The sequence below is a fragment of the Pseudomonas marginalis genome (assembly GCF_001645105.1).
GTDB lineage: Bacteria > Pseudomonadota > Gammaproteobacteria > Pseudomonadales > Pseudomonadaceae > Aquipseudomonas > Aquipseudomonas petroselini.
Map to the genome: position 1 here is coordinate 1 of NZ_LKEG01000042.1, position 57,281 is coordinate 57,281.

Genomic DNA, 57,281 nt, shown 5'->3' on the forward strand with positions numbered 1-57,281 from the left:
GCTTGTTGTGGTGAGCGGGCTTGCCCCGCTCACCACAACAAGCCCGCTCACCACAAAAGCCAGCTCCCACATTTGATTTGTTTCGCCTGATAGACTGCCCACACTTTTTCCGCCCGCGAGCCACTCCCATGCTCCACGTGTTATTCAGTGTCTACCTGAAAATGCTGGTGCTCTACAGCCCGTTCTTCGTGCTGTCCTGCTTTATCAGCCTTACCCGTGGCTACTCCAGTAAAGAGCGGCGGCGCCTGGCCTGGAAAGTGGCGCTGGCCACCCTGGTATCGAGCGTGTTGCTCTACCTGTTCGGCCGGGTAATTTTCAGTGTGTTCGGCATCACCGTCGACGCCTTCCGCATCGGCGCCGGCAGTGTGCTGTTCATCTCCGCCCTGGGCATGGCCCAAGGCAAGTCGGCGGTGCAGACCGACAACGTGCAGCAGGACGTCACCATCGTGCCGCTGACCATCCCCCTCACCGTCGGCCCCGGCACCATCGGTGCACTGCTGGTGATGGGCGTGAGTCAACCGCACTGGGATGACAAACTCACCGCCATCCTCAGCATCGCCCTGGCCAGCCTCACGGTGGGCGTGGTGCTGTACCTGTCCAACCGCATCGAACGTATCCTCGGTGACCAGGGCTTGCAGATCGTCAGCCGGTTGATGGGCTTGTTCGTGTGCGCCCTCGCCGCGCAAATCATTTTCACCGGGGTACGCGGCTACCTGGTGCCCTAGATCCGGTACTTGGCGATCGCCAATTGCACCTTGTCTCCCGCGCTTTCGCGCATCAGTTGGATGGTTTTTTCGTTGACCACCGAGGTGTTCAGCACCAGGCAGGTCTGCCCGCTGAAGGCTTCGAACGAAGAGCTGTCCCACTCCAGGAACGGCAACCCCACCTGTTTGCTCACGCCGTGGGTGCTGTAGGTCACCAGCACCATCATGAGTTCACCATCGGTTTCAGCACAGGACGCCAGGCCGAAATCACCGCCTTGGTGTACCGAACTGTTGCGTTTGAACAACTCGAAAGTCGCAGGCGTCTGCTTCAACGCCTCCAACGCATCGGCCGCCAGTTTCGGCAGCGCGGTGAGCAGCGTTCCGGACAATGACGTAGCCGCCCACAGCGCGGCCATGATATTCAGCGCCGCCAATTGCACCGTCAGGCCTTTTCCCGAACGGGAGATCCGCTCGAAGCGGCTGCGTACCGGCAGCCAGCCCAGGCTGATCATCACCTTGATAAATTCTTCGTACCAGACCTCGGTACCGCGTTGGACTTTCAACACATCGCTTACGTAGCTGCTGGCCAGCAGGTAGCTTTTACGGATGTATTCCCGATTCAGGCCGGACAGCCCTTCGGCAAATGAAATGACGCTGTTGTTGACCACCGCCGCGTTGAAGTTGTCCTCGGTGTCCAGCGGTAGGTCCGCCTGCGTGCCTGACGCTCCCGGCAACTTGTAGGCGGCAATCAACTTGCGCCTTTTTGTACTGTTGATCCTTTTGTGATGTCGCTCCATTTTGATTCTCCACAAGCACCCCAACTCGAGGCTTATGTTCACCCTAGTCCACTGCCCGACGGGTTTCCCAGGCGATAAAAACCCCTTGGTGCGGCCCGTCAAACCCTGGCACCCAGCAATCACGCAGGGTGCCTGGCGAGCTTCCGGATTTCGTCGCCATAAAAAGAAAAAGCGCCGAACAACATCAGAAAAATCCCTGCGTCATTCGGCGCTTTCAGGCAGCCCAGCGGCGGTTTTCAGGACGCGGGTTTCTCGCCGTACCACCGCGGCGTGTACACCCACTCACCGCCACCGGCACGGGGGAAAGTGCAGGTGGTGGACGAGCCGATCAGCACCATGGTGCGCATGTCCACCTGTTCCGGCGTCAGTTGCCCAAGCGTGGTCACACGCAGGGTCTGCCCCGGGCGACCGATATCGCGGCCCAGCACCACCGGCGTTTGCGGCGTGCGATGCAGGGCGACGATTTCCAGCGCGCGCCCCAGTTGCCATGGCCGCGAACGCGAGATCGGGTTGTAGAACGCCAAGGCCAGGTCAGCCTGGGACGCCAGGTCCAGGCGCTCTTCGATGATTGACCAAGGCTTGAGGTTGTCCGACAGCGACATTACGCAGAAGTCATGGCCCAACGGCGCGCCCGCCTGGGCGGCGGTGGCCAGGGAGGCCGAGACACCGGGCAGGATTTGCAGGTCGACCTGATGCCACGCCGGGTCGCTGGACGCGTGCAAGGCCTCGATCACCGCAGCGGCCATGGCGAACACGCCAGGGTCGCCGGACGACACCACCACCACCGAGCGACCTTGGGCCGCCAACTCGAAGGCGTGACGCGCGCGCTGCATTTCTTCGCGGTTGTCGGTGCAGTGCTGCACCTGATCATCGCGGAACGGACCGGCCATGCGCACGTAGGTTTCGTAGCCAAGCACGTCGGTGCAGCGTGCCAGTTCAGCCTTCACGGCGGGCACCATCAACTCGGCCGCACCAGGGCCCAGGCCGATCACGGCGAGGCGACCACGCAGACGTCCGACGCGCGACAGGTCCAACGGCTGCTCAGCGACATCAATAACGATATCGGCCTCTTGGCTGACGCTGACAAACCGCAACGGTACACCCAGTTCCAACGCCGCCTCATGCAACGACGCTTCGGCCATCTGCGTATCGCTGGCCAGCAGGCACGCCAGGGATTGCACAGCGATGCCGGCCTCATGCAATGCCGTGCGCACACGCTGTGCCAGTTGCGCGCCGGGCTGGCAGGTCACGCTGACGTTCTTCGGATAGATCAGTAATTCATTGGCGGCGGGTACGCGCTCGGCACTGCCCACGTGAATCGCCAGGCGTGCCTGCTGATCCTGGGGCAGGTTGGCCTGGTCCAGCCAGGGCGCCGCGCCTTCGATGCGCACGCTTTCGCCGGCCAGCAGGTCGGAGACGAAGCGCTTGCCCAGCTCCAGATCGGCCAGCTCATACCCCTTGGGTGGGTTGAGCAGGCAGGTGCCGAACCGCAGCTCGCCACTGGTGGTAATCGCAGCGGCCACGTCCAGCGCAGCGGCAATGTCCCGCGCCATGACGTTAACACCACCGAGGCCACCGAGCAGCGGTACGACGGCGCTGCCGTCTTCGGCCACGGCCAGCACGGCAGGCTCTTCGCCCTTTTCCAGCAGCAGCGGCGCGAGGGTGCGGATCACGATACCTGCAGCGCACAGCGCAATCAGCGGCGTGCCGTGTTGATAGAGCTGGCGCAGGGTCGCGCCGAACTCGCTGTAAGTCTGGTCCGCACCTTCAACGCGCCCGGCCAGGCCGTGGATCAGGGCGCCGGGGTACACCTGCTGGATCTTGCGCGCAGTGGCCAGGCTGCCCTGGCCGAGGATGACAATCGCCGGGCTCATCAACCTTGCCACCGTTCACCGGGCACGATGATCAGCGAGAAGTACGGTGAAGACATCGGCTCCACCTGATCGAGCGGCACGATCTTCTGGTTGGCCATGGTGGCGCGTTCGACATACAACGCGCGCTCGGCCAGGCCGAGTTCTTCCAGCACCTGGCGCACCTTCGGGAAGTTGCGCCCCAGCTTCATGATCACCGCCGCATCGGCGTCCGCCAGGCGGCGCTTCAGGTCCTCATGGGGCAGCACGCCCGAGAGCACCGACAGGCTCTGGTTGCGATACACCAACGGCGCGCCCAGTACCGAGGCGCCGCCGAGCATCGAACACACGCCAGGGATGACCTGGGCGTCGTAGCGTTCGGCGAGTCGGTCATGCAGGTACATGTAGGAGCCGTAGAAGAACGGGTCGCCTTCGCAGATCACCGCCACATCGCGGCCGGCGTCCAGATGCGCGGCAACGTCGACGCTGGCGGCGTCGTAGAAGTCGCTGATCACTTGCTCGTAGGACATCGGCGCCGGCAATACCTCGGTGGTCACCGGATACACCAGCGGCATCAGCGTCTGTTGCGGCACCAGGTGGTCTTCGATGATGCCGAAGGCATTACCCTTTTTGCCCTTGGCCACGAAGTACGCCACCACCGGCGATTCGCGCAGCAGGCGCAGGGCCTTGAGGGTGATCAGTTCCGGGTCACCGGGGCCTACGCCCAGGCCGATCAAACGTCCGCGTGCCTGCATTATTCGACCTCCGTGGCCAGGGCATTCACGGCGGCCGCGGCCATGGCACTGCCGCCCAGGCGGCCCTGCATGATCACGAACGGCACGCCACGGCTGTCGGCGGCCAGCATCGCCTTGGATTCGGCGGCGCCCACAAAGCCGACCGGGAAGCCGAGGATCAACGCCGGTTTCGGTGCGCCGGCATCGAGCATTTCCAGCAGGTAGAACAAGGCGGTCGGGGCGTTGCCGATCACCACCACGCTGCCTTCCAGGTGCGGGCGCCACAGCTCCAGCGCAGCAGCGGAACGGGTGTTGCCCAACTCGCGCGCCAAGTCAGGGACGCTGTCGTCACGCAAGGTGCAGATCACGGGGTTGTTAGCCGGCAAGCGCGCGCGGGTCACGCCTTCAGACACCATCCGCGCATCACACAGAATCGGCGCGCCGGCAGCCAGCGCATCGCGCCCGGCCTTGCCCGCACCTTCGGAGAACTGCAGGCCGTCGATGGCCTCGACCATGCCGCAGGCATGAATCACGCGCACCGCGAGTTTTTCCAGGTCGGCCGGGATGCGGTCCAACTTGGCTTCCGCGCGAATGATGGCGAAGGAGTTGCGGTAGATCTCCTGACCGTCGCGGATGTAATCAATCATCGGTGTTGCTCCGTGGGCGAGCGCGCAGCAAGGCGCCCGTCGCTTCAATAGAAAGGGTGCGCGCGTGCAGCCGGCCAAACCCTGGGTGGGCTGCATCGCGGAAATAGAGGTCGTAGTGGCCGGGGCTCACTGCCAGCAAGGTCACCGGCGCAACGTGCGCCGCGGCGCAGGAACGTGGGCAGCCGGACACGTGCACGTCGACGCCTGGGTCGAGCGCGGCCAGTTGCTGGGCGTCCGCCTTGGTGTCGGCCAGGCCTTTGCCGCAGCCGCTGGAGCCCGTGCAGGCGGTCATGCGCGCCAGCGGTTGGTCAGCTGAGCAGAGGAAGCCCAGTTGCGCCAGGCGCTCGGTCACGGCGTGAGGCTTTTCAACGTTGGGCAGCAGCACGCCCTGCCAAGGGGTGAAACGCACGGTGCCGTCGCCGTACTCGCTGGCGAGTTGTGCGACGCCCGTGAGCATCGCCGAATCCAGGCGGCCCAAGGGTGCGATGGCAGCGACATAGAACTGATTTTTTTGCGCCTGTGGATAAGTCCCAAGGTGCAGCAAAGCACCACTGGGCGGGCGATTGAAGCCGTCGACCGGCAGTAGCTTCAGGTGCAAACGGCTCAGCAGGTTATCCACAGGCAGGTGACGCATGCGGGTTTGTTCCGGGGTGGCGAGGTCAAGAAACGCCTCCAGCACCGCCACCACCAGCGCATGGCCCTGCTCCAAGGGCAGGGCCGCCAACGGTGCATCCAGCCCAGGGCAACCGGCCAGGCCGAACGCGAGGAGCGTCTCGCCATTGCGCACGAACGCCGACAGCCACAGATCATGATGATGTTCGAGCATCGCCAGCGCTTCACCGCCATCCAGTTGCACGGCGAACTTGGCCGACAGCTGATGAAAACGCGGATGAGTTTGCAGGGTGGCGAGGATTTCATCGGCCAGCGGCCGGGTGTCGAACAGCATCTGCGGGTCGATACCGGCGCTGGGGCTGAGCATCAGGTTGCGTACGTCGTCACCGGCGGCGTTGCTGGGCCCGAGGTCGGCGGCCAGCAGCCTGGCGATCAAGGCGTCCTCTTCGGCGCCGATCCCGCGAATCTGCAGGTTGGCGCGGTTGGTCGCCTCGATCACCCCGCCGGCATAGTCCTGGGCCGCACCCGCCACCGCGCGGGCTTGCGCTGCGGTGATCGAACCACCGGCCAGTTTGATCCGGCAAATGCCGCCATCCAACGCCTGGACGATACGCAGCAACCCCGGACAAGCCGAGGGGCGCAAGGTATTCACAGCGGGCGTTGGGTTCACGGGGCTACCGGTTTGCAGGTAAAGGCGCGGTATTATGCCTGCTTTGTCCGGCGGCATGAAAAGCCTGCCCGTCGGATGTCGTTCAAGGAATCCATATGTCGCCCTGGCTGACGGTTGTAGGCATCGGTGAAGACGGCTTCAAGGGGCTGGGCAGGAATGCCCGGCATGCCCTGTTGCGCGCCACGCGGATTATAGGAGGTCAGCGCCAGTTGGACCTGTTGCCGGTGTGTATTCGTGGCGAGCGCCAGGTGTGGCCGAGCCCGTTTTCGCTGGCGCCGGTGCTGGCGCGACGCGGGGAGCCGGTGTGTGTGCTGGCGAGTGGCGATCCGATGTTCTATGGCGTGGGGGCGAGTTTGGCGCGGCAGGTGGTGGCGGATGAGCTGCTGATCTTGCCGGCGCCTTCGTCGGTATCGTTGGCGGCGGCGCGGTTGGGTTGGCCGTTGCAGGAGGTGGTGACGTTATCCGTGGTGGCCCGGCCGCTGGCGGCGCTGAATGCGCACCTGGCCAGCGGGGTGCGGTTGTTGGTGTTGAGCAATGATGGCCGCAGCCCGGCGTTGATTGCTTCGCTGCTAAGCGAATCCGGGTTCGGTGCTAGCCGTTTGTCTGTGTTTGAACACTTGGGCGGCGCGGATGAGCAGCGCATCGACGGGTTAGCGCACTCGTGGGAACACACCTCGGTCGCCGATTTGAACCTCGTCGCCATCGACTGCCTGGCCGACGCCCATACTGCTCGCCTGTCGCGTCGTGCAGGTTTGCCGGACTCAGCCTTTAAGCACGACGGCCAACTGACCAAACGCGATGTGCGCGCCATGACCCTTGCCCGTCTTGCGCCGATGCCCGGCGAACTGCTGTGGGATGTGGGTGCGGGCAGCGGCTCCATTGGGATTGAATGGATGCGCACGCATCCCAGTTGTCGCGCGCTGGCGATTGAAGCCGATGAAGGCCGCCAAGGCCTGATCGAACACAACCGCGAAGCCCTTGGCGTGCCCGGCCTGCAACTGATTCGCGGCAAGGCCCCCGCTGCATTGCTTGGCCTGGAAGCACCGGACGCCATTTTCATCGGCGGCGGCGTGACCCGTGACGGTGTGCTCGATACTTGTTGGCAACAGCTACGACCGGGCGGACGGTTGGTCGCCAACGCCGTGACCCTGCAAAGTGAAATGACCTTGATGAACTGGCGTGCGCAACATGGCGGCGAGTTGACCCGCGTCCATGTCGCTCAGGCGCAGCCATTGGGGGAGTTTGATACATGGCGCCAGGCGTTGCCGATTACCTTGCTGGAAGTGGTCAAGCCGCTATGAAACGCATCCTGCTGTTGGGTGGCGTTACCGAAGCGCTGGCCATCGCTCGTACATTGGGCCCGGAACATATCTATAGCCTGGCCGGGGTTGGGCGCGTGCCCACCGACCTGACCTGCCAGGTGCGGGTCGGCGGTTATGGTGGGGCTGAGGGGTTGGCGCGGTTTGTACGGAATGAGGGGATTAGCCTGATTCTCGACGCGACCCATCCGTATGCCGCGCAGATCAGCCGCAATGCTGCCGAGGCCGCGCAGTTGAGCGGCGTGCCATGTTGGGCCTTGCGCCGCCCGGCGTGGCAGCCGCAGGCGGGGGATGATTGGCGCGAGGTCAGTGATTGGGCTTCGCTGATTGAAGCGCTCAAACCCTTCAAGCGTCCCTTGTTCACGTTGGGGCGAGAGCCGTTGCAGCACCTTGATGAGATCCCGCCAGAGCAGTTCTGGACACTGCGCGCGTTGGATGTGTATCCGGGGAACGAGCGCTGTGAAGTGATCGGCGCGCGTGGGCCGTTCTTGATCGAAGATGAGCGTGCGTTGTTCGCACGGCGTGGCATTGATGTGCTGATCAGCAAGAACAGCGGCAGCACCGCGACGGAGCCGAAGCTGGAAGTGGCAAGGGAGCTTGGAGTGCCGGTGTTGGTGTTGAAGCGGCCGGTGTTGGCAGCAGTGGATCGAGAATTCACTACTGTGCCTGCGGTTCTACAGGCAATCACCACTCTCTAAACACCATCGATTCTATGTGGGAGGGGGCTTGCCCCCGATAGCGGTAGATCACTCACAGATGTATAGACTGACACACCGTAATCGGGGGCAAGCCCCCTCCCACCTTTAGAACTGCATCATCACGCAGCGTTTTTCGTTTGCCCGACACCATCATGCACACGATCAGCCAGCAGCAGCGCCAGCTCAATCAACTGCGCAACGCCGAGCAATTCCTCTCGTTTCGAGCCTTCCAGGTCAAACGCAAGATCGCAACTCAGCGCATTCGCCGAGGCAAGGGTTTCGCTGAGATTGACCAGCAGGTCTTCGGTGCTGAAGCCGTCGGCTACGGTGAATAGCCGGTGGGGGGGATTTGGGGTGGGTTTGATCATTGTGAAGCTCCTTAATCTAAGTGGAGCTGCCACTCATCGCCGCGACGCGATAGGGGTGGCAGCTGTACGCAGGTTCGCGGACCGGAGATCAAGGAAGCCGGCATACCCGAAGGTATCCCGCGCACAGCCACCATAGCGCCGCACAGTAGACGATAAAAAAGCGTCAACTGAAAGGAGGCAATGCTTGATCCGTTCGGGCCGCGACGCCCGACCGCTGAGTTTGCTGCGGTGTACGGAGACTAGAGATTGAGTGTCCTAGGGACAACCTTAAAGGCCTGTCGGATATTTCTGCTTGCCCCTATTCATTGCCGAACACCGGCCAAATGTGGGAGGGGGTCGCCCCCGATAGCGTCAGCCCAGTCAACAAATCAGTGGCTGACCCACCGCCATCGGGGGCAAGCCCCCTCCCACATTTGAACTGTGCAGCGTTGAAGATCGGCATCCACTCGATTACCCGTCTATCCTCAAACCAGCCACTGCGACACCAAACCACACCCACCCTTTTTACTTATCCCCCCCGATCAGGCTAAATACCCTCCTGATCGTTTAACCCTACGGATTGTCCGCCATGGCCCGTCAACGCTTTGCAATCGCCTGGATCGCCTGCCTTGCAGTGCTGTTCAACGCCTTTGCCATGCCGATGGCCAGTGCGATACAGCAATCGCAAGACCCGGCGCAGCAATTGCTGTGGGGCAGTTTCTGTTCCTCCAACGGCGCGAGCCTTAAGACGATTGCGCTGGGCAAGCTGGAAATCCCGGCGCCGCAGCAGGACGATCACTCCACCATGCAACATTGCTGGTGTTGTTCGGGCTCACCTTCGTTGGTGGCGTTGCCGGGGCACGTGCCGCAGTTGTATGTGACGCGGTTCGACGCATTCCGAAATCTGACGCCGTCTGCGCTCCAGCAACCCACCCCGCGCCAGCAATGGCCAAGCCTTAACCCCCGCGCCTCTCCAACGGTCTGATTTCTTCGCAAGTGAACTGCGTTTAGAACCGTTCTGGAGAACTGCCATGCTCAAATCTTCCCTGCTTCTGGCTGCGTTGTTGCTGCCGGTGTTCAGTGCTGCCAATGCCGAGGACTATAAGGCCGGCGACTTGGTGGTCAGCGAACCCTGGTCCCAGGAGTTGCCGCCCAATGCGCCGACTGTCGCGGCCTATTTTGTCATCCATAACACCGGTGAAAGCCCGGACCGCCTGCTCAGCGTCGAGACACCCGTGGCGGACAAGGCCGAGCTGCATGAGCATGTCATGCAGGGCGACTTGATGAAGATGCAACAAGTGCCGAGCGTGGCGGTACCGGCCAAGGGTGATTTGACCTTCGCGCCCATGGCGTATCACGTGATGCTGCTGGGCCTCAAAGACCGCAGCCTGTTGGCCGACGGCAAGCAATTCCCACTGACCCTGACCTTCGAAAAAGCCGGCAAGGTCGAGGTGGAAGTGTCGGTGCAGAAAGTGCCGCCCATGGCTGGCCACGAGCACAAACACCCTCAATAGACTGACACTCGATGGGCGCCCCTCGCGCCAGGTTATCCCCACACTCCCGCCTGAAACGCGGCAGTTGGATCAGCCTGTTCGCCATGCTAATGATCTTTATCGGTCCGCTGATTTCCCAAGCGATGCCGATGGACCACCACGCCGGTATGTCGATGGACATGCCGATGGAGCACGGCGAAGCCCATCACAAGAAAGCCCCTGACGAACACCACGCCCTCTGGTCCAAGTGCGGCTATTGCGACCTGCTTTACAGTTGCCCCGCCCTGCCCGGTGGCATTTCAACCTTTACCCTGAGCAGCCCGCCACCGGCCAATGCCCTCACCCCCGCCACGCGCCTGGGTCATGCCCGGCAGAGCATCTTCCCCGGCGCCCGCAGCCGCGCGCCGCCCATCGCCTCGTAAGCAGTTCACACCGTTACTTCACCCCGGCCGACTTTAGACAGACAGCCGCAGGCTGCTGGCCGTGTTGTTTACGATTGATTGATGGAATTTGTCATGTCCAGGTTTTCTGCTGACACCCGTTTGGGATGTACCCCCATGCTCGCTGCCTTATGCGGCGCATTACTGGCTCCCCAGGTTCACGCTGACGAGCATGAACTGAGCCCCACCGTGATCACCGCGATCGCCCCCAGCTCGCCACTGACCGTGATCACCAACCCCAAGGACCCACGCCAGCCGGTGCCCGCGAGCGATGGCGGCGACTACCTCAAGACCATCCCCGGCTTCGCTCTGGTGCGTAATGGCGGCACCAATGGCGACCCGGTGCTGCGCGGTATGTTTGGCTCACGCCTGAATATCCTCACCAACGGCAGCATGATGCTCGGCGCCTGCCCCGGCCGCATGGACGCCCCCACCTCGTACATCTCGCCGGAAACCTACGACAAGCTCACCGTGATCAAAGGCCCGCAAACCGTACTCTGGGGCCCCGGCGCCTCCGCCGGCACCGTGTTGTTCGAGCGCGAGCCGGAGCAATTCGGCGAGTTGGGCACGCGCATCAATGCCAGTGTGCTGGCCGGTTCCAACGGACGCTTCGACAAAGTCATCGATGCCGCTGCCGGTGGGCCGCTGGGCTATGTACGGGTAATCGGCAACCAGGCCCATGCCGATGACTACAAGGACGGCAACAACGACACCGTCGCCTCGCGCTACGACAAGTGGAACGGTGATGTGGCGGTCGGCTTCACCCCCGATGCCGACACCCTGCTGGAACTCACCGCTGGCCGTGGCGATGGCGAAGCACGCTACGCCGGGCGTGGCATGGACGGCTCGCAGTTCCTGCGTGAAAGCCTGGGGCTGCGCTTCGAAAAATCCAACATCGGCGACGTGCTGGACAAGGTCGAAGCCCAGGTTTACTACAATTACGCCGACCATGTGATGGACAACTACAGCCTGCGCACACCGTCGGGCACCGGCATGATGGCCGGGCCGATGGCCTCCAACGTCGACCGGCGTACTCTCGGCGCGCGGATCAACGCCACCTGGCGCTGGGCCGATGTGCAGTTGATCAGCGGCCTGGACGCGCAGACCAATGAACACCGCCAGCGCAGCAGCATGGGCATCGACACCTACAAGGACTTGCCCAAGGTCAAGGACGCCAACTTCCACAACTACGGCGTGTTCGGCGAACTCACGTGGTACGCCGCCGACCGCGATCGCCTGATCACCGGCGCACGCCTGGATCGCGCCTCGGCCAAGGACTTCCGGCAAACCACCGGTTCCGGCATGAGCGCCCGCACCAACCCGACCGCCGATGCCACCCGCGCCGACACCTTGCCATCAGGCTTTACGCGCTATGAACACGACCTGGCCGACAGCCCCACCACCCTCTACGCGGGCTTGGGCCACTCGGAGCGGTTCCCGGATTATTGGGAGCTGTTTTCCCCCAACACCGGCGCGGTCGGTTCGGTGAATGCCTTAGACGGCGTGAAGCCGGAGAAGACCACCCAGCTCGACTTCGGCGCGCAATACAAAGCCGAGGCGCTGGAAGCCTGGGCCTCGGGTTACATCGGCCGGGTACAGGACTTCATCCTGTTCGACTACAGGCCAGGGATGATGGGTACCACTTCCCAGGCGCGCAACGTCGACGCACGCATCATGGGCGGCGAACTGGGCACGGCGTACAAACTGACGCGCAATTGGAAGGCCGACGCCACCCTCGCCTACGCCTGGGGCAAGAACAGCAGCGACGGCAAGGCGCTGCCGCAAATGCCGCCGCTGGACGCACGCCTGGGCCTCACCTACAGCGAGGATGACTGGAGTGCCGGCGCGTTATGGCGCGTGGTCGCGGCGCAAAATCGCATCGATCAGAACAAGGGCAACGTGGTCGGCAAGGACTTTGACAAGAGCGGCGGCTTTGGCGTGTTCTCGCTGAACGCGGCGTACCGCCTCAATAAACATTTCAAGGTCAGCACCGGCGTCGACAACCTGTTCGGCAAGGCCTACGCCGAGCACCTGAACCTGGCCGGCAACGCCGGGTTCGGCTACCCGGCCAGTGACCCGCAGGCCATCAAGGAGCCAGGCCGAACGCTCTGGACCAAAGTCGACATGAGCTTCTAAGAGCATCGGGGGCAAGCCCCCTCCCACATTTGAAGGTGTTCACAAAATCAAAAGTGTGGGAGGGGGCTTGCCCCCGATGACGGCCGACCAGACACAAAAAACTCAAAGCCTTGCGGAGCCCCCGATGAGCATTCAAAAAGTATCCTTCTACAACCTGGCCTGGCGCTGGCATTTCTACGCCGGCCTTTTCGTCGCCCCTTTCATGGTGCTGCTGGCCCTGACCGGCATCATCTACCTGTTCAAACCCCAGCTCGACCCGCTGATGTACGGCGACCTGCTCAAGGTCCAGACCGCCGAACACGCATTGAGCGCCGACGAGCAACTGCGACGCGCCCAGGCCGCCTACCCCAACGGCGCGATCAGCAAGTACCTGCCGCCGGCCGACGCCACCCGCAGCGCACAATTCGTGATGCACAACGGCGGCCGCGAAGTGACGGTGTTCATCGACCCGTATCGCGGCACCGTACTCGGTGAGCAGGACGCCAAATACAACCTGCAAGCCATCGCCCGCGCGCTGCATGGGGAGCTGATGATCGGCACCGTCGGCGATCGCCTGGTGGAACTCGCCGCCGGTTGGGGCGTGATGCTGGTGGTGTCGGGCCTGTACCTGTGGTGGCCGCGCGGCAAGTCCTCGGCGGGTGTGCTGTGGCCAAGGTTCAGCAGTCGCGGCCGGGTGTTCTGGCGCGACATGCACGCGGTCACGGGCTTCTGGGGCGCGTCGCTGCTGCTGGTGATGCTGCTCAGCGGCATGACCTGGACCGGCTTCTGGGGCAAGCAATACGCCGACCTGTGGAACAGGTTCCCGGCGGCCATGTGGAACAACGTGCCGCAGTCCGACCAGCAGGCGCGAGTACTCAATACCGCAACGCAACAGACCGTGCCCTGGGCCCTGGAAAACACGCCGATGCCGATGTCCGGCGACCATGCCGAACACATGAACCACGGCGCGATGCACTCAGCGCCGGCCGCGCCCACCTTGCGCCTGCAACAGGTGGTCGACCTGGCGACCGCGCGCAAGGTCGAGCCCGGCTACAGCATCACCTTCCCGACCACGGCCGAGGGCGTGTTCACCGTTGCGGTGTTTGCCAACGATCCACGCAACGACGCCACCCTGCATGTGGACCAGTACACCGGCAAGGTCCTGGCCGATGTGCGCTGGGCGCACTACAACACCGTCGCCCGCGCCACCGAGACCGGCGTGATGCTGCACGAAGGCAAGATGTTCGGCTGGGTCAATCAACTGATCGTGCTGCTGATCTGCCTGATGATTCTGCTCAGTGCGATCAGTGGCGTGGTGATCTGGTGGAAGCGCCGGCCAACGGGCGGCCTGGGCGTTCCGCCGTTGCGGCATGATCTGCCGAAGTGGAAAACCGCGATGGTGATCATGCTCGCCCTCGCGATCATTTTCCCGCTGGTGGGGGCCTCTCTGATCCTCGTGTGGGCGCTGGATTGCCTGGTGCTGTCACGCTTTTTTGGCCAACGTGAATCTGCCTCAGGTTCGGCATGAAACAGGCGAGATGCCCGGTACAGAGCCCTTCTGTAGCCTTGCGCGGACTTTTGTCCCGCAGCGAATAAGTGTTAACTTATAACACTTTCTGCGTTATCGTTGCTCGCCGCGCCCTGCGGCGAGTACCCCTCCAAGAAGACCGATCGACCGATGAACAAGTACCTCGCGTCCAGCCTGTGCCTGCTCGCCCTGCATAACAGCGCCCAGGCCCTGACCTTGCCCGCCAGCCCTGTCACCGCCACCGCCGTGGACCACGAACACGTTGACCTCAACACCCCGACCACCGCCGGTTCGCGCTTGAATCTCACGGCCTTGCAAACCCCCGGCAGTGTCGAGAGCCAGACCGGCGCGCAGATCCGCGCACGCGGCGATGCCAGTGTGCAGGACGCAATCTCCCGCGCCACCGGTATCAGCCGTACCGGCACGCCGGGCGATGGCGGCACGTCGTTGTCAGCCCGTGGTTTCACAGGCCAGGGCTCGGTCATGCAGTTGTACGACGGCAACCGCATGTACATGGGCATGGGCACGTCGACCTTCCCGGTAGACACCTGGTCGGTGGAACGCGTTGATGTGCTGCGCGGCCCGGCCTCGGTGCTGTACGGCGAAGGCGCTACGGGTGCGGTGATCAATACCGTGCCGAAAAAGCCGTTTGAAGGCGAGATCGAAAACCACCTCCGCCTGGGCTATGGCTCTTACGACCGCCAGCAACAAGCCCTGGACAGCGGCGGTTCGCTGACCGACACCCTGAGCTATCGCCTGAACCTCAATCGCCTGCGCAGCAATGGTTTCATCGACCGTGGCGACGCCAGCAGCGACTTCGTCAGTGGCGCCCTGCGCTGGCAGGCGGCGGACAACTTGAGCTTCACCCTGGCCAGCGACTACGGCGACCAGCGTCCGCAAAACTACTTCGGCACGCCACTGATCAACGGCCAGTTGCACAAGGGTCTGCGCGACAAAAACTACAACGTCAGCAACGACACCCAGCACTACAACGACCAGTGGACGCGCCTGACCAGCGAGTGGCAGATCAACGACAGCGTCAGCGCCACCAACGAATTGTTTTACCTGAAAAACCAGCGCCGCTGGCAGAACGCCGAGAACTACAACTTCACCAACGGCCAGCTCACTCGCAGCGGTAATTTCGGCATCAAGCACAATCAGGAACAGGTGGGCGACCGTCAGACCTTCACCTTCAAACACATACTGTTCGGCCTCGACAGCCAGACCGTGACCGGTGTGGAATACAACCGCATCCGCTTCCGCCTGGCCAGTAACTCGCCGTTCAACGACGTGCTGGCGAGTGGTCAGCCTATCGATATCAATCACCCGGCACCCGCCGCGTTCGACAGCCAGAACGCGTTCAAGCCACTGTTCGCCACCACCACTAAAACCGTCGCCGGCTTCGCGGAAAACCGTTTGCAACTCACCGACTCACTGTCGCTGATCACCGGCATCCGTCGTGACTACGCCCATGTGGACCGCGATGATCTGCGCGACGGCAGCCAGAGCGACAAAACCCTCACCGGCAACAACTGGAAGGCCGGCCTGGTCTACGCGATCACGCCCGATACCTCGGTATACGGGCAGTACGCCACCAGCACCGACGGTGTTGGCGGCCTGATTTCCCTGAGCCCAGGCCAGCAGCAGTTCGACCTGTCCACCGCCAAGCAGACCGAGGTCGGCATCAAGCAGGCCTTCTGGGACCAGCGCGGCGAATGGACGTTGGCGGCGTATCACATCGTCAAGAAGAAACTGCTCACCGACGTGCCGGGCGACCCGGACCTCAAGCAGCAAGTCGGCCAACAATCATCACGTGGCCTGGAAGCCAGCCTCGACCTGCAACTGCCACACGCCTGGCAACTGCAAGCCAACGCGGCCATCGCCCATGCGCAGTACGACGACTTCAAACAGGACGTCGGCGGCGTGCAAGTGTCCCGCGACGGCAACCGCCCGGTGGACGTACCGCGCCGCACCGCCAACCTGTGGCTGAGCAAGGCCGTGACCGAGGACATCCGCGCGGGTGCCGGCGTGCGTTATGTCGACGCGCGTTACGCCGACATGGCCAACCAGAACGAGCTGCCGAGCTACACCGTGGTCGACGCCAGCGTGTCGTGGAACGCTATGCGCAACACCACCCTGGGGCTGCAGCTGAACAACCTGTTCGACCGCACTTACGCCGTCAGCCAGTACAACGACGGCCAACAATGGATCCTCGGTGAGCCGCGTGCCCTCTTCGTCACTGCGGACTACACCTTCTAAATGACCAAAACACCGTTCCACTGTGGTGGACTTGAGAGCATTGATGACGTCACTCACCCTCACCGGCCTCAACTGGTCACCTGCCGGCCACTGCCATCACCAGTTCCACCTGCGTGAGGCCAGCCTGCAGGTCGGCGCAGGGGAGTTTGTCGGGCTGATCGGGCCCAATGGCAGCGGCAAGACCAGTCTGTTGCGCTGCGCCTATCGGTTCAGCAAGCCGGCGCAGGGTGACGTATGGCTTGCGCACCAGAACGTGTGGAAGCAGAGCGCCAAATGGTGTGCGCAGCGCATCGCGGTGGTCTTGCAGGAATTCCCCGACGCCTTCGGCCTGCGGGTGGATGAGGTGGTCGCCATGGGCCGCACGCCCCACAAGGGCCTGTTCGATGGCGACACGCTGCACGACCAGAAGATGATTCAGCAGACGCTGGAATCAGTCGGCATGCAGGGCTTTGGGGACCACGCGTTCGCCACCCTCTCCGGCGGTGAAAAACAACGCGTCATTCTGGCTCGCGCGTTGGCCCAGCAACCGCAACTGCTGATCCTCGACGAGCCCACCAACCACCTCGACCCGCGCTATCAGCTGGAGCTGCTGCGATTGGTCAAACGCCTGAACATCGGCACTCTGGCCAGCATCCACGACCTCAACCTGGCGGCTGCATTCTGTGATCGCCTGTACGTGATCAACCACGGGCGCATCGTCGCCAGCGGCACCCCGCATCAGGTGCTCACCGCCGCCTTGCTGCGCGACGTGTTTGGCGTCGAAGCACTGATCGACACCCACCCCTTGTCCGGCTACCCCCGAATCACCTGGATAACCCAACCATGATCCTGCGCGCTCTGCTTGCCGTTACCTTGCTGTTCAGTGCCGCCGAGGCGTTCGCCGAAGCGACCCACTACCCCGTCACCATCAAGAGCTGCAACCGTGACGTGACCTTCCAGGAGGCCCCGAAACACGCGGTCAGCCATGACATCAACATGACCCAGATGATGCTTGCCCTGGGCCTCAAGTCGCGCATGGCCGGTTACAGCGGGGTCTCCGGCTGGAAGTCGGTGACGCCGGAAATGGCGCACCTGCTCGATGGCTTGCCGGAGCTGGCGAGCAAGTACCCATCGGTGGAAACCTTGCTCAATGCCAACGTGGACTTTTTCTTCGCCGGTTGGGACTACGGCATGCGAGTGGGCGGCGACCTGACGCCGAACACCCTGCAACCGCTGGGCATCAACGTGTATGAGTTGACCGAGTCGTGCGCCTTTGTGATGAAGCGCCCGGCCGCCACCCTGGACGACACCTATAACGACCTGCGCAACCTGGGCAAAATCTTCGATGTGCAGGACCGCGCCACTGCCTTGATCGCGCAGATGCAGGCACAGGTCGCCGACGTGCAAAAGGACCTGCCGGCCGATAAGCCTCGGGTGTTCCTTTACGACAGCGGTGAAGACCGCGCCATGACGTCCGGCCGTCTGGGCATGCCCCAGGCGCTGATCGAAGCAGCCGGCGGGCGCAACATCCTCGATGACGTCGACGCCAGCTGGACCCGCATCAACTGGGAGACCGTGGTGGAGCGCAACCCGCAAGTGATCGTGATCGTCGACTACAGCGAAATCACCGCCGAACAGAAACAGCAATTCCTGCTGAACAACCCGGCCTTGCAAGCCGTGGACGCGATCAGGAACCAGCGCTTTATCGTCATCCCTTACGTGCAGGCCACGCCGGGCATCGACAACGTGCTGGCCGTTGAAACCCTGGCCAAGGGGTTCCACGGCGAATGATCACGCGTCGCTACGCCCTGCTGCTCGTCGCCCTTGGCGCGGTGTTGCTGTTCTCTTGCGTGATCTCGCTGGGCTTCGGCCCGGCGCGGGTGCCGGTGGAGGTGGTGGGGCGAATCCTGCTGTACAAGACCTTTGGCATCGGCGAGGCAACCTGGTCGGCCGGGCAGGAACCTATCGTGTGGCTGATCCGCGTGCCGCGCCTATTGCTGGGTGTCTTGGTCGGCGCTGGGTTGGCCTTGATCGGCGCGGTGTTGCAGGCAGTCACGCGCAACCCGCTGGCCGACCCGCACCTGCTCGGTGTCACTTCCGGCGCCACGTTGGGCGCCGTGATCGTGGTGTTGCATGTGGGTGAAGTCATCGGGCTGCTGACCCTGCCCATCGCTGCGTTTGTCGGTGCACTCGCGAGCATGCTGGTGGTGCTGGCGGTGGCCAGTCGCAACGGTCGGCTGGAGAGTGATCGCCTGCTGCTGTGCGGCGTGGCGGTGTCGTTTGTGATGATGGCCGCCGCCAATCTCTTGCTGTTCATGGGCGATCATCGCGCCGCGTCGGCGGTGATGTTCTGGATGCTCGGCGGGCTGGGCCTGGCGCGCTGGGAGTTGTTGGCCATCCCCGCCGCGAGTGTGCTGCTTGGGCTGGTGCTGCTGCTCGGCATGGCCCGCCCGCTGAACGCGCTGATGGCCGGTGAACAGACGGCCGTGACCCTTGGCCTGAACGCACGCACCGTCCGCCTGAACGTCTTCCTGATTGCCTCATTGATGACCGCCGTATTGGTGTCCATCAGCGGCTCCATCGGTTTTGTCGGGCTGATGGTGCCGCACATTGCCCGCCGCCTGGTGGGCGCCGAGCACCGGCGCTTATTGCCGGTGTGCGCACTGCTGGGCAGCCTGTTCCTGGTGTGGGTGGATGTGGCCGCACGCACCCTGATCGCCCCCGAGGATCTACCGATCGGCGTCGCCACGGCAGCGATTGGCGGGCTGTTCTTCATTGGCTTGATGCGCAAGCGTTGAGTCATACCGGTCACGCGTCACAGTTCATCCTTGTCGCGGCCATACAGCATGTCATCGGTATCCGGCAGCGATTGCACACCGTTGTGGGGCCAGTCAGGCCCCAACACGCCACGGCGGGTCCAGAAGTCATCGGTTTCCAATACCGACAGGTTACCCACACGCCTCATTCGCTCCACCAGCACACTGGGATCAGGGGCCAGGCCAGGGCCGAGCAGCGCACTCTCCTCCTGCGTATGGCCAGGGACATACTTGAGTAATGCGCCCTCGCGACAGACCAGGTAGCAGCTCTCGGCCACCGGTAGGTTGGTTCTTACAATCGACACATAACGCCGCCAGTCATCCAGCGACGCGAAGCGCTTGAGCAAACGCAGGTCCTTCGCCTCCAGGCTGGTGGTTGAAGGGATGACTTTATAAAACGCCTGGATCGCGGCGATGTTGTAAAAGTACAGGGCGTAGGCATTCGTCAGGTTGAGTCCAAAGCCGGCGAGACGAAACAAACGCGCCAGGCTCCCCGGAAACGGCAGCGACCGATCCTCCACTGGCTCCAGTGCCACAAAGCCGGACTCATCCGGCGGCACCAGCACCGCCCCCAGGTACTCGATGCCATTGAAGCGCCCCACACGCTTTTGCGCGGAGCGGGCGGCGTCATCGGCATAGAAATACAACGCATCGCAAAACAGATGAGCGTACGGCCCGCTGCCCGAGTGGCCCGTCACGACTTTAGGTGACCAGTCCAGCCCCACCTTCCCGACACTGGCCCATATCGGGCTGCGCACCCAAACCTGCATGTCCCCCCGTGCCGCAAGACTGCGGACATAATCCTGCATCTTCAGCGAACCATCGAGCAGGCTCGCGCGAAGGCGCGGCGCCTGGTTGAGCATCTCGAACAACAACGCACTGCGCTCAAAGTCATACTGCAGCAGCGCACCGTCGGCGCACATCAAGTACAGCGTCAGCACCCGGCCATTGCCAAAGCGTTTTGCAGCGCTGAGTGCGTTGACCACCTCCTGCGGCCAAAAAAAGTGCTTGGCCATTTCACCCTCAAGACTGGACGCCTGGACGGTCGGCGCCTGCAAATACAGGCCATCCCACACGTAGCCTTGAGGTAACTGGCCAGCAACCCATACTTGCTCAAGCTTGACGAAGCTCTCACGGGCCAACGGCGCAGTCGCCATATAGCGCTGCTTTTTGGCTGATTTGAGCACGTAGCCAAAGGTCAGTTGCGCTGGCGTGGTCGACCCCAACTGCAGGGCGCGTACCGCATCGATGGCCCGGGTATACAACGGGCTGCACGGTGGGTCGGCCAATGCCTGGCGGATCTCCCGCGCCGGCGGTTGCTCAACATTCCAGACGAACGTGTCTACCAGTAACCTCGCCGGCCCCCACAGCACGCTGCCACTGATCACCCGCAGGTCACCGGCCTTGGCGACCTCGGTCACGAACTCCGTAGGCAGCAGCGTCCCCTGGCGTATTTGCTGTTCGACAAGATTGTCGGTGTAATCGCCCCTGACCGCATTCAGCGGAGCCAGGCGACTTCTAAGAGCGGCCTCTTCGGCGGAGTCCGTGCGCTGATAGCTGAGAATCGAGCCATCCGGGCCGAACAGGTATTCGCGCTTGACCTGCGTTTCATGCAGCAACAGATACGCCAACACCGCGCTGGGCAGCATGCTTTTGTAAACGGCTTTTTGTGCTGCGGCCAACAAGAGCTCCACCTCCACGTCCAACCGCGAGCGATAGCGCGCGACGATAGAAGCGCCGCCTGGATACAACCCCTGCGAAATGGCTTCGTCCGGGTAAATCCAGTTCCGGGCAAACCCTTGGGGAGGCACTGCCAGCGGGTCGGTCGCGGTAAACGCGCCATTGGCGAGGCGTAATACCACCCCACCGTAAGCACGCTGCCGAACCGTGCCCACCAACGCCTGCGCATGGCGCGCTGCATCATCGGCACTCGCAAAAGTGGGACCAAGGCGGCGACGCGTCATGGCCGAGTAACCGTTCCAATTCGGGGAAACCAAACCTTCCTTGTCCCAATACTGGCTGGTCCGCAGGACCGTCAGCTGACCCCGCTTGGCCGTCTCCCTGACGAACTCCACGGGTGTCTTTGCACCGGAGTTCAATTGCGCAATGGTGTCCTCGAGGTTTCGCTCCAGCGGCCCCCCACCGCCCAACTGAAACGGCAATGACACATACCGCAGCAATGCGCCTTCGTCGGTCGAGAAATAAATCGGCAGGTACTGCCCGGCGTTGTATTTCTCCCCCCGACGCTTGGCGTCATAAAGTGCGGCGTACAGATCGCCAGGCTGCACAAAATAGCGGGCAAGCCATGAGTCAGCGGCCCCCAGGCCTGTGGGCTGCCATTGTTGGGAACGAAAGAGTGCATGTAACACAAACCCCTCGGGAAAGCGGAAGTCGCCGGGCTTTTCGGAGGAGGCAAAGACACTGTTGAGGTTGAAAAGCGCGTAGCGGGCACTCACGCCAACCACCTGCGAGGCGACGAACTCGTCGCTTTTCGGGTGCCTGAGAATGAAGCTAAAACAGGATTGATGGGCAAGACTACGGCCATGAACCCGGGCATGCAGGTTGCGAGCGGCGTCATCGGCACTGCCGAAGACTGCGCCGAAAGTGGCGTAATCCGGTGCACCGACGCGGGGGGCATCAGGCAAATTGGGCGACCAATCGCTATGGAGCACAGAGCGTGGGCCCCACAATCTACTGCCTTCAATGACCTTGATCTCGCCGGCCTCGGCCAGGTGAATGACCCACTGTGCGGGCGTAATCACACCATTGGCCATTTGCTCACGGATACGGCTGCCGCCCGCACGCGGTGCGACGTTTTGCAAAAGTAATTGCTCGACGAGCGTCTGACTCGGCGTGTAAGCCAGCAAACAGTCCCGCCCCCCTGACAGGAACGCCACGCGCTTGTGCCGGATGACCTCACGGATTTCATCATCGGCAAACGCCTGCATGTTGATCATTGCATCATCCCGCGTCCAACCACGCAGCTCGACCCAGGCCGGGTCAACCATGGACAAGGCCGGATGAGAACCATAACGACCGTGTAACTGATAGAGCTCCGGCGGGATCAAAGGACCCTTGCCCCCTGCCGGGAAAAACAACGGTTTGTCGAAGGGGTTTGCGTCGCTTTCAAGCGGTTCGGTAATGACAAATCGGCCGTCCTCTCCCTTGAGCACATAGCCGCCGTAATAGCGATCGCGTCGATAGCCGATCTGCTCGTGGGCATGCGCCGCCGCGTCGACGTCCGACAAAAAGGATCGACTGAGCGCCACCTCATAAAATGAGGTCAACAGCGTCGAACGGTCATCCACGCGACCTTCATAGCGCCACAGTTCGCCGGGCTGCACCACCGACAGGTCACCGACGGCCAGCACCCGACGCACGTACTCACGCGGCGTCAGGGTTCCCGCCAGGAGCGCTGCCTGAGCGCCGTTGTCGTTGAGCACACCATCACTTTGCACCAGCGCCAGGCGGGTGTGTTCAGCACCACCCGGCAGTTTGAACCGTAACAGAGCACCGTCCTCAGCCTTCATGTACAGCGCAAGGCCGCGGGCTTTGTCTTGAATACCCGCGGTCAGGCGCGATTGGGTGATGGCCGCGACCATTTCCGCAGGCGTGAAAAAGTGCGCGTATAACCAAGGCTCTCTTTTGGGAAACGCGGTTTCATCCGGCCTGGAGGTGTAATAGATCGCCTCGAGCCGCCATTGCGAAGGAAACCTCGGCTTGCCATCCGGGCGCTTGGGGAACAGGCCATCGAGCGCGAACAGCGGCTGACCCGTTGCCTGCGGATAGGTGGCGACATAACCGTCACTCTGGGTGTGCTTGAGCACAACCCCCATTGTGCGAGCGGGCACTGCTGTCGGCGCGTTCGCCAGGGCACTCAGAACAGCCAGTTCAGCACGGCCAAACACCTGAGTGAAGGCGGGTTGCTCCCGAACGGTGCCTGGCAGCGCGACCGGCTTGCCGACTTTCCAGGCCCGCGTGACCTTGCCACGCACACCACCCCACTCGGCAATGGGCTCGATCACGCGCAACTCTCCCGCCTCGGCGAGCAGCCAGATCAGATTTTCGAAAACGCTGGACTGTTCAATCGGCAGTTTGCCGGTCCATTGCTGGTAAAGGGTCTGCTCCTGGGTCGAGTCACTGCTCACATACTTGAGCAAACTGCCGTTCGGCCCAGACAGGTAATGCGCGCGTGCCGTCTTTCGGTGTTCGACGATAAACCTCATGTCGGGAATGGAAAAAAGGCTCTGGAAAATCACCACCTGTGAGCCTGTCATCCCAGGGTTCTGCCGCGCGACCTCGTCGGGGTCCAGCGGATGAGAGTGGTAGTAGGCCTCGCCCGTATAGCCTTCGGGCAGCACGAAATCGCCATTCTTATCGGTGGGTAATATCAAGGCGTGATCGAACATGACGTGTTGGTCCGGCACCGGCTCGGTGGCGTAGAACCGACCACCGCGCTTGAAAATCGCCCCACCGTACTCGCGGTCACGGCTGTGGCGAGCAATGCGCTCATGTGCCCAGCGGGCGGCATCATCAGGCGTGACAAAGGGCGGGCTCAGAGGGGGAAGTTCCGCACGGGCGGCGGGCGGATTTACCGGAATATTTTCCATGGGCATTCACTGGCAATAGGGATAAAAGTACGGGCCATCCTGGCCCATGCCCACCCACCCATTGCGTTGCATAGCTACCTCGCCCTGTTTCGGGGCTGCGGCTGCACTCACGCATCAATCCGGCGCCAACCTGGTGCACGTCTGTGCATAGCGGAGCCATCCCGCCTCGTGGCCACACGCCCTAGCCCTCTCGGCACAGCCTTTGCAATCGCTTGCTCAGCAGCTGTTTCTACCCTCATAAAAACATTGAGTTTCTGGAGATCGCACCATGAAGCGTCGCAGTCTGATCAAGGCTTTCACCCTGTCCGCCTCCATTGTCGCCATGGGCCTGACCTGGACCGTGCAAGCCGCCGAGACCATCAAGGTCGGCATCCTGCATTCGCTGTCCGGGACCATGGCAATCTCCGAAACGTCGCTTAAAGACATGGCGTTGATGACCATCGACGAGATCAATGCCAAGGGCGGGGTGAACGGCAAGATGCTTGAGCCGGTGGTGGTGGACCCCGCGTCCAACTGGCCCCTGTTCGCCGAGAAAGGCCGGCAATTGCTGACCCAGGACAAAGTCGCCGTGGTGTTCGGCTGCTGGACCTCGGTGTCACGTAAATCGGTGCTGCCGGTGTTCGAGGAGCTCAACGGCCTGCTGTTCTACCCCGTGCAGTACGAAGGCGAAGAGATGTCGCCGAACGTGTTCTATACCGGTGCGGCGCCGAACCAGCAGGCGATTCCCGCAGTGGAGTACCTGATGAGCGAAGAAGGCGGCAGCGCCAAACGCTTCTTCCTGCTCGGCACCGACTACGTGTACCCGCGCACCACCAACAAGATCCTGCGTGCGTTCCTGCATTCCAAAGGCGTGGCGGACAAAGATATCGAAGAGGTCTACACCCCATTCGGCCATGCCGATTACCAGACCATCGTTGCCAACATCAAGAAGTTCTCCGCCGGCGGCAAGACTGCGGTGATTTCCACCGTGAACGGCGACTCCAACGTGCCGTTCTATAAAGAACTGGCCAACCAGGGCTTGAAGGCTACCGACGTGCCGGTAGTGGCGTTCTCGGTGGGTGAAGAGGAACTGCGTGGCATCGATACCAAGCCACTGGTGGGCAACCTCGCGGCCTGGAACTACTTCCAGTCGGTGGAGAACCCGGTGAACACCAAATTCGTCGCCGACTGGAAAGCCTACGCCAAGAAGCACAACCTGCCGGGCGCGGATAAAGCCGTGACCAACGACCCGATGGAAGCCACCTACGTCGGTATCCACATGTGGGCCCAGGCCGCCGAAAAAGCCAAGTCCACCGATGTCGACAAAGTGCGTGAAGCGCTGGCCGGCCAGACCTTCGCTGCGCCGTCGGGCTTCACCCTGACCATGGACAAGACCAACCATCACCTGCACAAGCCGGTGATGATCGGTGAGATCCAGGCGGATGGACAGTTCTCGGTGGTGTGGCAGACCCAGGAGCCGATCCGCGCGCAACCGTGGAGCCCGTACATCCCAGGCAATGACAAGAAGCCGGACTACGCCGTCAAGAGCAACTAAGCCCCACGCGCCGATAAAAGTGTGGGAGGGGGCGTGCCCCCTCCCAGATAAAGCTGGTCCGCGCATGATCAGGACATTTGTTTATGCCCACTGCCCTCTACCGCTATTTCCTGGCTTTGCTGCTGTTGCTGCCCCTGGCCGCACACGCCAGCGACGCCGAAGACTTCCTGTCCGCCAACCCGAGCCAACAAGCCAAACTCCTCCAGGACTGGGCCGCCCAGCCCGACCCGGCACGCATCGAGTTGGTGGATGCCCTGCAACAAGGCCAGCTCACGCTCAACGGCGAAACCAAGACCGTGCGCCTGAACAACCGCCTGCGCGGCTTGATCGACAACGTGCAGGCCAGCCAACAACTGCTCGCGGCCGACCCGAAGGTGCGCCTGGCCGCTGCGCAAACCCTGCAAAAAAGCGCACAACCTGCGCAGTTGAAATTCCTCGACCAGCGCGTCGCCGCTGAAACGAATGAAGACGTGCACACCGCACTCAGCCTGGCCCTGGCCAATCTGCAACTGGTCGACAGCGACCCGGTGGTGCGCCTGGCCGCCGTGCGTTTGCTCGGCAGCACCGGCGACCCACTGGCCCGCACGCGTCTTGAAGCCTTGCTTGCGCCCGGCGTCGAAACCGATACCGCCGTGCACACCGCCGCCGAGACCAGCCTGGCCCAGGTCAAACGCAAATTGATGCTCGGCGAGATCCTCGGCCAGGCCTTCAGCGGCATGTCCCTGGGGTCGATCCTGTTGCTGGCGGCCCTCGGTCTGGCGATCACCTTCGGCCTGCTCGGCGTGATCAACATGGCCCACGGCGAGATGCTGATGCTCGGCGCGTACTCCACCTATGTGGTGCAGATGCTGATGCAGCGTTATGTGCCGGCCGCCATCGAGTTCTACCCGCTGATCGCACTGCCGGTGGCGTTTTTTGTCACCGCCGCCATCGGCATGGCCCTGGAACGCACGGTGATTCGCCACCTCTACGGCCGGCCGCTGGAAACCCTGCTGGCCACCTGGGGCATCAGCCTGATGCTGATCCAGCTGGTGCGCCTGGTGTTCGGTGCGCAAAACGTCGAAGTGTCCAACCCCGCCTGGCTGTCCGGCGGCATTCAAGTGCTGCCCAACCTCGTGCTGCCCTACAACCGTATCGTGATCATCGCCTTCGCGCTGTGCGTGGTGGTGCTGACCTGGCTGCTGCTGAACAAGACCCGCCTGGGCCTCAACGTGCGCGCGGTTACCCAGAACCGCAACATGGCCGCCTGCTGCGGCGTGCCCACCGGCCGCGTGGACATGCTCGCCTTCGGCCTCGGCTCCGGTATCGCTGGTTTAGGCGGCGTAGCACTGAGCCAGATCGGCAACGTCGGCCCGGACCTGGGCCAGAGCTACATCATCGACTCGTTCCTGGTGGTGGTGCTCGGCGGTGTCGGCCAGTTGGCCGGTAGCGTCATGGCCGCCTTCGGGCTGGGCATCGCCAACAAGATTCTGGAACCACAGATCGGCGCCGTGCTCGGCAAGATCCTGATCCTCGCGCTGATCATTCTGTTTATCCAGAAACGCCCGCAAGGACTCTTCGCACTGAAAGGACGGGTGATCGACTGATGAACCAGCCATTGATGCTTACGGCCGCGCAAAAGGCCGGTCCCAAGGTGACGATTGCCGTCGGCGTGCTGATGCTTGTCGTGCTGCTGGCGCTGCCTTTGCTGTCACTGCTGCCGGCGGACAACGCGTTGCATGTCTCGGCCTACACCCTGACGCTGGTGGGCAAGATCCTCTGTTACGCCATCGTCGCCCTGGCGCTGGACCTGGTGTGGGGCTATGCCGGGATGTTGTCCCTCGGCCACGGATTGTTCTTTGCCCTGGGCGGTTATGCGATGGGCATGTACTTGATGCGCCAGGCGTCCGGCGATGAGTTGCCGGCGTTCATGACCTTCCTGTCGTGGACCGAGTTGCCCTGGTATTGGGTCGGCACCGAGCACTTCCTCTGGGCGATGTGCCTGGTGGTGCTGGCGCCGGGCTTGCTGGCGCTGGTGTTCGGTTTCTTCGCCTTTCGCTCGCGGATCAAAGGCGTGTATTTCTCGATCATGACCCAGGCCCTGACCTTCGCCGGGATGCTGCTGTTTTTCCGCAACGAGACCGGGTTTGGCGGGAACAACGGCTTCACCAATTTCCGCAGCATCCTGGGGTTTGGCATTACCGAGCCGGGCACGCGGGCCGTGTTGTTTGTGGCCACCGTCGCGCTGCTGGTGGCGAGTTTGTTCCTCGGCTGGCGGCTGGCACAGAGCAAGTTCGGCCGGGTGCTGACCGCGTTGCGCGATGCCGAAAACCGTCTGATGTTCTGCGGCTACGACCCCCGTGGCTTCAAGCTGTTCGTCTGGGTGTTGAGCGCCGTGCTGTGCGGTTTGGCGGGCGCGTTGTATGTGCCGCAAGTGGGCATTATCAACCCCAGCGAAATGTCGCCGACCAACTCCATCGAAGCCGCCGTGTGGGTGGCATTGGGCGGGCGCGGCACGCTGATCGGCCCATTGCTCGGCGCCGGTGTGGTGAACGGCATGAAGAGCTGGTTTACCGTGGCCTTCCCGGAATACTGGCTGTTCTTCCTCGGGGCGCTGTTCATCATCGTCACCCTGTACCTGCCCAAGGGCGTCATCGGCTTGCTGAAGAAATGAGGAACGTCATGCTCGAACCTGTTTTTGATGCGGGCAGCGGCCGCGATGCCATCGGCCTTGGCCAGGCCGCCGGCAAGGGCCTCAACACCCGCCACGGCACCATCCTGACGCTGGAAGACATCAGCGTCAGCTTCGACGGTTTCAAGGCCCTCAACGACTTGAACCTCTACATTGGCGTCGGGGAATTGCGCTGCATCATCGGCCCCAACGGCGCGGGCAAGACCACGCTGATGGACGTGATCACCGGCAAGACCCGCCCCAGCCACGGTACCGCCTGGTTTGGTGAAAACCTCGACCTGACCGGCATGAGCGAAGTGCAGATCGCCCAGGCCGGCATCGGCCGCAAGTTCCAGAAACCCACGGTATTCGAAGCGTTGAGCGTGTTCGAAAACCTGGAGCTGGCGCAGAAGACCGACAAATCGGTGTGGGCCAGCCTGCGCGCGCGCTTGAGCGGCGAGCAGAAAGACCGTATCGAGGAAGTGCTCGACACCATCCGCCTGACGGCCTCGGCGCATCGCCAGGCGGGCCTGCTGTCTCACGGCCAGAAGCAGTTCCTGGAGATCGGCATGCTGCTGATGCAGGACCCGCAACTGTTGCTGCTGGACGAACCGGTGGCGGGCATGACTGACGCTGAAACCGAATTCACCGCCGAACTGTTCAAGCGCCTGGCGGGCAAGCATTCGTTGATGGTGGTGGAACACGACATGGGTTTTGTCGGTTCGATTGCCGACCACGTCACGGTGTTGCACCAGGGCAGTGTGCTGGCCGAAGGGTCGCTGGAACAGGTGCAGGAAAATGAGCGGGTGATCGAGGTTTACCTCGGTCGCTGAGGCTTTATGTGGGCGCTGGCGCCCACAAGGGAATCGTGGAGGTTTTAAACATGTTGCAAGTCGACACGCTGCACCAGTACTACGGCGGTAGCCACATCCTGCGCGGGCTGTCCTTTGATGTGAAAGTCGGCGAAGTCACCTGCCTGCTCGGCCGTAACGGCGTAGGCAAGACCACCTTGCTCAAATGCCTGATGGGTTTGCTGCCGGCCAAAGAAGGTGCGGTGAACTGGGAAGGCAAAGCCATTACCGGGTTCAAGCCGCACCAGCGTGTGCACGCGGGGATTGCCTACGTGCCTCAAGGCCGAGAGATTTTTGGGCGGCTGACGGTGGAAGAAAACCTGTTGATGGGGCTCTCGCGTTTCCCAGGCGCCGAAGCCAAGGAAGTGCCGGCGTTTATCTACGAGCTGTTCCCGGTGTTGCTGCAAATGAAGCACCGCCGTGGCGGTGACCTGTCCGGCGGCCAGCAACAACAGCTCGCCATCGGCCGCGCCCTGGCCAGCCGCCCGCGCCTGTTGATCCTCGATGAGCCCACCGAAGGCATCCAGCCGTCGGTGATCAAGGAGATCGGCGCAGTGATCAAGAAACTCGCCGAGCGCGGCGATATGGCGATCCTGCTGGTCGAGCAGTTCTACGACTTTGCCGCCGAACTGGCCGACCAGTACCTGGTGATGTCCCGGGGTGAAATCGTCCAGCAAGGCCGAGGTGAAAATATGGAACGTGAGGGTGTACGTGGTCTCGTAACCATCTAATCTGTAGCCTCCTGACGATAAGCACACGCCATGAACCTGCCCGTTTCCCCTGCCCTGTTCACCCCCAGCTGGCACGCCGAGCTGGAACTCGGCTACGCGCGTTTCGGCGACACCACGCGCCCGGTAATGCGCCGCCACCTCGGCCCGCTGCGGGTGCAAAAGCACCTGTACGCCGAAGGCCCCGAGGTGTGCCAGCACATCATCGTGCACCCGCCTGGCGGGATTGCCGGCGGTGATCGCCTGGATATCAGCGCCCATGTCGGCGCCGGCGCCTGGGCGCAATTGACCAGCCCTGGCGCGGCCAAGTGGTACCGCGCCGGCGGCCCGGCGTATCAGCAACTGGACCTCTGCGTGGAAGCCGGCGCCACGCTGGAGTGGCTGCCCCAGGAAACCATCGTCTTCAGTGCCGCCCAGGCCGAACTCACCACGCGTATCGAACTGCAAGGCGATGCGCGGCTGTTCTACTGGGATGTGGTCGCCCTGGGGCGCCCGGCCAGCAATGAGCGTTTCGACCTCGGCCACTTCCAATCGCACCTGGATATCCGCCGTGACGGCCAGTTGCTCTGGCATGAGCGCCAGCGCATTGTGGGCGCCGACGGCCTGCTCGATTCGCCCATCGGCCTGGACGGCCAACCAGTGTTCGCCACGCTGCTGGTGACCGGCGATATAGAACCCGAATTACTCGAACACTGCCGCGCCCTGCCCCACGCCGTGCGCGGCGACCTGACCCAACTGCCCGGCTTGCTGGTCGCCCGCTGCCTGGCCAGCGAAGCGTTGCTGGCGCGGGGATGGTTGATTGATTTATGGAAATTGTTACGCCCCGTCATGTTTGGGCGAGAGGCGGTCGCACCACGAATCTGGAGCACATGAAGATCAATATGTGGGAGGGGGCTTGCTCCCGATAGCGGTGGGTCCGTGACAGATGTATTGCCTGACACTGCCCTATCGGGGGCAAGCCCCCTCCCACACTTGATCTCCATTGTATTTACGAATGTATTTCACGACGGACTGAACCATGGACCTGACCCCACGGGAAAAAGACAAACTGCTGATCTTCACCGCCGGCCTAGTGGCCGAGCGGCGCCTGGCACGCGGCGTGAAGCTCAACTACCCGGAAACCATCGCCTACATCTCCGCCGCCTTGATGGAAGGCGCGCGCGACGGCCGCACCGTGGCCGACCTGATGCACTTCGGCACCACCCTGCTCAGCCGCGAACAGGTGATGGAAGGCATCCCGGAGATGATCCCGGATATCCAGGTGGAAGCCACTTTCCCCGACGGCACCAAGCTGGTCACCGTCCACCAACCCATCGCCTGAGGCACGGCCATGATTCGTGATGCGACCCAAAACGATTTGCCGGCGATCCGCGATATCTACAACGACGCGGTGCTGAACACCACCGCGATCTGGAACGAACAACCGGTGGACCTGGGCAACCGCCAGGCGTGGTTCAGCGCACGGCATGCCCAGGGTTATCCGATCCTGGTCAGCGTCGAAAACGCGGAAGTCACCGGCTACGCCTCCTTCGGCGACTGGCGCCCCTTCGAGGGCTTCCGCTACAGCGTCGAACACTCGGTGTACGTGCGCAACGACCAACGCGGCAAAGGCCTCGGCCCACAGCTGATGCAAGCCCTGATCGAACGCGCCCGCACCTGCGGTAAACACGTGATGGTCGCCGCCATCGAAAGCGGCAACCAGGCCTCGATCCGCCTGCATGAGCGCCAAGGCTTCATCACCACCGGGCAGATGCCCCGAGTGGGTATCAAGTTTGGTCGCTGGCTGGACCTGACCTTTATGCAACTGGCTTTGAATCCGGGCGCGGAACCGCCCAAGGAGTGAGATCGATGAATGCCGCGCACCTGCGTCGAGTCAATGCAGAAAGTTTTGCCCACTACCGCCTGGGGTTGATCGAGCTGTTGCTGGACGCGGTGAAGCACGGTGCTTCGGTCGGCTTCATGGCTGACTTTGATGAGGCTCAAGCGCGCGCTTATCTGAGCGGCGTACAAGCGAGCATTGAAGACGCCAGCCTGCTGCTATGGGTCGTGGTACGCGACGAACAGGTGATCGCCAGCGTGCAGTTGGCGCTGTGCCAGAAGGCCAATGGCCTGAACCGCGCCGAGGTGCAAAAGCTGCTGGTGCACAGCAGCGCGCGCCGGCATGGCCTGGGCCAACAGTTGATGAACACCCTGGAACTCGCCGCGCGCCAGCACAAGCGCGGCTTGCTGTACCTGGACACCGAAGCCGGCTCGCCGGCCGAAGCCTTCTACCAGTCGCTGCGCTACACCAAGATCGGTGAGCTGCCCGACTACTGCCAAAGCCCGGACGGGCGCTACAGCCCGACCGCCATCTACTTCAAGACCCTGGGGCAACCTGCATGATTCCTGGTGAATATCAGATCCAGCCTGGCGATATCGAACTCAACGTCGGCCGCCGCACCGTCACCCTCAGTGTGGCCAACAGCGGCGACCGGCCGATCCAGGTGGGCTCGCATTACCATTTTTTCGAGACCAATGACGCGCTGACCTTCGACCGCGCCGCCAGCCGTGGCATGCGCCTGAATATTCCGGCGGGCACGGCGGTGCGGTTTGAGCCGGGGCAGAGTCGAGAAATCGAGTTGGTGGATTTGAGCGGCGGGCGGCGGGTATTCGGGTTTGCCGGGCGGATCATGGGCGATCTTTAGGGCCTCATCGGGGGCAAGCCCCCTCCCACATTTGAATGTGTTCACACATCAAGGGTGGGAGGGGGCTTGCCCCCGATAGCGATTTCATATTCAACACATATCTTCAGGGCAATCACATGAAAATCAGCCGCCAAGCCTACGCCGACATGTACGGCCCCACCGTCGGTGACAAGGTCCGCCTGGCCGACACTGAGTTGTTCGTCGAGGTCGAAAAAGACTTCACCGTCTATGGCGAGGAGGTGAAATTCGGCGGCGGCAAAGTGATCCGCGATGGCCAGGGCCAGAGCCAGTTGCTCGCCCATGAAGTGGTGGACACGCTGATCACCAACGCGCTGATCATCGACCACTGGGGCATCGTCAAGGCCGACGTCGGCCTGAAAAACGGCCGCATCCACGCGATCGGCAAAGCCGGCAACCCGGACATCCAGCCCGGCGTGACCATGGCCATCGGCGCCAGCACCGAAGTGATTGCCGGCGAAGGCATGATCCTCACCGCAGGCGGCATCGACTCCCACGTGCACTTCATCTGCCCACAGCAGATCGAAGAAGCGCTGACCAGCGGCGTCACCACCATGATCGGCGGTGGCACGGGACCTGCCACAGGTACCAACGCCACCACCTGCACCTCGGGCCCGTGGCACCTGGCGCGCATGCTCCAGGCCAGCGATTCGTTCCCGATGAACATCGGTTTCACCGGCAAGGGCAACGCCAGTTTGCCCGAGCCATTGATCGAGCAGGTCAAGGCCGGCGCCATCGGCTTGAAGCTGCATGAGGACTGGGGCACCACCCCGGCCAGTATCGATAACTGCCTGAGCGTGGCCGATGACTACGACGTGCAGGTGGCGATCCACAGCGACACCCTCAACGAATCCGGCTTCGTCGAAACCACGCTGGCCGCGCTCAAGGGCCGCACCATCCACACCTATCACACCGAAGGCGCCGGTGGCGGTCACGCACCGGACATCATCAAGGCGTGTGGCTTCTCCAACGTGCTGCCCAGCTCGACCAACCCGACCCGGCCGTTCACCCGCAACACCATCGACGAACACCTCGACATGCTGATGGTCTGCCATCACCTGGACCCAAGCATTGCAGAAGACGTGGCCTTCGCCGAAAGCCGCATCCGCCGCGAAACCATCGCCGCCGAAGACATCCTGCATGACCTCGGTGCGTTCTCGATGATCAGCTCCGACAGCCAGGCCATGGGCCGCGTCGGCGAGGTGATCACGCGCACCTGGCAGACCGCGGACAAGATGAAAAAACAACGCGGCGCCTTGCCCGGCGACGGTCCCGGCAACGACAACTTCCGCGCCAAACGCTACATCGCCAAGTACACCATCAACCCGGCGATCACCCATGGCATCAGCCATATTGTCGGCTCGATCGAAGTGGGCAAATGGGCCGACCTGGTGCTGTGGCGCCCAGCGTTCTTCGGCATCAAGCCGACCCTGATTCTCAAGGGCGGCGCGATTGCCTCCAGCCTGATGGGCGACGCCAACGCCTCGATCCCCACCCCGCAACCGGTGCACTACCGCCCGATGTTCGCCAGCTTCGGCAGCTCGCTGCACGCGACCAGCCTGACGTTTATCAGCCAGGCGGCCTTGGACGCCGGATTGCCCGACGCCCTGGGCTTGAAGAAGCAGATTGCCGTGGTCAAGGGCTGCCGGAACGTGCGGAAAGCCGACTTGATCCACAATGACTACCTGCCGGATATCGAGGTGGACCCACAGACCTATCAGGTCAAGGCCGACGGCGTGTTGCTGTGGTGCGAGCCGGCGGAGGTGTTACCCATGGCCCAACGTTATTTTCTGTTCTGACGTCGGTCAGTCGCGGGTACAACGTGTGGCTGATGAGCCCGCCGGGGATGTAGCCGAAGACAAGGTCATGGCCGATACCTTATTGGGTGATGAAGCCGTCATCGTATTCATCACCCACAAGACGCAGGCCTTAACTATGCAGGGTTGTCCGGTTATGGCTGTTCGGCCATTTCAGCAGCGGTCAGCCCTTTGATGAGGGCTTGCTTGAGGGTCGACCACTCATTCATCAAAGCGTTGCTGGCGTCACGGTAGCGCTCGCTTGTGAGGTCATCTTCGGTGCTCAAGGCTTCAAGCCGCGCCAGGATGGGGTCGCGGTTAGCCGCAAACTGATCGGCGTATTTGCGCTGTAAAAACACCTGCCAGAACTCGCGCTGGGTGGTGGCGATAAATGCCTTGGCCGAGCCCTCCAATCCCAGCACTTCAGCTTCGGCCGCGGCCAGCATCTGCGGGGTAACCTGCGCAGTGGCCAGGTAGACCGCCTCTTGCGGTTGCCCCGGTAAGCCCAGGCGGTCGCGCAAGCCGATACGGTAGGCCAGGCGTATTTCCACGCGGTCGATCGCCAGGGCCCGTTTCACCTTGCTTTTGAGCGTGTCGTGGGACTGGGCAATGACTTCAAGACGCGTGTCGGCATCTCGCTGTGCAATACGCTCCACCTCATCAAGACGAAACAGGCCCTGGGCCAATTTGAGCAAGCGGGTTGAGGCCTGTGCATCATCAACCACGCCCACTTCCTCGTCAGACAGGCGGCGCAATTCCAGCCGGCTGAACACCAACGTAATACCGTCTTGGCAGGTGTCTACTTCACCCGCCAACTCAAACAGGCTTTCGCGTAGCTCACCCGATTCGGCCGCCGCATCCAACAGGGCCCATACCCGTGAGGCCAGATTCGAATAGGCGTTTTTGTAATCATCGGTTTTGCTCAACTCACTCAACAGCCTGAAAAACTTCTCACTGGGCAGGATTGTTCCGTCGGGTTCCACACCCGGTGCCTCGCGCTCGATCAGCGCTGCGTTGAGCAGTGTCCAACGCTCGGTCCTGGCGGCCCGCTCCCCCTCAGCCACATCACGCATCCATTGCGCCAAACGCTCGCTGGCGCTGGCTATCAACGGCTCTGGCGCCGTCACTGCCAGCGGCCCTTGGGGCACCCTGCCCGGCTGGGTGACCCGTACGTGCACCTCGGCGTAGTCGTCGAGCCCCTGGGCGGAAAGCGGGTTGCCGTCCAGGTAGGTGGCGATAAAAATTCTGCGCATGGCGACAGGGTCCTCGTCAGCCGGGTCCAGCAGCTCGTTGGACGCCTGGGTGATCTGATTGTCACGCAGGTCGAGGATCTCAAGGTTCACCAGCTCGCGCAGGCCCGAGGGCATGCGGGTCAGGCCCATACTGACCAGATCAATGTGGGTCAGCCACGTGAGGGCGCTCAGATCCAGCGCGCCCTCCAGAGGGTTGCCTCGCAGTGTCAGCCGACGCAACGTCGTGCAGCGTTGCAAGAGCGGGGTATCGAGGGTGGTCAGATCATTGTTGGCTACGTCCAGGGTTACCAGACGCGTCTGCTCACCCAACGCCGCAGGCACCTGCGTCAGGCGGTTGTTGGGGGCCTCGAACGTTTTCAGATGAGGGAACGCGCGTAAAAACTCGGCCGGGACCTCAAGCAAGCTCATGTGCCCCAGGTCGATAAAGCTGATGAACGGAAAGGACCCGGCAGGCAAGACCGGCAATGTGGGCGCCTCGAAACCGTTGAAGCTGAGTTTGTAACCCATAAACCGGTGACTGCGACTGTAAACAGGCTCCCCTGCGACCTCCTGCCAACTGTTGAGCAGCTTCATGCGGATGACGCTGCGCGCATAATCGGTCGCCCGCACCACCTTGCCCTCTTGCGCGGGCCACTCCAGGGCCAGCCCATGCCAGGCGTCGAGGGTCTGCTTCAAACTGGCGAACTGCGCCTCCAACTCGGTGAGGCGCGCCCCGCGCCGGTCAGCCAGGCTGCGCAAAAAGCTATCGACTTCGCTGGTGCGCCAATAGGGGTAGATCTGACGCACTCTTGCGCGGTCCTGATTGGTCACTTCGCAACCGCCGTTCATAAGGCCACCTCCCCACACACGGCATTCAAGGGGTAGCCGTCACGACGGGCGGCCACGCGCATCACGCGTTCAAACCAAGGTGTTTCCACCGGCAGGTTCAAGGCCTTTCTCAGGGCCTTGGGTGCCAGTGCGTTGTCCTGAATCGCGTGTTTCAACGCAGGCGCCTCACTCACATGCGGCCGTCCCATGGCGGTACGTTCGCTATCGGGCAGAGCATGTTGCAACGCGGCATACAGGGTGTCCGGCGCATGCAGCTCATGGCCTTGGCCGTCGAATGCCTGATACCGCGTGCCGTTTTTCACCAGCACTTTGGTCTCAAGCGCAAACGGTGGACCAACGCTGGTGCGCAGCGAGCCGGACAGGGACTCATCGCGAAGCTCAATGCGCACCTCGCCGCTCCATCCCGGCAGGGTTTCCAGGGTTTTAAGCACCAGCGTTGGCGTGTCCGGATTGGCCGGACTCTCCAGGTAAAGGCCTTCATACGCCCGTGCTATTCGTACACGCTGCTGCAGATAGCGCAGTGCTTCGCTGATCCGCAGCGGTATCAGTCGGCGTTGCTCGGCGCTTGGACCAAAAGGGGTGTTCAGGGTCTCAAGCTCCTTGGGTGTCGCTCGGTAAAGTACCTCCCGAGCGATGCTGGTGGGCATCTCGGGGAAACGGCGTTGGATCACCTGAATCAATGCCCGTTGTGAATCACCACTCAGCAGCGGTTCGTCGCTGTAAAGACTGTTGAACAGCCGCTGCCCACTGCGCTCGGCGAAGGCGGCCAGCCGCTGCTGCAACTGCGCGGCCCGCGCCGTGGCGTCCGCAGGGGCGTGCTGGCCCAGCACCTGTTTGATCTGTTCGTCGTTAAGGAATTGCACACTACGTTCGGGCAGTTTCCCGGCCATCAAGTCGGCCTTGGACACCCTCAGGATGTCACCTGCCATTGCGCTGTGCTGGCCATAACGCGCCTGCTCACCGAACGGGCTGAACACCTCGATGCCGGTGTTGGCGGGCCATCCAGGGAGGTCGACCATCAGTGCCGCCGCGTAGTCGCACAGCGTGCTGCTGCAACGGCCGCGACGTATCTGCTCAATGACCTCACGCGCATCGGCATCAGCGGCAAAGCGCCGTAGCGTGTCCTTGAGCAGGCCGGGAAACGGCTCGGACTCGACGTACAGCTTGCGTAAGACGTCCTCGCTCATCGTGCTGACGGCCAATATCTGCTTACGCTGCACATCATCGAAACGCTCGAACGCGACGCCCAGACGGTCACGCAGCTGCGCACCTTGCCATTGCAGCAGCTGGTCGAGTTCATGGGTCCAGACCCCTTCGCCGTTGTGGCGCAAGCGCGGTTGGTAGGCGTTGCCGCGCGTGGGATGGCGCGCGGAGTAATGACCGCTTTGCGGGTCTTGCACGACCTCGTACTGCTGTTCGTCCAGCAGCAGTACCGAACGCCCCGCTAAACGATACAGCCCCAGGTGATCCGGCTGTGAGTCGGTGGGCAGCGGCACACGTCGGGCATACGCCGACAGGTTTGGCTTCCATAAGCGCGTTTGACCGTTGGGCAATTTGACGGCCTTCAAGCCCTCGACAAATGGCGAGGCCACGTAGTGAAAGATCACCGCCATTTCCGCCAGCGTCGCCAGGCTTTCCAAAACGTCGGTCAGGTGCGCCCACGCGGCCTCAACATCGCCCTGGCGCCAATCACGCACGCCCTCGAAGACACTGCTGATCAACTGGTTGGCGGTCACCAGCAGCATCGCGGCGCCCACGGGCGGTGCCACAAAGGCGGCAATGCCGACGACGAGCATGCCCACATTTAGGAAGTTGGACAGTCGGCGCTCGCGCGTCTGGGTATCTTCCTTGGCGGTGGAAACCGCCAGCACCTGACCATCGTCCAGCCGGCGCTGACGCCACTGGCCGAACATTTCGTACCAGATGCCTGAAAGACCGACCCACTGGAAGTTCAGCGACAGGCTGATATGCAGTTCAACATTTTCCCGAGGGTCACGTCGCCAGTGACGATCCTCGATGGGGCCTTTCAAGTTCGAGACAGGGCTGAGGTATTTGAGGTAACCGCGCAGGTCGTCCTTCCAATTGCTCCCCGCTGGAGAATCCAGAACCTTTTGAGTCAGGCGCAGGAAAAAGTGCGGCCGGTCCTTCTCCGAGAGAAAACGGCTGAAAAAACGCTGGTAGTCGGTGAGCACGTCGCGCCCGCTGTCAATACGGCTGCCCTCGGGCCGGTACATCAGTTGGTGGGTCAACTCTGCTTCGAAATCACGGAAGGACGGATAGGTTTTCACCGGGTGATCGGGGTCATCCGGGATGTAGGCAATGACGTAACCACCGTCGTAGCGGTTGGCGTGTGTGCGAAAAAACACGGCACACTCCGTCAGGTTGTAGCCCAGGATGCGCAGCGGGCTGTAGGTGACCGGGCGTCCGTTGTCCCGGACATCGTCTTTGTCATGGATCACGTCAACCAACAGCTCGTAGTGCCGAAGTTCGATGTCTTCTTTGAGCAGCGCCAAATACGCCGCTGCTTTTAACGCCGCCTTTTGGTTCAAGGTGTACGCGGTGGAAATGGCGACTTGCTCCGCCTGCGTACCGCCGTGGAAAAAATCATTTAAGTGTTTGGCGTAAAGCCCACCGATATCCAGGGTTCGGCAAATCGCTACAAACTGCGCCAGTGTGAGCTTGATCCGAACGATATCGAAATGTCCCTGGGCATCGGGCGCACTGATAAATGAAGACACGCTGTCGAAGTAATCGGGCTGGGCTTCAAACGCCTCGAAGTTGTTCAGGGCCGCCTGTAACAGAGAGAACGTGCGGGTGCGATAACCCGCCGTATTAACGCCCACGGGTATGCCGAAAAACGTGTATTCCACCGGGTAATAAAGCCGCAGCCAGGTGTTATCGACATCCAGCTCATGGCCGGCCGCTTTGAGGGCCGCCACCAGCAAGGGTTTGGCGAAGTCTGTGATGTCCTGAATGCCCCGGTTCGACAGATCGAACTGGTTTTGCGCGTGGCAACTGGCCTCGGTCAGTGTTTTCAAGACTGACTGCTGGGATTCGGTGAGTGCCTCGTACCCGTCGGGGCTGTCGGGCTGTATCGCTTTGAGGGCTTTGCGCCGAGCCGTTGACGATTGCAATAGGCACTGCGGGATGGCGTTTTTGATCAGTTCAAAGTGGACGCCTTGATGGCGCGTCACGGGCCTGTTTGGGGCTGACAGTTCTGGCATTGCGGGGACCTGCGCGTAAATTAAGACGGATCGCTTAATCTACGCATGGCCCCCTGCAGATGGACGTCAACTAAATACCCCTTAGTTGCTCCAGGCTTCCCTCGGATCGAACGCGGCCTTTTGCGCCAGTTCCTGCCACAGCGCCTTGACCTCGTCATCCGTGTTCTTCGGCATGACCGCCTTGAGTTGCACAAACAGGTAGCCGCGCTGCCCGGCCTTGTTCAGCAAGCCATGGCCCTTGGCGCGCATACGCTGGCCGTTCTGGCTGCCGGCCGGCACCTTGAGGTTGATCTTGCCGGTGAGGGTCGGCACCGCCACTTCCGTGCCCAACGCCAATTCCCATGGCGCCAGGGGCAGGTTGATGATCAGGTTTTCGCCGTCCACTTCGAACTTGGGGTGCGGGGCAAACTTGATGATCAGGTACAGGTCGCCATTGGCCCCACCGCCAATCCCCGGCGCGCCCTGGCCCTTGAGGCGGATACGCTCGCCATCGGCCACACCGGCCGGGATCTTCACATTCAGGCTCTTGGTGGTGTTGCTGACATGGCGGCCCGAGGCGTCGTATTGCGGCACCTGGAAGCTGATCTGCTTGGACTCGGTGGACAGCGTTTCCTCCAGGAATACCGACAGCTGCATCTCCACGTCCTGGCCTTTACGCCCGGCAGGACGGCGCTGGCCACCCCCGAAGGCATCGCCGCGCGAGCCGAAGATCGAGCTGAAGAAGTCCGAAAAATCCTCACCACCGCCGCCACCGCCATAGCCGCCACGGCTCTGCCAGCCCGGTGGTCCCTGGAACGGTTGGCCGTGTTGGCCGTATTTGCGCAGTTCGTCGTATTCGGCGCGTTTGTCGGCGCTTTTAAGCGCTTCATAGGCTTCGGATGCGTCCTTGAACTTGGCTTCGGCGTCTTTTTCCTTGCTGACATCAGGATGATACTTGCGTGCGAGCTTGCGATAGGCCGCCTTGATTTCCTTGTCATCGGCGGTCGGCTCGACACCCAGAATCTTGTAGTAGTCTTTGAAATCCATCGGCGGTTCACCATCCTTTATCGAGATCGCACAGCCCGGGGCACAACGTGCGCTGCTTTGCACCTGTTGAGTCTTGTGGCCTGGGGGTGCGTCAAAGTGTTATCGGCACTTGCCGTATGCAGCAGATGTGGGGGCAAATCCCCCAGTTTCAAGCACGATTTAACGGATGGTCGGCCTACGCATCCGCCCTCGACTGGCATACACTGCGCGGCCGTTTTTCAACCGGAACCCGATAGACATGAAAAACCCATCCCCAGCCCGTGCCTGCGGTATCGACTTTGGCACGTCCAACTCCACCGTCGGCTGGATCCGTCCCGGCATGGAAACGCTTATCGCGCTGGAGGACGACAAGATCACCCTGCCGTCGGTGGTGTTCTTCAACTTCGAGGAGCGCCGCCCGGTCTACGGTCGCCTGGCGCTGCACGAATACCTGGAGAACTATGAAGGCCGGCTGATGCGCTCGCTCAAGAGCCTGCTGGGTTCCAAGCTGATCAAGCACGACACCAGCGTGCTCGGCACCGCGATGCCCTTCACCGACCTGCTGGCGCTGTTTATCGGCCAACTCAAGAGCCGCGCCGAAGCGAACGCCGGCCGCGAGTTCGAAGAAGTGGTGCTGGGCCGCCCGGTGTTCTTCGTCGATGACGACCCAATGGCCGACCAGGAAGCCGAAAACACCCTGGTCGACGTGGCGCGCAAGATCGGCTTCAAGGACATCTCGTTCCAGTACGAGCCGATTGCGGCCGCATTCGACTACGAGTCCACCATCGAGAAGGAAGAGCTGGTGCTGATCGTCGACATCGGCGGGGGTACTTCCGACTTCTCCCTGGTGCGCCTGTCCCCGGACCGCCGTCACAACGACAACCGCCACGATGACATCCTCGCCACCGGCGGTGTGCACATCGGCGGTACCGACTTCGACAAACAGCTCAGCCTGCAAGGCATGATGCCGCTGTTCGGCTACGGCAGCCGCATGAAAAGCGGCGCCTACATGCCCACCAGCCACCACATGAACCTGGCCACCTGGCACACCATCAACTCGGTGTACTCGCAAAAATCCCAGCTGGCCCTGGGCAGCATGCGCTACGACATCGAAGACACCGGCGGCATCGACCGCCTGTTCAAGTTGATTGAACAGCGCGCCGGGCACTGGCTGGCGATGGAAGTGGAAGAAACCAAGATCCAACTGACCCACGAAGACAACCGCCACGTGTTGCTGGACCGGGTTGAACCGGGGTTGAGCGTGGAGCTGAGCCGGGCACTGTTTGAGTCGGCCATTGATGGCTTGCTGGAGCGCGTGCGCAACAGCGTTACGCAACTGCTGACCGACGCCTCGGTGAGCGTGGCGCAGGTGGACACGGTGTTCTTTACCGGGGGTTCCAGCGGCATTCCGGCACTGCGCCACAGCATCTCGGCGATGTTGCCGAATGCGCGGCATGTGGAAGGGAATATCTTTGGCAGTATCGGTAGCGGGTTGGCGATTGAGGCCAGTAAGCGCTACGGCTGCTGAATTTCACCTGAAACACCGGGGTGACGCCATCGGGGGCAAGCCCCCTCCCACACTGACTGTGTTCACACGTCGACAGGTGTAACCACAGTACATGTGAGAGGGGGCTTGCCCCCGATGAGGCCCGCCCAGGCAAACATGCCTTAAACCATTCCGCCCAGCTTCAGCTCACTCTTCAAATACGCATAATAAATCGGCCCCGCCACCACGCCCGGCAGGCCGAATGCGGCTTCAAACACCAGCATCGCCAACAGCAACTCCCACGATTTGGCACTGATCTGCCCGCCCACGATCCGCGCGTTGAGGAAATACTCGACCTTGTGGATCACGATCAAATACCCCAGCGCCGCCACCGCCACCCAGATCGACAGCGACAGCGCGACGATGGTGATCAGGGTGTTGGACATCAGGTTGCCGATGACCGGCAGCAGGCCGAGCAGGAAGGTCAGTACGATCAGGGTCTTGGTCAGCGGCAGGTGGATCCCGCACAACGGCAGCACCACGGCCAGGAATATGGCGGTGAAGGCAGTGTTTAGCGCGGCGATCTTGATCTGGGCGAAAACAATGTTGCGAAACGCCTGGACCAGCAGGTGCAGGCGGTCGAACAGCGCGGCGGCCAGGGGTTTGCGTTTGGTCAGGTCGGGCACGCGTTGCAAGGCGATGATGGCGCCGAGCACCATGCCGATCAGCAGTGTAACGAACATGTGGGCGGCGTCTTTGCCGACCAGTTGCAGTTCACTCAGGTGCTTGCTCAGCCAATCGCCGATGGCCACGCGGAACTCGGCGGCACTGGCGGGCAGGTAGGCGTCGAGGAACGGCGGCAATTGGCCGCGCGCACGGTCGACCACGCCCATGAATTTGTCGAGGGACGCCCCAGGGTTTTCCGCTTCGTGGAGCAGGAAGCTGATGGCGCCAGCAAAGATCAGGGCCAGCACGCTGACAATCAAGGTGCCAAGCAAAGCCACCGCCAGCCAGCGCGCGCGCCGACCTTCGATCAACCGTTGCAGTTGGGGGGTGAGCATGTTGACCAGTTCATAGACCAACAAGCCGGCCAGCAGGCTGGGCAGCAATTTGAGCGGCAGCACCAGCAGCAACCCGCCGAAAATGATGATGTAGCTGGCCAGCAACAACACATGACGCTGAGAAAACGTTGGCATACAGCCTCAAAACGAGCGGCGTTAAAGGATGGGCAGTCTGCCAGCCTTGAGTGAATCAAGCGAGTGGGTAGGTTGTGAATGCGATCAAGTGTGGGAGTTGGCTTGCTGTGGTGAGTGGGGCTTGCCCCTCGACGGCATCACCACACATCCAAATGGGGCTGCTCCGCAGCCCAGCGCGGGGCAAGCCCGCTCACCACAAAAAAACCGCTCCCACCGTCGAGGGGCGTAATCAGCTACCTTTCAGGCAGGTGCTCATAAAGGTTTTACGCGCATCACCGGTCAGCGCTTTGGTTTTCGCCGACGCATTGCAATCCTTCATCTTCTGCTGCTGCGGTGTCAGGGTCTTGGCGTCATTGGCCGCCGGGGCCGACAGGCAGGTCTTCATGAACGCCTTGCGCTCGTCGCCCTTGAGCGTCTTGGTGGTGGCTTCGGCGTTGCAGGTGGTCATTTTGTTTTGCTGGGCGGTGGCGGCAAAACCCTGGGAACACAGCAGCAGGCCCATCATCAACAGCGGAATTCGCAACATCTTCATGGAGTTTTCTCCCTGTTACCGTGCCGGAGGGCACGGCCTACCCAGCAGTGTAGTCAAAGCTTGTTACATCTTCATCGGCCGCGGATATGCGTCCGACGGTACTGCTCAGGGGTGCAACCGGCCTGGCGCTGGAACATGGCAATAAACGCCGACGCGGTGCTGTAGCCGAGGTCGAACCCCACCTGTTGCACGCTGCGGTCGCTGTCGAGGGCCTCGATGGCCGCCAGGTAGCGCAGGCGTTGGCGCCACTCGCCAAAGCTCATGCCCAGTTCCCGCACAAACTGGCGCGCCAGGGTGCGTTCGCTCACGTGCACCTGTTCGGCCCAGTGCGCCAGCGGGCGGTTGTCGCCGGGGTCGGCCTGCATGCCTTCCAACACACCGAGCAGGCCGGGGTGACGGGCGTAGGGCAGGAAGCACTCATGGATTGGCGCTTGCTTGAGCTGGTCCACCAGCACTTGGGCCAGGCGGATGTCAGCGTCGGTGTGCGGGATATTCACGTCACGCTGGGCGAAGTCGCTGAGGATGGCCTTGAGAATATCGCTGATGGCCAGGGTACAAGGCTGCTGCGGCAGTTGCTCGCAGAGTTCCGGCGCCAACCCCACCGAGTGATAGACGATCGCTTCGGCGTTGTAGGAGCTGTGCTCGGTATGCGGCGGCACCCACACGGCGTACTGCGGCGGTGACATGAAGCGGCTGCCGGCCACTTCCATGCGCATCACCCCCCTCGCAGAGTAATCCAGCGAGCCCCAGAAATGCTGGTGTGGGGTGCATTCGGTATCCGGTGCGAAGTCCGAGTAGCGGAAGTACACCGGGCTCGGCAACCGAGGGAAATCCGCAAGGCGTACGTTGTGCTTGGCCATATTGTCTGGATACAAAGGTCGTTTGTCTGGATCGCAGTATAAGCTTCGATCCAGACAATGGATAATCCTGCCTCATCTACACACCGGGCTCCTTTCGATGCAATACGCTTATCCCTTGCTGGCCATTTTTATCTGGGCCGGCAACACCGTCGTCAACAAACTGGCTGTGGGCTCGATCTTCCCGGCGGAAATCGGCTTTTATCGCTGGCTGCTGGCGGCGCTGCTGTTTACGCCATTCATGGTCAAGCCGGTGATCGCCAATTGGGCGCTGATCCGCCCAAACCTGGGCAAAGTGTTCATCCTTGGCGTACTCGGCATGGCGGTGTATCAAAGCCTGGCGTACTACGCCGCGTCGCTGACCAGCGCCACCAACATGGGCATTATCCTGTCGCTGATGCCGTTGATGGCGCTGACGGCGGCCATCATCAGCCTCGGCCAGCGCCTGACCTACGGCGCGCTGACCGGCGCGGTGCTGTCATTCGCCGGCGTGGTCGTGGTGGTGTCGGCCGGCAGCCTCGGCGCACTGCTGGAGCATGGGGTCAACCTGGGCGACGGCATGATGCTGGTCGCGACCCTGGCGTATGCGGTCTACAGCACCCTGCTGAAGAAATGGCAACTGCGCCTGCCACCGCTGGTGTTGCTGTATCTACAGGTACTGGTGGCGGTGGTGGTGCTGTTTCCGCTGTTCCTGTTCTCGGCCAAGGCCGGCCTTGGCTGGGCGAACATTCCGCTGGTGCTGTATGCATGCCTGCTGGCTTCGATGTTGGCGCCGCTGGCGTGGATGCATTCGGTGAAGACCTTGGGCCCGAGCCGCACAACGTTGTTTTTCAACCTGCTGCCGCTGATCACCGCGTTGATTGCCGCCGTGGTGTTGAAGGAGGAACTGGCGCTGTATCACTTGGTAGGCGGTCTGCTGACCTTGGGCGGGGTGATCTTGTCGGAGCGCTGGACCACGCCGGTGCGTTAAACCCCGGCCGCCTTCAAGCGCCGGGCATGCTCGACAAACAGCCGGATCGGCTCGGCCCCCTTGCCCACCAGCCCGAGCGACTGGTTGACGATATCAAAGTGGTCCAAGGGGTAGTCATCACCGATCACCAAGCCCAGGTGTGAGCTGTAGCGCCCGACCATGCCGTCGCACTGGCCCTTTTCGCGCACGAAGCTGCGGGCGAACACGCGGCAGCTGCGATTCGTGCCGTCGAAAAGGTTGCGGCCACGGTCGGTGATACCCGGTTGCAAGGTGCCGGACCACGAGTAATAGCGCACGCCATTGACCTCCTCGGCGCCCTGCCCGCCCCATGTCTGCGGCAACCCCTGTGGATAGTTTTGATTGAACAGCGCCACGCCGGCGCTGGTCAGGGAGTGGTGGGACGCCTGCAAATCCGCCTTGAAGCGTGGCCCGCGGTACCCGGTTTCCAACACGCCCATCACCCAGGCGGCCAGGTGAAACAGCGCGCTCATGATCCGACCTTTGGCGCCGTCAACGGGGTAATGGGTGTGGATATGGTCTGCCAGTTCCGACCCATGGTTGGGCCCGGCCACCGAGGTCACCGACGCCACCCACTCCGGGCGCTTGGCCGCCGCGTATCGGGCAGTGAGTGCGCCTTGGCTATGGCCGATCAGGTTGACCTTGTCGGCCCCGGTTTCACGGCGAAGGCGCTCGATCTGCACCAGCAATTGCTCGCCGCGCACCTCGCTGGAATCCAGCGGCGCCACGTGTACGGGAAACACCTGCGCCCCACCCGCCCGCAGTGCCGGGACGATGCCGTACCAGTAGGGGAACCACCCCAGGCGCACGAATCCGAGCATGCCGGGCACCAACACCAGGGGGTAACGCGTGGCTAATGACTGCGGCATGGGCCGAACGTCCGTGATCAGGAAGGGATGCCAATAGGCTAGCCGAGTCCCGCGACGAGGTTGTGACATAAATCCGATAAAACTTTTTGCGCAGCCCACCACTCACAACTGGAAGCGATCACGCCGACAGAGCGTGGCGTAAACCCGGATTAGCCCCAGGAGATTGAGATGACTGAAGCAAACTTGACTGACGTTGCGACCCTGCGCAGCCGCGCCCGCCAGAACGTCGAAAACGGTGCCGTGACCGAGGGTTACGACGCCGACCGCGAAGAGATCATTCGCCTGCTGAACGCCTCGCTGGCCACTGAGCTGGTCTGCGTATTGCGCTACAAGCGTCATTACTTCATGGCCAGTGGCATCAAGGCCGCGGTGGCCGCGCAGGAATTCCTCGAGCACGCGACTCAGGAAGCCGAACACGCCGATAAACTCGCCGAGCGCATCGTGCAGCTGGGCGGTGAACCGGAGTTCAACCCGGACCTGTTGTCGAAGAACTCCCACGCGCAGTACGTCGCGGGCAAAGACCTGAAGGAAATGGTCTACGAAGATCTGGTCGCTGAGCGCATCGCCGTGGACAGCTACCGCGAAATCATCCAGTACATCGGCGATAAAGACCCAACCACGCGCCGTCTGTTCGAAGAAATCCTCGCTCAGGAAGAAGAGCACGCCGATGACATGGCGGATATTCTCGAAAGCCTGTAACCCAGCAACACGCAATACCTATGTGGGAGGGGCTTGCTCCCGATAGCGGTGGATCAGTCAATTGAGATATCGACTGATATGCCGCCATCGGGAGCAAGCCCCCTCCCACATTTGTTAACTGTGTATGACCCGTTAGCCTTTCACGGTCTTGGGCGCCTTGCCTTCCTTCATCTGTTGCAGCAACGGTGCGCACTCATTGGGCTCACCACCGCTTGGGGCAACCAGTGCCAGCAGCCCGGCGGCCGGACCAGCGATGACACCCAGCGCCACCATGCCTGCGCCACGCAGCGCCAGGGGGATGGCTTTCACACCGGCATTCGGCTTGATAAACGGTCCGTTCACGTACAACGGTGAACGCAGGGAGAACAGGCGGAAGCCTTTAGATTCCGGGGTGACGGTCAGGTCCAACTGCTCCGTGGCCATGTTCGCCGTGCCATCGATGTAGATGATGGCGTTCTCCGTATCGAACACAAACAACCGCGTCGTCGCCAGGCCGGTCTTGATCCCGAAGTCTGCTGCCGCGCAGTTGATCTTCACTTCCTTGTCGCCAAACAAGCGACCTACCACGTAGTTGCCCACATTGAGCCCGGCGATTTCCATCAGGCCACGGCTGATTGCGCCGTCGTTGATCAGCATCTTCAGGTCACCGTTGGATGTGCCCAGCAGCGCTGCCACGGAATTACCGCGACCGGAAATATCGGCATCGCCGTTCAGTTCACCAAAGCTGGTTTTCATCGGTTCGAACGTCGGGAACAACTGCTTGAGCTTGAAGTTGCGCGCGGTGAGTTTGGCGCGGCCTTCCATCGGGGTCGTGCGACCGTTCAAACGGATTTGTGCGTCCAACTTGCCGCCGGCCACGCCGAAACGCAGGGGTTCGAGGCTCAGTTCGCCGTCATTGAGCACCAAGTGGGTGTAGAGGTCGGTGAAGGGCAGATCGGCACTGTGCACGATGCGCTTGCCGGTAAATTCCACATCGGCATCCATGACACGCCAGCGCTCGGTGCGGAACTCTTCCACCGGCAGCACTTTGTTCGCGGGTTGCTTGCTGTCAGCGCCACGGGCTTTTTGCTTGGCATTGGAGTCGGCACCGATCAGGGGGGCGAGGTCGGTCATCAGCAGTTGGTTGGACACCAGCGCACCGCTGAGCTTAGGCCGCGGCTGGCTGGCGACGTAGGCGAGGTCACCATGGATATCGCTGTTGCCGATCTTGCCGTTGAAGTTGTCATAGCGGAACGAGGCGCCATTGGCTTCGTGCAGCTTGGCGATCAGGTGACCGTCGGTGGAATAGGCCGGTGAGTCCGGCAGGGTCACGCCGGTCAGCGGGTAGAGGTTGCCCAGGCTGGAACCGGCGAGCTTCAGGCGCAGGTCGAGGGCCCCCAGGTTGAGCGGGTCAGTGAGGGTGCCAGCCAGGGCGATGCTGGTGTCGGCAATCTTGACTTGGGCCTGCAACGGGAACGGCTTGGCCGCGTCCTGCAGGGCCAGCAGGCCGCCGATCTTGCCGCTGCCGTCGAGTTTCTGGCCGTGATACTGGCCTTTGACCTTGAGGGCGAATGCGTAGTCCTGGGGCGCGGAACCTTTCTCCAACGCCTTCTTGGCATCGGCATCGCCGACGATTTCGCCGAAGGGAATGGGCTTGCCCAGCGGATCGATGATCACATCCAGTTGGGTCTTGAGGGTTTGGTCGTCGAGGGTCACGTGGCCCTTGTCGAAGCCGATGGCACCGATGTCCACCACCCAGTTGGAAGGTTCGGCGTCAGGGTCCTTGGGGTCGAACTTGAAGGTCCAGTTGGCGCGCCCGTCAGCCAGGCGCTGCAGCTGCGCGTCCGGCTCAGTGAGGTAGATGCGCGGGATCACCACGCGCTGCACCAGCAACGCCAGGGGCGAGATACGCAGTTCAACCTTTTTGAGGGTGACCATATGGGGTTTTTTCGACCAGTCGGGGTTGCCCAGGGTCAGGTCCTCGGCAATCACGTGAGGCCACGGTACCCAGGCGCGCCAACCGCCCTCATCGGGCTCACGCGCCCATACCACCGCCAGGTTGCCGTTGATGGCAAACGGTCGATGCAACTCCTCGGAAACCTTGGCATTGAGTGGCGGCTTGATGCGGTTCCAGTCAAAGAACACCAGGACCAATACCACCACGGCGATTAACAGTACGAAGCTGGCGCAGCTCCAAGCGACGATTTTACGAGTGCGCGTCATTGCACATAACTCCTGAATACGACTGGCTGGGTGACAGCCTTTAAGGACAGCTTATAGAACTACGACTGGCAAACCCTACGGGGGTTTAACCCAATCCTGGATTTGCCGGGAAAAACCTCAATTTCTGACCAGCTCGACAGATTCCCCCTACGAAGGCGCACCATTGTTACCCATGCGCGTGTCGAAAATACCCACACCGGTGCAAAACCGCGTGCTTGAGAGGCCCGTTCTAGAGCCCCCGCCAAGAACAATCAATTCCGTTGATTATTACCATTGTGTTTATGAACTTTTATATCGACTTATCGAGAGTAGCATTAGCCCTGTACCCACTTTATCGCCCTCCCAAGGAGCAACCCATTATGAAACGCCAAGTACTCGCTACCGTCCTGTTATCCATCCTGGCTTCCAGCGCCTTTGCCCTGCCAGCTGCCGAACAGGTCACTCCACAAGTCAAAGCCGACGCCGTTCACTTCAACCAGACGTTGGCCCGCAGCGGTTCGCAAGAAGACGAGAACCGTGACTACGCCAAAGGCGCTGTTGCTGAAAACGGTTCGGAACACGCCAACAAACGCGCTTACACCGAAGGCCTGACCGAAAATGGCCGCAACCGCCTCGAACAAAAAGGCTTGGTTGAAGGCGGTGCTGACCGCCTGCAGGAACGTAACGCTGTTGCCGAAGGCGGCCGTGATCGCCTGGAACAGAAAGGTTTGGTTGAAGGCGGCGCTGAACAAGCCAACGAACGCGCCTACACCGAAGGTGTTGCCGAAGGCGGTGCAGACCGTCTGCAAGAACTGCATCAAGCACAGAGCTAACCCCGTGGTGGCCCAGAAAAAAGCCCGATCAGTCGATCGGGCTTTTGACTTTTTGTAGGCCCTGTTTGTAGACCCTGACACGCCCGTCCTCCCCGCCAAGTTCGACGCCAGCGAAGCTGTTTTGCTAGAGTGCGTCGCTGTACTTGCCGACAAAGCCCGCCCGCCCATGCTGCCCCGCGCCGAACAGAAGCAACAGACCCGCCTCGCCCTGATGGACGCAGCCCGCCATCTGATGGAGTGTGGCCGTGGGTTTGGCAGCCTGAGCCTGCGCGAAGTGGCGAAGACGGCCGGCATCGTGCCCACCGGTTTTTATCGTCATTTTGCCGACATGGACCAACTGGGACTCGTGCTGGTGAGTGAAGTGGGCCAGACCTTCCGCGCCACGATCCGCCTGGTGCGCCACAACGAATTCGTGATGGGCGGCATTATCGATGCCTCCGTGCGGATCTTTCTCGATGTGGTCTCGGCCAACCGTTCGCAATTCCTGTTCCTGGCCCGCGAGCAATACGGTGGCTGCCTGGCCGTGCGCCAAGCGATTGGTGCATTGCGCGAAGACATCACCCGTGATTTGGCTGCCGACCTGACGCTGATGCCCAAACTGCAGCATCTGGATCCAGAAGGCCTGCACGTGATGGCCGACTTGATCGTCAAGAGCGTGTTCGCCACCCTCCCCGACATCATCGACCCACCCGCCCAGGCGCTGCCGGACCACCTCACGCCCCAGGCGAAAATCACCCAGCAATTGCGCTTCATCTTTATTGGCTTGAAGCATTGGCAAGGGCTGGGCAGCACTGAATAAGGCAATCACCCCGACGAGTGAAAACGCTTGGCGGTGGTGTAGCTTTTGTTCCAGTAGGTGTTGCTCAAGGAATCGATACGGACGTTCTTGCCTGTTCGTGGCGAATGGATAAATTTGCCCTCACCTACATAAAGGCCCACGTGGCCGACCTGGCCGCGCCCATTTCCCTTGAAAAACACCGCATCGCCGGGCTCCAGTGCGTTGCGTTTGATGGTGACGGCAGTCGACCGCTGCATGGCCGTCGTGGTGCGCGGTAGTTGGATATTGGCTTGGGTCTTGAACAGATAGACCAGGAAACTGCTGCAATCGAAGCCCTGATCCGCCGAGGTGCCGCCCCACTTGTAAGGCGTACCCAGCAGTTCATGGGCGCGGTCGACCACATCATCGATAGATGCTTGCTTCAGTGAAGCCGTGAACGAGGGATGGGACGTCAGATTGGCGGAAGCCGATGAAAGGGTGAAAGACAGACCCACGATAACCAGGCAACAAAATGACTTGAACATGATGGACGTCGCAGTGAATTAAACACGGCGCACAGCCTACTGTTCTCGCAGGTAAGCTGATGGACGCCGATTCCGCATACCCTGTAGGGAAAATCCGAAAATGCCCATCGCGCGTGCAACCAGCAATAATTCGCACCAATTTGGCGCACTCAAAGAATCTCCTCTCGCCCTATTTAGTGGCGTCAACGTACTGCCTACAGGCAATTCCTACTTCCCATTGAGATTGGCAAGCCCCTTGCTCTAGCTGTTTCATCGCTCATAGCTGGAAGCTTCCTGATGCTGGTGATCCACCGCAGAACCGCCCCTCAAGCCCTCTGGGCCGCCGAGCTGCTGCTGAATTTCGAAGCACGCAGCAAAAGCCGCCTGCGCTGTTTCAGTGCCGACGGTGAAGACGTCGGCCTTTTCCTGGAGCGTGGCCAGCCACCGCTGCACGATGGCGAATTCCTACAGGCTGAAGACGGACGCGTCGTACGTGTGTGTGCTCGGCCTGAACAACTGCTGCACGTGACCTGCAGCAATGCGTTTGAACTGACCCGTGCGGCGTATCACCTGGGCAATCGCCACGTGGCGTTGCAAGTGGGAGACGGCTGGTTGCGCCTGCTCGATGACTATGTGCTCAAGGCCATGCTCGAACAGTTGGGTGCGCAGACTGAAACCATCGAGGCGCCGTTCCAGCCGGAGCATGGCGCCTATGGCGGCGGCCATCATCATTCGCGCCATGGCGACGAAGATTTCAACTACCCCCCCAAGCTGCACCAGTTCGGCGTACGTCTATGAACCCAGCCTGGGCGCTGCTGCGTCTGGCCAGTCCGCAATTGCCGATTGGCGGCTACAGCTATTCCCAGGGCCTGGAAATGGCGGTGGAGAACGGCCGTGTCGCTGACGCGGCCAGTGCGCGACGCTGGATCAGCGACCAGTTGCTGCTCAACCTCGCGCGCTTCGAAGCCCCGTTGCTGCTCGCCCATTGCCAAGCCGCGCTGGAAGCGGATTGGCCACGCCTGGCGCAGCGGTGTGAAGAACACCGCGCCAGCCGCGAAACCCGCGAGCTGTATCAGGAGAGCCGGCAGATGGGCTACTCGCTGCAACAACTGCTCAATGGCCTGCCGGAACTGGACGACGCCGCGCGACGTTTTCTCGAACAACACACCGAGCCGCACCTGGCCTTGGGCTGGGCCCTCGCCGCCCGTGCCTGGCGCATCAGCCCCGCCGACGCACTCGCCGCCTGGCTGTGGAGCTGGCTGGAAAACCAATTGGCCGTGTTGATGAAAACCCTGCCGCTGGGCCAGCAAGCCGCCCAACGCCTGACCAGCGAATTGCTGCCGCTGTTGCAACAAGCCCAGCAGGACGCCAGCCGCATCGACCCCAACCCTCTCGGCAGCGCCGCCTTTGGCCTGTCCCTGGCGTGCATGGCCCACGAGCGCCAGTACAGCCGCCTGTTCCGTTCCTAGGAGAACACACTCATGAACACACAACCTTTGCGCGTCGGCATCGGCGGCCCGGTAGGCTCCGGCAAGACCGCCCTGACCCTGGCCCTGTGCCTCGCGCTGCGTGATCGCTACAACCTGGCCGTGGTCACCAACGACATCTATACCCGCGAAGACGCCGACTTCCTGGTACGTAACCAGGCCCTGGCACCGGAGCGCATCATCGGCGTGGAGACCGGCGGCTGCCCGCACACCGCGATTCGTGAAGACGCCTCGATCAACCTGGAGGCGGTCGACCAACTCAACCGTCGCTTCCCCGGCCTGGACCTGATCCTGGTGGAGTCCGGCGGTGACAACCTCTCGGCCACCTTCAGCCCGGAGCTGTCCGACCTGACCATCTACGTGATCGATGTGTCTGCCGGCGACAAGCTGCCACGCAAGGGCGGGCCCGGCATCTGCAAATCCGACCTGTTGGTGATCAACAAGATCGACCTGGCACCGCTGGTCGGCGCGTCGCTGGAGCTGATGAACAGCGACACCCAGCGCATGCGCAACGGTAAACCCTTTGTGTTCAGCAACCAGAAAACCGGTGTCGGCCTGGAGGAGATCGTCGCCTTCATCGAACGCCAAGGCCTGCTGACCGCCGCCTGATCAACCCATAAGGAACCTGTCCATGAGCCTCAAAAAACTCCTCGCAGCGGCCGCCCTGCTGCTGGCCCCCGCCCTGGCCTTTGCTCACCCGGGCCACGGCGACAACGGCCTGGTGGCCGGTATCAGCCATCCCCTGAGCGGTATCGACCACTTGCTGGCCATGGTGGCGGTCGGTTTGTGGGCCGCCCAACAAAAAGGCGCGGCGCGCTGGGCACTGCCGTGCACCTTTGTCGGCACCATGCTGATCGGCGGCGTGTTGGGTTTTGAAGGCTTGGCGTTGCCGGCGCTGGAAAGCGGGATTGCAGCGTCGGTGCTGGCCCTGGGCCTGGCGGTAGCGCTGGCGGTGCGTCCGCCGCTGTTTATGGCGGTGGGTGCGACGGCCTTGTTCGCGCTGTTCCACGGCGTGGCGCATGGTTTGGAGCTGCCGGACATGTCCAGCCCTTGGGCGTATGCAGCCGGGTTCGTCGGTGCAACGGCGGTGCTGCACGCGGCCGGTTATGCGGTGGTGCGCTTTCTGCCGGCGGCAGCGGCGCCGTTGGTGCGGATTGCCGGGGCGGCTTCGGCGGCGACTGGGGTTTGGTTGCTGGCGGGCTGATTCGCGGCGCTGCTGAAGGCTCCTTCGCGAGCAAGCCCGCTCCCAAAGTTGACCGAGTACGTCCTTGAAATACGGTCCAGATGTGGGAGAGGGCTTGCCCCCGATAGCGGTAGACCAGACACCACCGAACCCAAGCCTGCTACCATGCGCGCCTACACCCCTGCCGTGACGACGCCAGCCAATGCCCAGCGCTTTCCAACCCTCCTTGAACACCCTGCTAACGCACTTCCACCGTCTGATCGTGCCGCTCTGGCAAGGCCCCGGCTGGAATGCCGACTTGGCATTGCCCTATGAGGCGCTGGACGCCGATCACCAGCCACTGCCCCCACAACGCTACCGCGCCATGGCCTGCGCCCGGCAGTTGTACCTGTTCGCCAGCCTGATCGGCGAGCCCGATGCGGCGTTTGCCGAAGAACGCGCCGCGGCGTTGTTCCGCTCTCTGCAACGGCACTTCCACGACGCCGAGCACGGCGGCTGGTTCTACAGCATCGACCCGGCCGGCCAGCCGCTGGACAAGCGCAAAGACCTCTACACCCATGCGTTCATCATCTTTGCCTGTGCCCACTACTGGGCCAAGGTGCGCGAACCGCTGGTGGAGTCGGTGCTCAATGCTGCCTTGGAAGTCGTCGCCGAGCGGTTTTCCACCGGCGACGGTCTTTACGAAGCCGTGCTGGAACGCAATTGGTCGTCCCTCAATTCCGGCCCGTTGCAGAATCCCTTGATGCATTTGGCCGAAGGCTTCCTCGCCACCCTCGCCGTGCGTGAAGACCCCCAGGTGCAGGCAGCCCTGTTGGCGTTGGCGACGGCCATGCAACAGCGCTTCATCGACCGCCAGCACGGCGTAATGATGGAAAAACCGCTGGGCGCGGTGGATAACTGGTTCGAGCCGGGGCACCAGTTCGAGTGGTTCTTCTTGCTGGAGTCTTCGGCGGTACTGCGCGGTACGCCGCTGCATGCTTCGCTGACACGGGCCTTTGCCTACGCAGAGCTTAAGGGTGTGGATAACACCAGCGGTGCGGTCAGCGGCATGCTGGCGCTGGACGGCACGATGCGCGACGGCACCCAACGCATCTGGGCCCAGGCTGAGTACCTGCGGGCACTGACCTTGCGGCCGAACAGCGAAGCGGTGCTGCAACGCCAATTGCTGGCGCTGCAACAACGCTTCCTGCATGCCAAAGGCTGGCATGAATGCCTGGATGCCCAGGGAGCGGTGAGCCGGTGGGATATGCCTTCCACCACGCCGTATCACTTGGCAACCTGTTACCAGGGCCTTAAGCAATCCATTTGCGATCCCCGGTAAAGCTGATCGTCAGCCAGCGCGCCGCATCCGGCGTGCCAAGCCCTGTGGATATTTCTTCGCGCAGCTCGTCCAGGGTCGCGACGTTATCCACCGGGTAATCCGCCGGCAACACCACATGGATTTCGATAAACCGCGCCCGCCCGTGCTTTTGCACGTAGGACACGTAGTCGTCGAAACCATGCTTGGCCTGCGCCGCCTCCATCACTTCACGCACCTTGTCATCCAACTGGTCCGGGGCGATCCCCAGCACCTCGCGCAATGCCGGGCGCAGGATCTTGAAGGCCGGCGCCAGCATGCTCAGGGCCAGCAGGATCAGGATCAACGGGTCGACATACACCGCCCACTCGCCATAGCCCTGAGACTTGAGCAACAGCGCCGCCAGGAAGCTGATCAGCAAACCCACCGACAGCATCGCGTCCACCAGCCAACTGATGTTGTCGAACTGGATCAGCGATGATTTCAGCGTGCGATTGCGGTAGCGCACATAGAAGAAGTAGGCGAACTCGACGACGGTAAACACCGCCGCATAAATGATCACCAGCCCCAACTCGATCTCGCGTCCGCCATTGATAATGCCGAACACACCGTTGAGAAATGCATAGATGGCAATCAGTAGCAGGAAACTGCCTTCGATCAGCAGCACCATCGGCTCCAGGTGCCAATAGCCGAACTGGAAGCGCTCGTTGCTTTTCTTGGCGATCAGCTTGGCTGTGATCAGCATCAACACCTTGATGGCGGTGGCGATCAGCGAGAAAAAGCCGTCGAACAGAATCGATTGGGCGCCGGATACCACACCCGTGACAATCCCGGCGATCGCCACGGCGAACATCAGGATGGTCGATTGTTTGAGCAGTGCCTGCTCACCTCGGTTACTCACATTTCCTCCTGTCAAAACCTTTGTGGTGAGAGGGCTTGCCCCGCTCACCCCCGAAAGGTATTTCAGCTTTTGGCACCGCGCTCAATCGCAAACCCAGCCCACGTCTGGCTCACCGGCATCAACTCCAACCGGTTGATATTCACATGTGCCGGTGTGTTCATGACCCAGAAGATCGTGTCCGCAATATCCTGCGGCTGGATCGGCTCGGCACCCGCATAGGTCGCGTCATACCGTGCCTGGTCGCCACCGAAGCGCACCAGCGAGAACTCGCTCTCGCACAGGCCTGGCTCGATGTTGGTGACGCGCACGCCGGTACCTTGCAGGTCGCAGCGCAGGTTCAGCGAGAACTGCTTCACGAACGCTTTGGAGCCGCCATACACGTGGCTGCCTGGGTACGGGTAACTGCCGGCGATGGAGCCCAGGTTGATGATCCCGGCGCCACGGCCGTGCGCAATCAGGCGCGGCAGCAGCAGGCTGGTGGTGGTCAGCAGGCCCTTGATGTTGGTGTCGACCATGGTTTCCCAATCGTCGAGGCTGCACTTGGGCGCAGGGTCAGTGCCCACGGCCAGGCCGGCGTTGTTGATCAGCCCACGCAACGTGGCGAACGAGGGCGGCAGGTTGGCGATGGCGTCTTCCATGCCCTTGCGGTCACGCACATCCACGACCAGGCCATGCACTTCGGTCTGCTTGGAAAGCTCTTCGACCAGCGCATTCAGGCGGTCAGCGCGACGGCCAGTGAGCACCAGTTTCCAGCCGGCGTCGGCAAAGCGACGGGCGCAGGCTTCGCCGAAGCCTGAGGTTGCGCCAGTAATAAACAGCGTGTCGGACATGGTGTTCTCCTTGCGGGCATCGGGGAAAAAATCAGCCAGCAGAATGCCTTTACGCGGCGCTTGCGGCAACCGCTACGCACACCCGTCCACGCCCAGCTGATCATTTTTTAAGCGGTCTGAGCAACGCCATATGAACCGTGGCTTGCAGCCATATGCGCGCAGGTTATCCACAACTGCGCCCACAGTCTTTGGGGGCAAGTGCAAAAAGCCTCAGGCCTCTATACACAAGGCCTACAGGCGGTTTTAGAAAGTTTTTTGCTTGACCTCGGCCGGAGCGTATGTAGGCCCATGGGCAGGGGGAAATTTCAGACGATGGCTCCAGGCCAGTCATTCCGGCCTCTGCGGCCGTCTTTCCAGAGTTTAGTCACAGACTTATCCACAGGATGAACAGACTTTTTCCGGTCACATACCTGTGTCTTTAAACAGGTTGACAAACCCCTCGGCCGGTCGCAAAAAAACCACTGATCAAAAA

Annotated in this window: 51 protein-coding genes; 33 read left to right on the forward strand and 18 right to left on the reverse strand. The window is 61.9% G+C overall.

Annotation, left to right across the window (positions count from 1 at the left end; all coding sequences use genetic code 11):
- The first annotated feature begins 128 nt into the window (after positions 1–128).
- Positions 129–725, forward strand: a complete 597-nt coding sequence (locus AO064_RS15825) for a MarC family protein (protein ID WP_003171467.1) — start codon at positions 129–131, stop codon at positions 723–725.
- Here the strand turns inward: AO064_RS15825 and AO064_RS15830 are convergent.
- The 5 genes from AO064_RS15830 to cobG form a co-directional block, all read right to left on the reverse strand.
- Entirely contained in the window at positions 722–1,501 is a 780-nt protein-coding gene (locus AO064_RS15830) for a hypothetical protein (RefSeq protein ID WP_064053939.1), read from the reverse strand. The genes AO064_RS15825 and AO064_RS15830 overlap by 4 nt on opposite strands.
- 236 nt (positions 1,502–1,737) lie before the next feature.
- On the reverse strand, positions 1,738–3,375 hold the full coding sequence (cobJ, locus tag AO064_RS15835) for a precorrin-3B C(17)-methyltransferase (protein ID WP_064053940.1): 1,638 nt from the start codon (positions 3,373–3,375) through the stop codon (positions 1,738–1,740).
- Positions 3,375–4,106: a precorrin-2 C(20)-methyltransferase gene (locus tag AO064_RS15840; RefSeq protein ID WP_046033963.1), complete on the reverse strand. Its 732-nt coding sequence runs from the start codon at positions 4,104–4,106 to the stop codon at positions 3,375–3,377. Before AO064_RS15840 ends, cobJ begins: the two co-directional genes overlap by 1 nt.
- On the reverse strand, positions 4,106–4,732 hold the full coding sequence (locus AO064_RS15845) for a precorrin-8X methylmutase (RefSeq protein WP_012721987.1): 627 nt from the start codon (positions 4,730–4,732) through the stop codon (positions 4,106–4,108). Before AO064_RS15845 ends, AO064_RS15840 begins: the two co-directional genes overlap by 1 nt.
- Positions 4,725–6,071, reverse strand: a complete 1,347-nt coding sequence (cobG, locus tag AO064_RS15850; protein ID WP_064053941.1) for a precorrin-3B synthase — start codon at positions 6,069–6,071, stop codon at positions 4,725–4,727. Before cobG ends, AO064_RS15845 begins: the two co-directional genes overlap by 8 nt.
- Before the next feature lie 38 nt (positions 6,072–6,109).
- Here cobG and AO064_RS15855 point away from each other — a divergent pair, with 38 nt between their 5' ends.
- Both AO064_RS15855 and AO064_RS15860 read left to right on the forward strand, forming a co-directional pair.
- Positions 6,110–7,315: a bifunctional cobalt-precorrin-7 (C(5))-methyltransferase/cobalt-precorrin-6B (C(15))-methyltransferase gene (locus AO064_RS15855; RefSeq protein WP_064053942.1), complete on the forward strand. Its 1,206-nt coding sequence runs from the start codon at positions 6,110–6,112 to the stop codon at positions 7,313–7,315.
- The gene (locus AO064_RS15860) at positions 7,312–8,031 is read left to right on the forward strand and encodes a cobalt-precorrin-6A reductase (RefSeq protein WP_064053943.1); all 720 of its coding nucleotides are present in this window, start codon (positions 7,312–7,314) and stop codon (positions 8,029–8,031) included. Before AO064_RS15855 ends, AO064_RS15860 begins: the two co-directional genes overlap by 4 nt.
- Before the next feature lie 119 nt (positions 8,032–8,150).
- Here AO064_RS15860 and AO064_RS15865 read toward each other — a convergent pair whose 3' ends face one another.
- Positions 8,151–8,399, reverse strand: coding sequence for a DUF6124 family protein (locus AO064_RS15865; RefSeq protein ID WP_064053944.1), 249 nt, complete (start codon positions 8,397–8,399; stop codon positions 8,151–8,153).
- A gap of 568 nt (positions 8,400–8,967) precedes the next feature.
- Here AO064_RS15865 and AO064_RS15870 point away from each other — a divergent pair.
- The 9 genes from AO064_RS15870 (at position 8,968) to AO064_RS15910 (ending at position 18,990) form a co-directional block, all read left to right on the forward strand.
- Positions 8,968–9,363: a DUF2946 domain-containing protein gene (locus AO064_RS15870; RefSeq protein WP_064053945.1), complete on the forward strand. Its 396-nt coding sequence runs from the start codon at positions 8,968–8,970 to the stop codon at positions 9,361–9,363.
- Between the two features lie 46 nt (positions 9,364–9,409).
- Complete coding sequence (locus tag AO064_RS15875; protein ID WP_064053946.1) at positions 9,410–9,892, forward strand: copper chaperone PCu(A)C; 483 nt, start codon at positions 9,410–9,412, stop codon at positions 9,890–9,892.
- Positions 9,893–9,903: 11 nt separating this feature from the next.
- Positions 9,904–10,293: a DUF2946 domain-containing protein gene (locus AO064_RS15880; RefSeq protein WP_012721980.1), complete on the forward strand. Its 390-nt coding sequence runs from the start codon at positions 9,904–9,906 to the stop codon at positions 10,291–10,293.
- 93 nt (positions 10,294–10,386) lie between these two features.
- Entirely contained in the window at positions 10,387–12,447 is a 2,061-nt protein-coding gene (locus AO064_RS15885) for a TonB-dependent copper receptor (RefSeq protein ID WP_064053947.1), read from the forward strand.
- 124 nt (positions 12,448–12,571) lie between these two features.
- Positions 12,572–13,954, forward strand: coding sequence for a PepSY-associated TM helix domain-containing protein (locus tag AO064_RS15890; protein WP_064053948.1), 1,383 nt, complete (start codon positions 12,572–12,574; stop codon positions 13,952–13,954).
- 150 nt (positions 13,955–14,104) lie between these two features.
- A complete protein-coding gene (locus tag AO064_RS15895; protein WP_064053949.1) occupies positions 14,105–16,213 on the forward strand; it encodes a TonB-dependent receptor in 2,109 nt (702 codons plus the stop codon).
- A 43-nt stretch (positions 16,214–16,256) separates the two neighbouring features.
- Positions 16,257–17,039 carry an ABC transporter ATP-binding protein gene (locus AO064_RS15900; protein ID WP_064053950.1) on the forward strand — a complete coding sequence of 261 codons (783 nt, stop codon included), beginning with the start codon at positions 16,257–16,259 and terminating at the stop codon, positions 17,037–17,039.
- Positions 17,036–17,983, forward strand: coding sequence for an ABC transporter substrate-binding protein (locus AO064_RS15905; protein ID WP_064053951.1), 948 nt, complete (start codon positions 17,036–17,038; stop codon positions 17,981–17,983). The genes AO064_RS15900 and AO064_RS15905 overlap by 4 nt, the downstream gene beginning before the upstream one ends.
- On the forward strand, positions 17,980–18,990 hold the full coding sequence (locus AO064_RS15910; RefSeq protein ID WP_064053952.1) for a FecCD family ABC transporter permease: 1,011 nt from the start codon (positions 17,980–17,982) through the stop codon (positions 18,988–18,990). Before AO064_RS15905 ends, AO064_RS15910 begins: the two co-directional genes overlap by 4 nt.
- Before the next feature lie 17 nt (positions 18,991–19,007).
- On the opposite strand, the gene AO064_RS15915 is transcribed toward AO064_RS15910, so the two are convergent.
- A complete protein-coding gene (locus AO064_RS15915) occupies positions 19,008–23,618 on the reverse strand; it encodes a DUF4329 domain-containing protein (RefSeq protein ID WP_244159527.1) in 4,611 nt (1,536 codons plus the stop codon).
- A 268-nt stretch (positions 23,619–23,886) separates the two neighbouring features.
- Between AO064_RS15915 and urtA the strand changes: the two genes are divergently transcribed.
- The 11 genes from urtA (at position 23,887) to ureC (ending at position 33,882) form a co-directional block, all read left to right on the forward strand.
- Positions 23,887–25,152 (forward strand): urea ABC transporter substrate-binding protein, encoded by a 1,266-nt coding sequence (urtA, locus tag AO064_RS15920; RefSeq protein ID WP_012721972.1) that lies wholly within the window; start codon positions 23,887–23,889, stop codon positions 25,150–25,152.
- A gap of 83 nt (positions 25,153–25,235) precedes the next feature.
- Complete coding sequence (gene urtB / locus AO064_RS15925) at positions 25,236–26,738, forward strand: urea ABC transporter permease subunit UrtB (protein ID WP_064053954.1); 1,503 nt, start codon at positions 25,236–25,238, stop codon at positions 26,736–26,738.
- Positions 26,738–27,805, forward strand: a complete 1,068-nt coding sequence (gene urtC / locus AO064_RS15930; RefSeq protein WP_012721970.1) for an urea ABC transporter permease subunit UrtC — start codon at positions 26,738–26,740, stop codon at positions 27,803–27,805. Before urtB ends, urtC begins: the two co-directional genes overlap by 1 nt.
- Positions 27,802–28,635 (forward strand): urea ABC transporter ATP-binding protein UrtD, encoded by an 834-nt coding sequence (gene urtD, locus AO064_RS15935; protein ID WP_012721969.1) that lies wholly within the window; start codon positions 27,802–27,804, stop codon positions 28,633–28,635. Before urtC ends, urtD begins: the two co-directional genes overlap by 4 nt.
- A 50-nt stretch (positions 28,636–28,685) precedes the next feature.
- A complete protein-coding gene (urtE, locus tag AO064_RS15940; RefSeq protein WP_064053955.1) occupies positions 28,686–29,384 on the forward strand; it encodes an urea ABC transporter ATP-binding subunit UrtE in 699 nt (232 codons plus the stop codon).
- A 30-nt stretch (positions 29,385–29,414) separates the two neighbouring features.
- A complete protein-coding gene (locus tag AO064_RS15945; protein ID WP_064053956.1) occupies positions 29,415–30,254 on the forward strand; it encodes an urease accessory protein UreD in 840 nt (279 codons plus the stop codon).
- Positions 30,255–30,399: 145 nt separating this feature from the next.
- Positions 30,400–30,702 carry an urease subunit gamma gene (locus AO064_RS15950; RefSeq protein ID WP_010213535.1) on the forward strand — a complete coding sequence of 101 codons (303 nt, stop codon included), beginning with the start codon at positions 30,400–30,402 and terminating at the stop codon, positions 30,700–30,702.
- Positions 30,703–30,711: 9 nt separating this feature from the next.
- On the forward strand, positions 30,712–31,224 hold the full coding sequence (locus AO064_RS15955) for a GNAT family N-acetyltransferase (RefSeq protein WP_046033945.1): 513 nt from the start codon (positions 30,712–30,714) through the stop codon (positions 31,222–31,224).
- A gap of 5 nt (positions 31,225–31,229) precedes the next feature.
- A complete protein-coding gene (locus AO064_RS15960; RefSeq protein ID WP_012721965.1) occupies positions 31,230–31,763 on the forward strand; it encodes a GNAT family N-acetyltransferase in 534 nt (177 codons plus the stop codon).
- Positions 31,760–32,065, forward strand: coding sequence for an urease subunit beta (locus AO064_RS15965; protein ID WP_012721964.1), 306 nt, complete (start codon positions 31,760–31,762; stop codon positions 32,063–32,065). Before AO064_RS15960 ends, AO064_RS15965 begins: the two co-directional genes overlap by 4 nt.
- Before the next feature lie 116 nt (positions 32,066–32,181).
- Positions 32,182–33,882: an urease subunit alpha gene (ureC, locus tag AO064_RS15970; RefSeq protein WP_064053957.1), complete on the forward strand. Its 1,701-nt coding sequence runs from the start codon at positions 32,182–32,184 to the stop codon at positions 33,880–33,882.
- A 152-nt stretch (positions 33,883–34,034) separates the two neighbouring features.
- Here the strand turns inward: ureC and AO064_RS15975 are convergent, their stop codons facing one another.
- The 3 genes from AO064_RS15975 to AO064_RS15985 all read right to left on the reverse strand — a co-directional run bounded on the left by AO064_RS15975 (position 34,035) and on the right by AO064_RS15985 (position 40,210).
- A complete protein-coding gene (locus AO064_RS15975) occupies positions 34,035–35,960 on the reverse strand; it encodes an NEL-type E3 ubiquitin ligase domain-containing protein (protein ID WP_064053958.1) in 1,926 nt (641 codons plus the stop codon).
- On the reverse strand, positions 35,957–38,998 hold the full coding sequence (locus tag AO064_RS15980) for a dermonecrotic toxin domain-containing protein (protein WP_147469614.1): 3,042 nt from the start codon (positions 38,996–38,998) through the stop codon (positions 35,957–35,959). Before AO064_RS15980 ends, AO064_RS15975 begins: the two co-directional genes overlap by 4 nt.
- A gap of 267 nt (positions 38,999–39,265) precedes the next feature.
- Complete coding sequence (locus AO064_RS15985) at positions 39,266–40,210, reverse strand: DnaJ C-terminal domain-containing protein (RefSeq protein ID WP_012721960.1); 945 nt, start codon at positions 40,208–40,210, stop codon at positions 39,266–39,268.
- Positions 40,211–40,448: 238 nt separating this feature from the next.
- On the opposite strand from AO064_RS15985, the gene AO064_RS15990 reads away from it, so the two are divergent.
- Positions 40,449–41,717 carry an Hsp70 family protein gene (locus tag AO064_RS15990; RefSeq protein ID WP_064053960.1) on the forward strand — a complete coding sequence of 423 codons (1,269 nt, stop codon included), beginning with the start codon at positions 40,449–40,451 and terminating at the stop codon, positions 41,715–41,717.
- Between the two features lie 140 nt (positions 41,718–41,857).
- Here the strand turns inward: AO064_RS15990 and AO064_RS15995 are convergent, their stop codons facing one another.
- From AO064_RS15995 to AO064_RS16005, 3 genes are all read right to left on the reverse strand, one after another.
- A complete protein-coding gene (locus tag AO064_RS15995; protein ID WP_012721958.1) occupies positions 41,858–42,871 on the reverse strand; it encodes an AI-2E family transporter in 1,014 nt (337 codons plus the stop codon).
- Positions 42,872–43,100: 229 nt separating this feature from the next.
- Positions 43,101–43,403, reverse strand: a complete 303-nt coding sequence (locus AO064_RS16000; RefSeq protein ID WP_010213547.1) for a PsiF family protein — start codon at positions 43,401–43,403, stop codon at positions 43,101–43,103.
- A 71-nt stretch (positions 43,404–43,474) separates the two neighbouring features.
- Entirely contained in the window at positions 43,475–44,263 is a 789-nt protein-coding gene (locus AO064_RS16005) for an AraC family transcriptional regulator (protein WP_064053961.1), read from the reverse strand.
- Between the two features lie 97 nt (positions 44,264–44,360).
- On the opposite strand from AO064_RS16005, the gene AO064_RS16010 reads away from it, so the two are divergent.
- Positions 44,361–45,230, forward strand: a complete 870-nt coding sequence (locus tag AO064_RS16010) for a DMT family transporter (RefSeq protein WP_064053962.1) — start codon at positions 44,361–44,363, stop codon at positions 45,228–45,230.
- Here AO064_RS16010 and AO064_RS16015 read toward each other — a convergent pair.
- Positions 45,227–46,117: an esterase/lipase family protein gene (locus tag AO064_RS16015; protein ID WP_064053963.1), complete on the reverse strand. Its 891-nt coding sequence runs from the start codon at positions 46,115–46,117 to the stop codon at positions 45,227–45,229. The genes AO064_RS16010 and AO064_RS16015 overlap by 4 nt on opposite strands.
- Positions 46,118–46,285: 168 nt before the next feature.
- Here AO064_RS16015 and AO064_RS16020 point away from each other — a divergent pair, with 168 nt between their 5' ends.
- Positions 46,286–46,816, forward strand: a complete 531-nt coding sequence (locus AO064_RS16020; protein WP_010213553.1) for a ferritin-like domain-containing protein — start codon at positions 46,286–46,288, stop codon at positions 46,814–46,816.
- A gap of 132 nt (positions 46,817–46,948) precedes the next feature.
- On the opposite strand, the gene AO064_RS16025 is transcribed toward AO064_RS16020, so the two are convergent.
- The gene (locus tag AO064_RS16025; RefSeq protein WP_064053964.1) at positions 46,949–49,018 is read right to left on the reverse strand and encodes an AsmA family protein; all 2,070 of its coding nucleotides are present in this window, start codon (positions 49,016–49,018) and stop codon (positions 46,949–46,951) included.
- A 359-nt stretch (positions 49,019–49,377) separates the two neighbouring features.
- Between AO064_RS16025 and AO064_RS16030 the strand changes: the two genes are divergently transcribed.
- The gene (locus tag AO064_RS16030; RefSeq protein ID WP_043204703.1) at positions 49,378–49,830 is read left to right on the forward strand and encodes a hypothetical protein; all 453 of its coding nucleotides are present in this window, start codon (positions 49,378–49,380) and stop codon (positions 49,828–49,830) included.
- A 166-nt stretch (positions 49,831–49,996) separates the two neighbouring features.
- Positions 49,997–50,629, forward strand: a complete 633-nt coding sequence (locus AO064_RS16035; RefSeq protein WP_012721951.1) for a TetR family transcriptional regulator — start codon at positions 49,997–49,999, stop codon at positions 50,627–50,629.
- 5 nt (positions 50,630–50,634) lie between these two features.
- On the opposite strand, the gene AO064_RS16040 is transcribed toward AO064_RS16035, so the two are convergent.
- The gene (locus AO064_RS16040; RefSeq protein ID WP_064053965.1) at positions 50,635–51,132 is read right to left on the reverse strand and encodes a C40 family peptidase; all 498 of its coding nucleotides are present in this window, start codon (positions 51,130–51,132) and stop codon (positions 50,635–50,637) included.
- A gap of 276 nt (positions 51,133–51,408) precedes the next feature.
- On the opposite strand from AO064_RS16040, the gene ureE reads away from it, so the two are divergent.
- The 5 genes from ureE to AO064_RS16065 all read left to right on the forward strand — a co-directional run bounded on the left by ureE (position 51,409) and on the right by AO064_RS16065 (position 55,102).
- Entirely contained in the window at positions 51,409–51,909 is a 501-nt protein-coding gene (gene ureE / locus AO064_RS16045) for an urease accessory protein UreE (RefSeq protein ID WP_064053966.1), read from the forward strand.
- Positions 51,906–52,580, forward strand: a complete 675-nt coding sequence (locus tag AO064_RS16050; protein ID WP_064053967.1) for an urease accessory protein UreF — start codon at positions 51,906–51,908, stop codon at positions 52,578–52,580. Before ureE ends, AO064_RS16050 begins: the two co-directional genes overlap by 4 nt.
- A 12-nt stretch (positions 52,581–52,592) precedes the next feature.
- Entirely contained in the window at positions 52,593–53,207 is a 615-nt protein-coding gene (gene ureG, locus AO064_RS16055; protein ID WP_012721947.1) for an urease accessory protein UreG, read from the forward strand.
- A 22-nt stretch (positions 53,208–53,229) separates the two neighbouring features.
- A complete protein-coding gene (locus AO064_RS16060) occupies positions 53,230–53,802 on the forward strand; it encodes a HupE/UreJ family protein (protein ID WP_012721946.1) in 573 nt (190 codons plus the stop codon).
- 181 nt (positions 53,803–53,983) lie between these two features.
- Positions 53,984–55,102 (forward strand): AGE family epimerase/isomerase, encoded by a 1,119-nt coding sequence (locus tag AO064_RS16065; protein ID WP_012721945.1) that lies wholly within the window; start codon positions 53,984–53,986, stop codon positions 55,100–55,102.
- On the opposite strand, the gene AO064_RS16070 is transcribed toward AO064_RS16065, so the two are convergent.
- Positions 55,074–55,979, reverse strand: a complete 906-nt coding sequence (locus AO064_RS16070) for a cation diffusion facilitator family transporter (protein ID WP_046033933.1) — start codon at positions 55,977–55,979, stop codon at positions 55,074–55,076. The genes AO064_RS16065 and AO064_RS16070 overlap by 29 nt on opposite strands.
- 62 nt (positions 55,980–56,041) lie before the next feature.
- The gene (locus AO064_RS16075; RefSeq protein ID WP_064054088.1) at positions 56,042–56,809 is read right to left on the reverse strand and encodes an SDR family oxidoreductase; all 768 of its coding nucleotides are present in this window, start codon (positions 56,807–56,809) and stop codon (positions 56,042–56,044) included.
- Positions 56,810–57,281: the final 472 nt, after the last annotated feature.

Bases quoted from the DNA above. Each gene is read 5' to 3' on its own strand.
- AO064_RS16065 (WP_012721945.1), top strand. From the start codon at position 53,984: ATGCCCAGCGCTTTCCAACCCTCCTTGAACACCCTGCTAACGCACTTC.
- AO064_RS16025 (WP_064053964.1), bottom strand. From the start codon at position 49,018: ATGACGCGCACTCGTAAAATCGTCGCTTGGAGCTGCGCCAGCTTCGTA.
- AO064_RS16000 (WP_010213547.1), bottom strand. From the start codon at position 43,403: ATGAAGATGTTGCGAATTCCGCTGTTGATGATGGGCCTGCTGCTGTGT.
- AO064_RS15865 (WP_064053944.1), bottom strand. From the start codon at position 8,399: ATGATCAAACCCACCCCAAATCCCCCCCACCGGCTATTCACCGTAGCC.
- ureG (WP_012721947.1), top strand. From the start codon at position 52,593: ATGAACACACAACCTTTGCGCGTCGGCATCGGCGGCCCGGTAGGCTCC.
- AO064_RS15905 (WP_064053951.1), top strand. From the start codon at position 17,036: ATGATCCTGCGCGCTCTGCTTGCCGTTACCTTGCTGTTCAGTGCCGCC.
- AO064_RS16005 (WP_064053961.1), bottom strand. From the start codon at position 44,263: ATGGCCAAGCACAACGTACGCCTTGCGGATTTCCCTCGGTTGCCGAGC.
- AO064_RS16035 (WP_012721951.1), top strand. From the start codon at position 49,997: ATGCTGCCCCGCGCCGAACAGAAGCAACAGACCCGCCTCGCCCTGATG.
- AO064_RS15965 (WP_012721964.1), top strand. From the start codon at position 31,760: ATGATTCCTGGTGAATATCAGATCCAGCCTGGCGATATCGAACTCAAC.
- AO064_RS16050 (WP_064053967.1), top strand. From the start codon at position 51,906: ATGAACCCAGCCTGGGCGCTGCTGCGTCTGGCCAGTCCGCAATTGCCG.
- AO064_RS15890 (WP_064053948.1), top strand. From the start codon at position 12,572: ATGAGCATTCAAAAAGTATCCTTCTACAACCTGGCCTGGCGCTGGCAT.
- ureE (WP_064053966.1), top strand. From the start codon at position 51,409: ATGCTGGTGATCCACCGCAGAACCGCCCCTCAAGCCCTCTGGGCCGCC.
- urtC (WP_012721970.1), top strand. From the start codon at position 26,738: ATGAACCAGCCATTGATGCTTACGGCCGCGCAAAAGGCCGGTCCCAAG.
- AO064_RS16015 (WP_064053963.1), bottom strand. From the start codon at position 46,117: ATGCCGCAGTCATTAGCCACGCGTTACCCCCTGGTGTTGGTGCCCGGC.
- cobG (WP_064053941.1), bottom strand. From the start codon at position 6,071: ATGCCGCCGGACAAAGCAGGCATAATACCGCGCCTTTACCTGCAAACC.
- AO064_RS15855 (WP_064053942.1), top strand. From the start codon at position 6,110: ATGTCGCCCTGGCTGACGGTTGTAGGCATCGGTGAAGACGGCTTCAAG.
- AO064_RS16030 (WP_043204703.1), top strand. From the start codon at position 49,378: ATGAAACGCCAAGTACTCGCTACCGTCCTGTTATCCATCCTGGCTTCC.
- AO064_RS16010 (WP_064053962.1), top strand. From the start codon at position 44,361: ATGCAATACGCTTATCCCTTGCTGGCCATTTTTATCTGGGCCGGCAAC.
- AO064_RS15870 (WP_064053945.1), top strand. From the start codon at position 8,968: ATGGCCCGTCAACGCTTTGCAATCGCCTGGATCGCCTGCCTTGCAGTG.
- AO064_RS15840 (WP_046033963.1), bottom strand. From the start codon at position 4,106: ATGCAGGCACGCGGACGTTTGATCGGCCTGGGCGTAGGCCCCGGTGAC.
- AO064_RS15895 (WP_064053949.1), top strand. From the start codon at position 14,105: ATGAACAAGTACCTCGCGTCCAGCCTGTGCCTGCTCGCCCTGCATAAC.
- AO064_RS15945 (WP_064053956.1), top strand. From the start codon at position 29,415: ATGAACCTGCCCGTTTCCCCTGCCCTGTTCACCCCCAGCTGGCACGCC.
- AO064_RS15960 (WP_012721965.1), top strand. From the start codon at position 31,230: ATGAATGCCGCGCACCTGCGTCGAGTCAATGCAGAAAGTTTTGCCCAC.
- urtD (WP_012721969.1), top strand. From the start codon at position 27,802: ATGAGGAACGTCATGCTCGAACCTGTTTTTGATGCGGGCAGCGGCCGC.
- AO064_RS15880 (WP_012721980.1), top strand. From the start codon at position 9,904: ATGGGCGCCCCTCGCGCCAGGTTATCCCCACACTCCCGCCTGAAACGC.
- AO064_RS16075 (WP_064054088.1), bottom strand. From the start codon at position 56,809: ATGTCCGACACGCTGTTTATTACTGGCGCAACCTCAGGCTTCGGCGAA.
- AO064_RS15915 (WP_244159527.1), bottom strand. From the start codon at position 23,618: ATGGAAAATATTCCGGTAAATCCGCCCGCCGCCCGTGCGGAACTTCCC.
- AO064_RS15955 (WP_046033945.1), top strand. From the start codon at position 30,712: ATGATTCGTGATGCGACCCAAAACGATTTGCCGGCGATCCGCGATATC.
- AO064_RS15830 (WP_064053939.1), bottom strand. From the start codon at position 1,501: ATGGAGCGACATCACAAAAGGATCAACAGTACAAAAAGGCGCAAGTTG.
- AO064_RS15875 (WP_064053946.1), top strand. From the start codon at position 9,410: ATGCTCAAATCTTCCCTGCTTCTGGCTGCGTTGTTGCTGCCGGTGTTC.
- AO064_RS15910 (WP_064053952.1), top strand. From the start codon at position 17,980: ATGATCACGCGTCGCTACGCCCTGCTGCTCGTCGCCCTTGGCGCGGTG.
- AO064_RS16020 (WP_010213553.1), top strand. From the start codon at position 46,286: ATGACTGAAGCAAACTTGACTGACGTTGCGACCCTGCGCAGCCGCGCC.
- ureC (WP_064053957.1), top strand. From the start codon at position 32,182: ATGAAAATCAGCCGCCAAGCCTACGCCGACATGTACGGCCCCACCGTC.
- AO064_RS15900 (WP_064053950.1), top strand. From the start codon at position 16,257: ATGACGTCACTCACCCTCACCGGCCTCAACTGGTCACCTGCCGGCCAC.
- AO064_RS15990 (WP_064053960.1), top strand. From the start codon at position 40,449: ATGAAAAACCCATCCCCAGCCCGTGCCTGCGGTATCGACTTTGGCACG.
- urtE (WP_064053955.1), top strand. From the start codon at position 28,686: ATGTTGCAAGTCGACACGCTGCACCAGTACTACGGCGGTAGCCACATC.
- AO064_RS15975 (WP_064053958.1), bottom strand. From the start codon at position 35,960: ATGAACGGCGGTTGCGAAGTGACCAATCAGGACCGCGCAAGAGTGCGT.
- urtA (WP_012721972.1), top strand. From the start codon at position 23,887: ATGAAGCGTCGCAGTCTGATCAAGGCTTTCACCCTGTCCGCCTCCATT.
- AO064_RS15995 (WP_012721958.1), bottom strand. From the start codon at position 42,871: ATGCCAACGTTTTCTCAGCGTCATGTGTTGTTGCTGGCCAGCTACATC.
- urtB (WP_064053954.1), top strand. From the start codon at position 25,236: ATGCCCACTGCCCTCTACCGCTATTTCCTGGCTTTGCTGCTGTTGCTG.
- AO064_RS16060 (WP_012721946.1), top strand. From the start codon at position 53,230: ATGAGCCTCAAAAAACTCCTCGCAGCGGCCGCCCTGCTGCTGGCCCCC.
- cobJ (WP_064053940.1), bottom strand. From the start codon at position 3,375: ATGAGCCCGGCGATTGTCATCCTCGGCCAGGGCAGCCTGGCCACTGCG.
- AO064_RS15885 (WP_064053947.1), top strand. From the start codon at position 10,387: ATGTCCAGGTTTTCTGCTGACACCCGTTTGGGATGTACCCCCATGCTC.
- AO064_RS15985 (WP_012721960.1), bottom strand. From the start codon at position 40,210: ATGGATTTCAAAGACTACTACAAGATTCTGGGTGTCGAGCCGACCGCC.
- AO064_RS15950 (WP_010213535.1), top strand. From the start codon at position 30,400: ATGGACCTGACCCCACGGGAAAAAGACAAACTGCTGATCTTCACCGCC.
- AO064_RS15860 (WP_064053943.1), top strand. From the start codon at position 7,312: ATGAAACGCATCCTGCTGTTGGGTGGCGTTACCGAAGCGCTGGCCATC.
- AO064_RS16040 (WP_064053965.1), bottom strand. From the start codon at position 51,132: ATGTTCAAGTCATTTTGTTGCCTGGTTATCGTGGGTCTGTCTTTCACC.
- AO064_RS15845 (WP_012721987.1), bottom strand. From the start codon at position 4,732: ATGATTGATTACATCCGCGACGGTCAGGAGATCTACCGCAACTCCTTC.
- AO064_RS15825 (WP_003171467.1), top strand. From the start codon at position 129: ATGCTCCACGTGTTATTCAGTGTCTACCTGAAAATGCTGGTGCTCTAC.